General features: G+C 36.0%; 62 protein-coding genes, 1 pseudogene and 1 riboswitch. Of the genes and pseudogenes, 19 read left to right on the top strand and 44 right to left on the bottom strand.

Annotation, left to right across the window (positions count from 1 at the left end):
* Window positions 1-123 (top strand): IS3 family transposase (locus AZF04_RS20535; RefSeq protein ID WP_153017216.1); only part of this gene is annotated, 123 nt, incomplete at its 5' end.
* A 152-nt stretch (window positions 124-275) separates the two neighbouring features.
* On the opposite strand, the gene AZF04_RS05015 is transcribed toward AZF04_RS20535, so the two are convergent.
* Window positions 276-683, bottom strand: coding sequence for a YugN-like family protein (locus tag AZF04_RS05015; protein WP_061947819.1), 408 nt, complete (start codon window positions 681-683; stop codon window positions 276-278).
* A 125-nt stretch (window positions 684-808) separates the two neighbouring features.
* Here AZF04_RS05015 and AZF04_RS05020 point away from each other — a divergent pair, with 125 nt between their 5' ends.
* Entirely contained in the window at window positions 809-1,270 is a 462-nt protein-coding gene (locus tag AZF04_RS05020) for a DinB family protein (protein WP_061947820.1), read from the top strand.
* 92 nt (window positions 1,271-1,362) lie between these two features.
* Here AZF04_RS05020 and AZF04_RS05025 read toward each other — a convergent pair whose 3' ends face one another.
* Window positions 1,363-2,709 (bottom strand): glucose-6-phosphate isomerase, encoded by a 1,347-nt coding sequence (locus AZF04_RS05025; protein WP_061947821.1) that lies wholly within the window; start codon window positions 2,707-2,709, stop codon window positions 1,363-1,365.
* Window positions 2,710-3,151: 442 nt separating this feature from the next.
* Window positions 3,152-4,315: an iron-containing alcohol dehydrogenase gene (locus AZF04_RS05030; protein ID WP_061947822.1), complete on the bottom strand. Its 1,164-nt coding sequence runs from the start codon at window positions 4,313-4,315 to the stop codon at window positions 3,152-3,154.
* A gap of 300 nt (window positions 4,316-4,615) precedes the next feature.
* On the opposite strand from AZF04_RS05030, the gene AZF04_RS05035 reads away from it, so the two are divergent.
* The gene (locus AZF04_RS05035; protein WP_045482768.1) at window positions 4,616-4,840 is read left to right on the top strand and encodes a DUF378 domain-containing protein; all 225 of its coding nucleotides are present in this window, start codon (window positions 4,616-4,618) and stop codon (window positions 4,838-4,840) included.
* A gap of 100 nt (window positions 4,841-4,940) precedes the next feature.
* Here the strand turns inward: AZF04_RS05035 and yugI are convergent, their stop codons facing one another.
* The 5 genes from yugI to AZF04_RS05060 all read right to left on the bottom strand — a co-directional run bounded on the left by yugI (window position 4,941) and on the right by AZF04_RS05060 (window position 10,006).
* Entirely contained in the window at window positions 4,941-5,366 is a 426-nt protein-coding gene (yugI, locus tag AZF04_RS05040; protein ID WP_045482771.1) for a S1 domain-containing post-transcriptional regulator GSP13, read from the bottom strand.
* 183 nt (window positions 5,367-5,549) lie between these two features.
* Entirely contained in the window at window positions 5,550-6,701 is a 1,152-nt protein-coding gene (locus tag AZF04_RS05045; RefSeq protein ID WP_061947823.1) for a DEAD/DEAH box helicase, read from the bottom strand.
* 21 nt (window positions 6,702-6,722) lie between these two features.
* Entirely contained in the window at window positions 6,723-7,508 is a 786-nt protein-coding gene (thiM, locus tag AZF04_RS05050) for a hydroxyethylthiazole kinase (protein ID WP_061947824.1), read from the bottom strand.
* Window positions 7,509-8,333: 825 nt separating this feature from the next.
* The gene (locus AZF04_RS05055; protein ID WP_045482781.1) at window positions 8,334-9,515 is read right to left on the bottom strand and encodes an aminotransferase; all 1,182 of its coding nucleotides are present in this window, start codon (window positions 9,513-9,515) and stop codon (window positions 8,334-8,336) included.
* Entirely contained in the window at window positions 9,512-10,006 is a 495-nt protein-coding gene (locus AZF04_RS05060; protein ID WP_045482784.1) for an Lrp/AsnC family transcriptional regulator, read from the bottom strand. Before AZF04_RS05060 ends, AZF04_RS05055 begins: the two co-directional genes overlap by 4 nt.
* A 115-nt stretch (window positions 10,007-10,121) precedes the next feature.
* Between AZF04_RS05060 and AZF04_RS05065 the strand changes: the two genes are divergently transcribed.
* Window positions 10,122-10,766: a cysteine hydrolase family protein gene (locus AZF04_RS05065; RefSeq protein WP_082795431.1), complete on the top strand. Its 645-nt coding sequence runs from the start codon at window positions 10,122-10,124 to the stop codon at window positions 10,764-10,766.
* Window positions 10,767-10,959: 193 nt separating this feature from the next.
* On the opposite strand, the gene AZF04_RS05070 is transcribed toward AZF04_RS05065, so the two are convergent.
* Window positions 10,960-11,433 (bottom strand): S-ribosylhomocysteine lyase, encoded by a 474-nt coding sequence (locus AZF04_RS05070; RefSeq protein ID WP_045482787.1) that lies wholly within the window; start codon window positions 11,431-11,433, stop codon window positions 10,960-10,962.
* A 77-nt stretch (window positions 11,434-11,510) separates the two neighbouring features.
* A complete protein-coding gene (locus tag AZF04_RS05075; protein ID WP_061947825.1) occupies window positions 11,511-11,927 on the bottom strand; it encodes a hypothetical protein in 417 nt (138 codons plus the stop codon).
* A 120-nt stretch (window positions 11,928-12,047) separates the two neighbouring features.
* Between AZF04_RS05075 and AZF04_RS05080 the strand changes: the two genes are divergently transcribed.
* The 4 genes from AZF04_RS05080 (at window position 12,048) to AZF04_RS05095 (ending at window position 15,196) form a co-directional block, all read left to right on the top strand.
* A complete protein-coding gene (locus AZF04_RS05080; RefSeq protein WP_064504062.1) occupies window positions 12,048-12,896 on the top strand; it encodes a YihY/virulence factor BrkB family protein in 849 nt (282 codons plus the stop codon).
* A gap of 516 nt (window positions 12,897-13,412) precedes the next feature.
* A complete protein-coding gene (locus AZF04_RS05085) occupies window positions 13,413-13,685 on the top strand; it encodes an HU family DNA-binding protein (protein WP_045482793.1) in 273 nt (90 codons plus the stop codon).
* 300 nt (window positions 13,686-13,985) lie between these two features.
* A complete protein-coding gene (locus AZF04_RS05090; RefSeq protein WP_061947826.1) occupies window positions 13,986-14,204 on the top strand; it encodes a hypothetical protein in 219 nt (72 codons plus the stop codon).
* 398 nt (window positions 14,205-14,602) lie between these two features.
* Window positions 14,603-15,196, top strand: a complete 594-nt coding sequence (locus AZF04_RS05095; protein WP_061947827.1) for a biotin transporter BioY — start codon at window positions 14,603-14,605, stop codon at window positions 15,194-15,196.
* Between the two features lie 339 nt (window positions 15,197-15,535).
* Here the strand turns inward: AZF04_RS05095 and AZF04_RS05100 are convergent, their stop codons facing one another.
* From AZF04_RS05100 to AZF04_RS05130, 7 genes are all read right to left on the bottom strand, one after another.
* Window positions 15,536-16,879 (bottom strand): Na+/H+ antiporter family protein, encoded by a 1,344-nt coding sequence (locus AZF04_RS05100; protein ID WP_061947828.1) that lies wholly within the window; start codon window positions 16,877-16,879, stop codon window positions 15,536-15,538.
* A gap of 130 nt (window positions 16,880-17,009) precedes the next feature.
* Window positions 17,010-17,747: a GNAT family N-acetyltransferase gene (locus tag AZF04_RS05105; protein WP_061947829.1), complete on the bottom strand. Its 738-nt coding sequence runs from the start codon at window positions 17,745-17,747 to the stop codon at window positions 17,010-17,012.
* A gap of 471 nt (window positions 17,748-18,218) precedes the next feature.
* Window positions 18,219-19,037, bottom strand: a complete 819-nt coding sequence (gene ehuA / locus AZF04_RS05110) for an ectoine/hydroxyectoine ABC transporter ATP-binding protein EhuA (protein WP_045482805.1) — start codon at window positions 19,035-19,037, stop codon at window positions 18,219-18,221.
* On the bottom strand, window positions 19,034-19,720 hold the full coding sequence (gene ehuD / locus AZF04_RS05115; RefSeq protein WP_045482808.1) for an ectoine/hydroxyectoine ABC transporter permease subunit EhuD: 687 nt from the start codon (window positions 19,718-19,720) through the stop codon (window positions 19,034-19,036). The genes ehuA and ehuD overlap by 4 nt, the downstream gene beginning before the upstream one ends.
* Complete coding sequence (ehuC, locus tag AZF04_RS05120) at window positions 19,717-20,388, bottom strand: ectoine/hydroxyectoine ABC transporter permease subunit EhuC (RefSeq protein WP_061947830.1); 672 nt, start codon at window positions 20,386-20,388, stop codon at window positions 19,717-19,719. The genes ehuD and ehuC overlap by 4 nt, the downstream gene beginning before the upstream one ends.
* 140 nt (window positions 20,389-20,528) lie before the next feature.
* Window positions 20,529-21,374, bottom strand: coding sequence for a transporter substrate-binding domain-containing protein (locus AZF04_RS05125; RefSeq protein WP_061947831.1), 846 nt, complete (start codon window positions 21,372-21,374; stop codon window positions 20,529-20,531).
* Between the two features lie 481 nt (window positions 21,375-21,855).
* On the bottom strand, window positions 21,856-23,346 hold the full coding sequence (locus AZF04_RS05130) for a leucyl aminopeptidase (protein WP_061947832.1): 1,491 nt from the start codon (window positions 23,344-23,346) through the stop codon (window positions 21,856-21,858).
* A gap of 238 nt (window positions 23,347-23,584) precedes the next feature.
* On the opposite strand from AZF04_RS05130, the gene AZF04_RS05135 reads away from it, so the two are divergent.
* Complete coding sequence (locus tag AZF04_RS05135; RefSeq protein WP_045482828.1) at window positions 23,585-24,064, top strand: divergent PAP2 family protein; 480 nt, start codon at window positions 23,585-23,587, stop codon at window positions 24,062-24,064.
* Between the two features lie 228 nt (window positions 24,065-24,292).
* Here AZF04_RS05135 and AZF04_RS05140 read toward each other — a convergent pair whose 3' ends face one another.
* The 3 genes from AZF04_RS05140 to AZF04_RS05150 all read right to left on the bottom strand — a co-directional run bounded on the left by AZF04_RS05140 (window position 24,293) and on the right by AZF04_RS05150 (window position 27,114).
* On the bottom strand, window positions 24,293-24,991 hold the full coding sequence (locus AZF04_RS05140; RefSeq protein ID WP_061947833.1) for a 3D domain-containing protein: 699 nt from the start codon (window positions 24,989-24,991) through the stop codon (window positions 24,293-24,295).
* Window positions 24,992-25,439: 448 nt separating this feature from the next.
* Window positions 25,440-25,760 (bottom strand): YuiB family protein, encoded by a 321-nt coding sequence (locus AZF04_RS05145; protein ID WP_045482834.1) that lies wholly within the window; start codon window positions 25,758-25,760, stop codon window positions 25,440-25,442.
* A gap of 136 nt (window positions 25,761-25,896) precedes the next feature.
* Window positions 25,897-27,114, bottom strand: coding sequence for an NAD(P)/FAD-dependent oxidoreductase (locus AZF04_RS05150; RefSeq protein ID WP_174522667.1), 1,218 nt, complete (start codon window positions 27,112-27,114; stop codon window positions 25,897-25,899).
* 827 nt (window positions 27,115-27,941) lie between these two features.
* On the opposite strand from AZF04_RS05150, the gene AZF04_RS05155 reads away from it, so the two are divergent.
* A complete protein-coding gene (locus AZF04_RS05155; RefSeq protein ID WP_061947834.1) occupies window positions 27,942-28,931 on the top strand; it encodes an NAD(P)/FAD-dependent oxidoreductase in 990 nt (329 codons plus the stop codon).
* A gap of 108 nt (window positions 28,932-29,039) precedes the next feature.
* Here AZF04_RS05155 and AZF04_RS05160 read toward each other — a convergent pair whose 3' ends face one another.
* Both AZF04_RS05160 and AZF04_RS05165 read right to left on the bottom strand, forming a co-directional pair.
* On the bottom strand, window positions 29,040-29,393 hold the full coding sequence (locus tag AZF04_RS05160; protein ID WP_061947835.1) for a HesB/IscA family protein: 354 nt from the start codon (window positions 29,391-29,393) through the stop codon (window positions 29,040-29,042).
* Between the two features lie 89 nt (window positions 29,394-29,482).
* Complete coding sequence (locus tag AZF04_RS05165) at window positions 29,483-29,668, bottom strand: aspartyl-phosphate phosphatase Spo0E family protein (protein WP_045482856.1); 186 nt, start codon at window positions 29,666-29,668, stop codon at window positions 29,483-29,485.
* Window positions 29,669-30,137: 469 nt separating this feature from the next.
* Between AZF04_RS05165 and mqnE (AZF04_RS05170) the strand changes: the two genes are divergently transcribed.
* Both mqnE (AZF04_RS05170) and mqnE (AZF04_RS05175) read left to right on the top strand, forming a co-directional pair.
* Window positions 30,138-31,241, top strand: coding sequence for an aminofutalosine synthase MqnE (gene mqnE, locus AZF04_RS05170; protein WP_061947836.1), 1,104 nt, complete (start codon window positions 30,138-30,140; stop codon window positions 31,239-31,241).
* Between the two features lie 18 nt (window positions 31,242-31,259).
* Window positions 31,260-32,354 carry an aminofutalosine synthase MqnE gene (gene mqnE, locus AZF04_RS05175; RefSeq protein ID WP_061947837.1) on the top strand — a complete coding sequence of 365 codons (1,095 nt, stop codon included), beginning with the start codon at window positions 31,260-31,262 and terminating at the stop codon, window positions 32,352-32,354.
* A gap of 50 nt (window positions 32,355-32,404) precedes the next feature.
* Here the strand turns inward: mqnE (AZF04_RS05175) and dapF are convergent, their stop codons facing one another.
* The 3 genes from dapF to AZF04_RS05190 are packed head-to-tail and all read right to left on the bottom strand — an operon-like array spanning window position 32,405 to window position 33,783.
* Window positions 32,405-33,256 (bottom strand): diaminopimelate epimerase, encoded by an 852-nt coding sequence (gene dapF, locus AZF04_RS05180; RefSeq protein WP_061947838.1) that lies wholly within the window; start codon window positions 33,254-33,256, stop codon window positions 32,405-32,407.
* Window positions 33,257-33,270: 14 nt separating this feature from the next.
* Complete coding sequence (locus AZF04_RS05185) at window positions 33,271-33,510, bottom strand: hypothetical protein (protein ID WP_045482868.1); 240 nt, start codon at window positions 33,508-33,510, stop codon at window positions 33,271-33,273.
* Window positions 33,511-33,546: 36 nt separating this feature from the next.
* Window positions 33,547-33,783, bottom strand: coding sequence for a YuzB family protein (locus AZF04_RS05190; RefSeq protein ID WP_045483023.1), 237 nt, complete (start codon window positions 33,781-33,783; stop codon window positions 33,547-33,549).
* A gap of 220 nt (window positions 33,784-34,003) precedes the next feature.
* Here AZF04_RS05190 and AZF04_RS22010 point away from each other — a divergent pair.
* Together AZF04_RS22010 and AZF04_RS21880 are read left to right on the top strand one after the other, a co-directional pair.
* Window positions 34,004-34,063: pseudogene (locus AZF04_RS22010) on the top strand (TetR family transcriptional regulator); the annotation flags it as partial.
* 459 nt (window positions 34,064-34,522) lie between these two features.
* Entirely contained in the window at window positions 34,523-35,593 is a 1,071-nt protein-coding gene (locus AZF04_RS21880) for an NAD(P)/FAD-dependent oxidoreductase (RefSeq protein ID WP_061947880.1), read from the top strand.
* A gap of 60 nt (window positions 35,594-35,653) precedes the next feature.
* On the opposite strand, the gene AZF04_RS05200 is transcribed toward AZF04_RS21880, so the two are convergent.
* Window positions 35,654-35,965: a YuzD family protein gene (locus tag AZF04_RS05200; RefSeq protein WP_061947839.1), complete on the bottom strand. Its 312-nt coding sequence runs from the start codon at window positions 35,963-35,965 to the stop codon at window positions 35,654-35,656.
* A gap of 303 nt (window positions 35,966-36,268) precedes the next feature.
* Between AZF04_RS05200 and AZF04_RS05205 the strand changes: the two genes are divergently transcribed.
* The gene (locus tag AZF04_RS05205; protein ID WP_045482874.1) at window positions 36,269-36,511 is read left to right on the top strand and encodes a NifU family protein; all 243 of its coding nucleotides are present in this window, start codon (window positions 36,269-36,271) and stop codon (window positions 36,509-36,511) included.
* A gap of 46 nt (window positions 36,512-36,557) precedes the next feature.
* Here the strand turns inward: AZF04_RS05205 and thrB are convergent, their stop codons facing one another.
* From thrB to yutH, 5 genes are all read right to left on the bottom strand, one after another.
* Window positions 36,558-37,481, bottom strand: a complete 924-nt coding sequence (thrB, locus tag AZF04_RS05210) for a homoserine kinase (protein WP_061947840.1) — start codon at window positions 37,479-37,481, stop codon at window positions 36,558-36,560.
* On the bottom strand, window positions 37,478-38,542 hold the full coding sequence (gene thrC / locus AZF04_RS05215) for a threonine synthase (RefSeq protein ID WP_061947841.1): 1,065 nt from the start codon (window positions 38,540-38,542) through the stop codon (window positions 37,478-37,480). Before thrC ends, thrB begins: the two co-directional genes overlap by 4 nt.
* 2 nt (window positions 38,543-38,544) lie before the next feature.
* Window positions 38,545-39,840, bottom strand: a complete 1,296-nt coding sequence (locus tag AZF04_RS05220; protein ID WP_061947842.1) for a homoserine dehydrogenase — start codon at window positions 39,838-39,840, stop codon at window positions 38,545-38,547.
* Window positions 39,841-40,193: 353 nt separating this feature from the next.
* Complete coding sequence (locus tag AZF04_RS20930) at window positions 40,194-40,451, bottom strand: hypothetical protein (protein WP_153017219.1); 258 nt, start codon at window positions 40,449-40,451, stop codon at window positions 40,194-40,196.
* 207 nt (window positions 40,452-40,658) lie between these two features.
* Window positions 40,659-41,687, bottom strand: a complete 1,029-nt coding sequence (gene yutH, locus AZF04_RS05225; RefSeq protein WP_061947843.1) for a spore coat putative kinase YutH — start codon at window positions 41,685-41,687, stop codon at window positions 40,659-40,661.
* Window positions 41,688-41,846: 159 nt separating this feature from the next.
* Between yutH and AZF04_RS05230 the strand changes: the two genes are divergently transcribed.
* Window positions 41,847-42,350, top strand: a complete 504-nt coding sequence (locus tag AZF04_RS05230) for a phosphatidylglycerophosphatase A family protein (RefSeq protein WP_061947844.1) — start codon at window positions 41,847-41,849, stop codon at window positions 42,348-42,350.
* A 284-nt stretch (window positions 42,351-42,634) separates the two neighbouring features.
* Here the strand turns inward: AZF04_RS05230 and AZF04_RS05235 are convergent, their stop codons facing one another.
* The 3 genes from AZF04_RS05235 to AZF04_RS05245 all read right to left on the bottom strand — a co-directional run bounded on the left by AZF04_RS05235 (window position 42,635) and on the right by AZF04_RS05245 (window position 44,697).
* Entirely contained in the window at window positions 42,635-43,399 is a 765-nt protein-coding gene (locus AZF04_RS05235) for a TIGR01457 family HAD-type hydrolase (RefSeq protein WP_061947845.1), read from the bottom strand.
* Window positions 43,400-43,532: 133 nt separating this feature from the next.
* Entirely contained in the window at window positions 43,533-44,174 is a 642-nt protein-coding gene (locus AZF04_RS05240) for a helix-turn-helix transcriptional regulator (RefSeq protein WP_144202975.1), read from the bottom strand.
* 73 nt (window positions 44,175-44,247) lie between these two features.
* Window positions 44,248-44,697, bottom strand: coding sequence for a DUF86 domain-containing protein (locus tag AZF04_RS05245; RefSeq protein ID WP_061947846.1), 450 nt, complete (start codon window positions 44,695-44,697; stop codon window positions 44,248-44,250).
* Window positions 44,698-44,784: 87 nt separating this feature from the next.
* Between AZF04_RS05245 and AZF04_RS05250 the strand changes: the two genes are divergently transcribed.
* A complete protein-coding gene (locus AZF04_RS05250; RefSeq protein WP_045482905.1) occupies window positions 44,785-45,024 on the top strand; it encodes a hypothetical protein in 240 nt (79 codons plus the stop codon).
* A 54-nt stretch (window positions 45,025-45,078) separates the two neighbouring features.
* Here the strand turns inward: AZF04_RS05250 and AZF04_RS05255 are convergent, their stop codons facing one another.
* Window positions 45,079-45,351, bottom strand: coding sequence for a YutD family protein (locus AZF04_RS05255; protein ID WP_045482908.1), 273 nt, complete (start codon window positions 45,349-45,351; stop codon window positions 45,079-45,081).
* 159 nt (window positions 45,352-45,510) lie between these two features.
* On the opposite strand from AZF04_RS05255, the gene AZF04_RS05260 reads away from it, so the two are divergent.
* The gene (locus AZF04_RS05260; protein ID WP_061947847.1) at window positions 45,511-46,113 is read left to right on the top strand and encodes a YhcN/YlaJ family sporulation lipoprotein; all 603 of its coding nucleotides are present in this window, start codon (window positions 45,511-45,513) and stop codon (window positions 46,111-46,113) included.
* Window positions 46,114-46,254: 141 nt separating this feature from the next.
* Here AZF04_RS05260 and lipA read toward each other — a convergent pair whose 3' ends face one another.
* Window positions 46,255-47,181 carry a lipoyl synthase gene (gene lipA / locus AZF04_RS05265; protein ID WP_061947848.1) on the bottom strand — a complete coding sequence of 309 codons (927 nt, stop codon included), beginning with the start codon at window positions 47,179-47,181 and terminating at the stop codon, window positions 46,255-46,257.
* 254 nt (window positions 47,182-47,435) lie between these two features.
* Between lipA and AZF04_RS05270 the strand changes: the two genes are divergently transcribed.
* Window positions 47,436-48,386, top strand: a complete 951-nt coding sequence (locus AZF04_RS05270; RefSeq protein ID WP_082795279.1) for a M23 family metallopeptidase — start codon at window positions 47,436-47,438, stop codon at window positions 48,384-48,386.
* Between the two features lie 348 nt (window positions 48,387-48,734).
* Here AZF04_RS05270 and AZF04_RS20545 read toward each other — a convergent pair whose 3' ends face one another.
* The 8 genes from AZF04_RS20545 to AZF04_RS05310 all read right to left on the bottom strand — a co-directional run bounded on the left by AZF04_RS20545 (window position 48,735) and on the right by AZF04_RS05310 (window position 57,277).
* Complete coding sequence (locus tag AZF04_RS20545; RefSeq protein WP_082795278.1) at window positions 48,735-48,860, bottom strand: methionine/alanine import family NSS transporter small subunit; 126 nt, start codon at window positions 48,858-48,860, stop codon at window positions 48,735-48,737.
* Window positions 48,861-48,862: 2 nt separating this feature from the next.
* Entirely contained in the window at window positions 48,863-50,365 is a 1,503-nt protein-coding gene (locus AZF04_RS05280) for a sodium-dependent transporter (protein ID WP_061947851.1), read from the bottom strand.
* Window positions 50,366-50,678: 313 nt separating this feature from the next.
* On the bottom strand, window positions 50,679-52,217 hold the full coding sequence (locus AZF04_RS05285) for a Na+/H+ antiporter NhaC family protein (protein ID WP_061947852.1): 1,539 nt from the start codon (window positions 52,215-52,217) through the stop codon (window positions 50,679-50,681).
* Window positions 52,218-52,315: 98 nt separating this feature from the next.
* Window positions 52,316-52,493, bottom strand: a riboswitch (Lysine riboswitch).
* A 94-nt stretch (window positions 52,494-52,587) separates the two neighbouring features.
* On the bottom strand, window positions 52,588-53,073 hold the full coding sequence (locus AZF04_RS05290) for a dihydrofolate reductase (protein WP_061947853.1): 486 nt from the start codon (window positions 53,071-53,073) through the stop codon (window positions 52,588-52,590).
* Entirely contained in the window at window positions 53,070-53,864 is a 795-nt protein-coding gene (locus AZF04_RS05295) for a thymidylate synthase (RefSeq protein WP_061947854.1), read from the bottom strand. The genes AZF04_RS05290 and AZF04_RS05295 overlap by 4 nt, the downstream gene beginning before the upstream one ends.
* Before the next feature lie 766 nt (window positions 53,865-54,630).
* Window positions 54,631-54,933 carry a YunC family protein gene (locus AZF04_RS05300; RefSeq protein WP_412459196.1) on the bottom strand — a complete coding sequence of 101 codons (303 nt, stop codon included), beginning with the start codon at window positions 54,931-54,933 and terminating at the stop codon, window positions 54,631-54,633.
* A gap of 87 nt (window positions 54,934-55,020) precedes the next feature.
* Window positions 55,021-56,391, bottom strand: coding sequence for a bifunctional metallophosphatase/5'-nucleotidase (locus tag AZF04_RS05305; RefSeq protein ID WP_061947856.1), 1,371 nt, complete (start codon window positions 56,389-56,391; stop codon window positions 55,021-55,023).
* 40 nt (window positions 56,392-56,431) lie between these two features.
* The gene (locus AZF04_RS05310) at window positions 56,432-57,277 is read right to left on the bottom strand and encodes a DUF72 domain-containing protein (protein ID WP_061947857.1); all 846 of its coding nucleotides are present in this window, start codon (window positions 57,275-57,277) and stop codon (window positions 56,432-56,434) included.
* Window positions 57,278-57,529: the final 252 nt, after the last annotated feature.

The following is a 57,529-nucleotide window of genomic DNA, read 5'->3' on the forward strand; positions in this document are numbered from 1 at the left end:
TGGACTACGACCGCCATCGTAGAACAAACCGTCCACAACTATATTTATGATTATAACAATAATCGTATCCAAACGAAACTAAATAACCAGTCGCCAATAAATTATCGACAACTGATTATTTAAAAAGGTGTTTTACCCTGTCTCAAAAACGGGGGTCACTCCCTAAAGAAGGAGGTTTCATTGTTCATTATTGATGTTTGCATCCATTACACATCATTTCAAGTTTCTCTAAAGTAATAATTTTAAAAAAGGTTTTGTCTCATCCTTGATTTATTTTATAGTAATGTAAGCTCTAATTCTGAAATAAGATTGTGAGCAACTGGCATAAACTTTGCCGGAACTTCACCATCTTTATCTACCGGTGCTGCAAATTGGTTAATGGAGCTCACTAATATTCCACTTCCTGGAGTATCTTCGTTATCAATTCCCCCCTGGTATTCATGCGCTAATAAGAATAGTTGTCCTATTTCTACACTTACACCTTTCTGCTCTAGCTCTCCATCAATAGTTTTAAAAGGTATACGCAAAAAGACATAACCGTCACTCTCATCTATTTTATAATCAAAATAACCATGATCATAATCCCAATTTCCACCTAATACGTACCCTAATGGCTTGATATCTTCTTGAAGTTTTTTTAATTTAAAAGTGGTTCCTTCTATCCTTGAAGGTAGTGCAATCATCCTGTTCTTCCTCCTTTTTAAAGGCTTTAAATTATCTTTCCTCACACTCCAATAATTATGTAAAAAATATGATATAGTTGATTTATTCTTAAGAGGCGTTATTCCTAAAGAAAGTAGATGATTAATTGAAAGAAAAAATATTGAATCATTATATGATGACCATTAACTTTGTTACTTCGTTTCATGATATTAGTAATCAGCAGTGGCGTACACCTATTGAGAAAGACAAATGGACCATTGCTGAAGTTATTTCTCATTTAACACATTGGGATTTATTTATTTTAGAGAAGAGAATTCCTTATTTATGGTCATCTGATCCTTTACCGAAAGCAGGGTCCGTAGAGGATATGAACCATTATGCTGCTAGCCTCGCTCGCCAGCAAAGCAAAGAAACGACTATTTATGAGTATATAAAAACAAGAAATCAATTATATAAGAGTGTTCATGAAATTTCAGCTTCAAATTGGGAGGTCGATTTTCATATTGGTACAACCAAATTGAATGTGTACAAGTATCTTAATGACCTTGCAGAGCATGACTCACATCATTTAGAACAAATAAAGCAGTTTCTCGCTCTCTCTAAGTAACCTTAACTTTTTTGATAGGATAAGAATAGAAAAAAAGCCGATGACTTTTTATAGGAGTCACCGGCTTTTATGATGTTATGCGAGTCTATTTTTTATAAACGTTTTTCTAATTTTTCTTTTTCTTCCTCAAAGCCTGGCTTTCCTAATAGAGCAAACATATTCTTTTTATAAGCTTCAACACCTGGCTGATCAAACGGATTCACGCCTAAGAGGTAACCACTTAATCCTACCGCTTTTTCAAAGAAATAAACTAAATATCCAAAATGATACTCATTTAGTTCAGGGATGTTTACAATAAGGTTTGGTACTTCTCCATCAGTATGAGCTAACATTGTACCTTGAAAAGCCTTTTTGTTAACGAAATCCATGGTTTCGCCCGCTAAATAGTTTAAGCCATCCAAATCATTTTCAGCTTTTTCAATCGTGATTTGCTCATGAACTTCTTCTACATTTAAAACCGTTTCGAAAATATGACGACGTCCTTCTTGGATATATTGCCCCATAGAATGCAAATCCGTTGAAAAATCGACTGAAGCAGGGTATAGACCTTTTTGGTCCTTTCCTTCACTTTCACCGAACAGTTGCTTCCACCATTCTGAAACGAAGTGCAAAGAAGGCTCATAGTTTACCATTAGCTCGATTGCTTTTCCTCTAGAATAAAGGATATTACGAACCGCAGCATATTGATAAGCCTGATTGCTCTCAAGAGAAGGTTGACTAAAGTCTTCTCTTGCTTCTGCCGCTCCCTTCATCATCGCTTCAATATCAAGTCCACTAACAGCAATTGGTAGAAGTCCTACAGCTGTTAAGACAGAGAATCGTCCTCCTACATCATCAGGAATGACAAAAGTTTCGTAGCCTTCTTCATCAGCAACCGTTTTTAAAGCTCCTTTTGCTTTATCAGTGGTCGCAAAAATACGATTACGAGCTTCCTCTTTACCATATTTCTTTTCTAATAAGTCACGGAAAACGCGGAAGGCTATAGCCGGCTCAGTCGTAGTTCCTGATTTGGAAATAACGTTAACCGATACATCCTTTCCTTCAATCGCTTGTAAAAGATGATTTACATATGTAGAGCTTATATTATTTCCGACAAAGAATACTTGTGGAGTTTTACGTTCTTCTTTGTTTAAGATATTATAAAATGAATGCTGTAAAGCTTCTATAGCGGCTCGTGCGCCTAAATATGAACCACCAATTCCGATTACAATTAAGACATCAGAGTTGTTTTTAATTTTTTCAGCTGCTGCCTGAATTCGTGCAAATTCGTCAGTGTCATATTCAACAGGTAAATCAATCCAGCCTAAATAATCACTTCCTGCACCAGTACCATTGTGTAATGCATTATGAGCAGCAGTTACTGCATCTTGTAAATAATCAACTTCGTGTTGACTAAAAAACGAAAGAGCTTTTGAATAATCAAATTGTACTTTCTTCATTAAAACCGACCTCCCAAGTTTGTTTTCAATCTCTCATTCTTACACTTTAACGAAGGAAAGTTGAAGAATCAAGGTTTATTATTAATTTTTCTCTAAACATTCTAAAATCTACTTTGATTTTGTCATAATATTTACAAAATTCCCATGCAATATATAAAAAGTCATCTATTTTGTTAGTTGAACCAATTTCATCATTTATATCCTATAATGAAATCCGAATGAGTAGGTTTTTGATTTCCACTTTAGGTAGATGCTTTCACAGGGCTTGTCTTCAGCTAACTCCGACGACTTAGAGCTTCGTCAGAGTGGATCTTCACACGGCGCTCATCCTTTGGGAGTCACTACCTACCGTTGCAATCATCGAGTAAATCCGCAACCATTTTGTTTCATTCACTTATAGAGCAATGATGAAATTCGCTCAGTTGGTATTAATATTTAGATTTTACAACGCATCTTTTAACAATTCTGTAACGGACGTCTTATTCATTTTTTTAAAGTTACCAAATTCTCCATTTTCACTTGCAATATCGGCCATTCTTTCTATTGAATCATCTTTAATATCATAATCAGCCAATCGGTTTGGTGCTCCTAAGCTTGTCCAAAATTCAGATAAACGTTCAATACCCTCTAAAGCGATTTCCTCTTGTGATTTATCATCAATATTTACATTAAATACTTCTGTTGCCAATTGAACGTGTCTTTCTAGCCTTTCATTCATGCTTTTCTTCAGCCAATGCGGAAAAATGATTGCTAGTCCACCTGCATGAGGGATATCATGTACAGCCGAAATCGCATGCTCGATATTATGTGAACCCCAATCACCTCTTGCCCCCATCTGTGTAATTCCATTAAGAGCCATTGTGCCACAATATAATATCGTCTCTCTAGCCTCGATATCGTGTAAATCATTTATTAGTTTAGGTGCTGTTTCTATCACTGTTTTTAAAATCGATTCACAAATTCGATCCTGTAGGGGAGTGTTTGTTGCATGATGAAAATACGCCTCTAAAACGTGACTCATCATATCGACCATACCATATACGGTCTGGTCCATTGGAACAGATAATGTGTTTTCCGGATCCAAAATAGAGAACGAAGGAAATACATGAGGACTTCCCCATCCAACCTTTTGATTACTTTCCCAATTTGTAATAACTGAACCAGAATTCATTTCTGAGCCTGTTGCCGCAAGGGTTAAAATCGTTCCAAATGGAAGAGCGCTATGAGCTATTTCCTTTTTAGTAATAATATCCCATATATCAACATCTGATGTTGCCCCTGCTGCAATCGCCTTTGTTGCATCTATGACACTACCGCCACCCACAGCTAGAATGAAATCAATGTGCTGCTTTTGGCATATTTCAACCCCTTTTTTTACTGTGGTTAGCCTTGGATTAGGTTCAATACCTGCTAGTTCAAACACTTCTTTATCAGCGCGAGCCAAGCTTTCAATAACATGATTATATAATCCGTTACGTTTAATACTACCGCCACCATAAACAAGTAATACTTTCTTTCCTACGTTATTTAATTGTTCAAGTAATGCTTTATTTTGATCTTTTCCGAAAATTAATTTTGTTGGGTTATGAAACACAAATGGATTCATTATTATTCACCTGCTTCTTATGTATTTCCCTTATTATTCATGATTCAGTAAGAAACGTAAAGATTTTTGCTTATAGCATTGCCTTATATATTCTTCTTGTTATCAATACAAAGGGTTAAGTTATGAAAATTATTATTTCCTGAACGTTCATTTTATATTGGTTAAAAGGAAGGAATAATATGTTAAAAAAATTGTAAAAAAATCTGTATATTATTTCCCCTTCAATCTAATTCTAAACAAGAAGCATACTCTTATTGAAGAGCGCCGCTTCTATTTTATTCATCGTTGGAGGTGATAATCGTGAGTGGTTTACAAAGAACAGCTTTAGCTCTTACTATTATTGGTGCCATTAACTGGGGACTTATTGGATTTTTCCGCTTTGATCTTGTAGCAGCTATATTTAACGGTCAAGCGGCAGCAATCTCACGTGTAATTTATGCGATTGTCGGGTTAGCAGGTTTATACTGTATATCTCTTTTATTGAAGCCTTCAGAAGAGATTGATCATGTCCCAGAAACAGAATAACATGGCTAACAAAAAGGCGTATATGTTACGCCTTTTTGTTTTATTAAATATTAAAAACAAAATCCAGGTCATCAGAGATGACCTGGATTTTTATGCTACATTATTTTTTAGCACGTTTATTTAAATCGGCTTGGATTTCATTAGATTGTTTTAACCACTCTTTTAATTTATCTTCTAGTGTATTAAAACCTTGTGTTTTTTGTTGTTGCTGAGCTTGTGGTTTTCTTGTATTACCAGCACCACCTGTATTATTTGGACGAGGCTTACGTGCTGGACGCTCAGGTGCCTCTTGTGTAGCTCGAATTGATAAAGAAATCTTTCCAGAATTTTCATCAATTGACATTACTTTAACTTTCACTTCATCTCCTACTGTAAGAACATCGTTAATATCTTTAACAAATCCATGTGCTACTTCAGAAATGTGAACCAAGCCTTGTTTTTGATCATCGATTGCAACGAAAGCACCAAAAGGTTTAATTCCCGTTACTTTCCCCTCAATGATACTTCCAACTTCATAATTTGACATCTACATACAACTCCTAAATAATTTTTAACCTTTTAATATTAACATAGGATCCCTGAATAAGCAAAAGGTCGAATGATTTTTACACAGCTTTCTTTTGTAGCTGTATTTATATCAACCGACCTTACTACTATCAAGAAATTCGATTGAAGCTTTATCAACTAAATGCTTTTTACCAAAAAAAAATTATTTAGTAGCTTCCTTGTTTATTTTTAATTGACCTTTTTCTAAAGTGACTAAATTCATTTCTACCTTCAAATCTCTACTGTATTTTTGTAGCTTATATTCATCTTTATCACTAATTAAACTAATTACTTTTCCCGCTTTCCCCATTCTTCCTGTCCGCCCAGCACGATGAAGATAACTATTAGAATGAGAAGCTGCCTCTAATTGGATAATATGAGTGACATCATCTATATCTAACCCTCGTGAAGCCACATCTGTAGCCACTAAAATGTGTACAGTGCCCTCTTTAAATTGTTTAATCGCTTTTTCTCTTTCAATTTTTGACTGCTCGGAGGAAAGAGGTGCTACTTCAATTTTTCGATAGGCTAACTTTTCTACCACTTCGTTCAAACGTTCTATTTGATTAACAAAAACAATACCTTTTTTGATATGTTCTGCATGAATGAGCTTTCTAGTAAGGTCAATTCTTTCTCTTTCAGTCACTTTCAAATAAAGGTGAGAAATTTCTTGTACTAAGAGACCACCTTCTGCTTCTAAAGACACGATAAATGGTGCAAAATCGGCTACCATCTCTTTAAAGTTTGTTGGAATGGTGGCGGAAACAAATAAATATTGAGCTTCTCTGCCAACACGCTGAGCAATTTTGGTAAAATCCTCCCAAGCAGATTGCTCGTCTACCATTCGATCCGCTTCGTCCACTGCTACTATTTCTACTTCATGCACTTTTAGCTTTTTTAATTGAAGCAGCTCTAAAATTCTACCAGGAGTTCCAACAGCAATCTGTGGCTTTTCTTTTTTTAATCGCTCAAGCTGCCTCTTCACATTAGCACCGCCAATTAGAGATGCATGCTTAATTGGGTAATTTTCCGTTAGCTTCTTCAAAACATCCATAATTTGCATTGCTAACTCTTGAGAAGGCGCGATAATGATTGCCTGTAGTCCTTTTTTTTCGGAATTAACCTTCGAAAGAATAGGCAATAAGAAAGCTAGCGTTTTACCTGTTCCCGTTTGTGAGCGTGCAACAATATCTTGTCCAGACATCGCTTCTGGAATCATTTGTTTTTGTATATCTGTAGGTTCTTCAATATCCATTTTCTCTAATTGTGTCCAAATACTTTCTGCTAGAGGCATTTCTTGAAAAAATGTTTTCATTCTTCTCATCCTTTTTTTCACTTACTTTATTATTTGTTTCTTTTTTAGAATTTCATCATCTATTAATTGTAGCTGATTTAAAAACTCGTATTGAAAAGAGCCAATTCCTAAGTCTCGAGTTAATTCGTACGCTCTCTCTCCTGCTATTCCGTAATAAGAAAGAGCTTCACTAATTTTCCCCATATAATCCCTTTTAACAACAGAACCAGAGATACAAGCCGTTATGACAGCTCCTAATAAACACCCTGTACCTACGACCTTTGTTAGCCATAGATGGCCATTCCTAATTTTCAATTGTTCAAAACCGTCGCTAACATAATCAACCGCACCCGTCACGACTACATGACAATCGAAATGCTTTGCAGCTAGTATTGCTAGACGTTCATCTTGACTACGACCAGAACCATCTACACCCTTTACGGAAACATCCCTTCCTATTAATGCAGCGATTTCACCTTGATTTCCTCTGAGTACCGATATGTTCACTTCATGAAGTATTTTTAAACATGAGTTTGTACGAAATGGGGTAGCACCGGCTCCAACTGGATCAAGGACTACAGGAACACCAGCATCATTCGCGGCTTTACCAGCAATAATCATGCTATCCACCTGTTCTTGATTCAACGTTCCAATATTAAGTAAAAGTCCATCAGCTACTTTCGCCATATCCGCTACTTCTTCAGGACTATAGGCCATTACAGGTGATGCACCTAGTGCTAATAAACCATTTGCCGTAAAGTTCGTTACTACTACATTTGTTATACAATGAATTAATGGATTAGATTCCCTTACCTCTTGAAGAAACATAGAATATTAAGCTCCTCCCTATTGATTGCATTAAGAAAATCTTACCTTTTTTTTATTTCTAATACAAATGAATCCATTTCATCATACATATCTTATAATGAAAACCGAACAATTTGGTTTTTGATTTCCACTTTAGGTAGATGCTTTCCCAAGGGCTTGTTTTCAGCTAACTCTGACTAAGCTGAGCTTCGTCAGAGTGGATTTTCAAACAGCGCTGCTCCTTTGGGAGTCACTACCTACCGTTACAATCAACAATTAAATTCACAAACATTCAAGACATTTTTTTAATAAACGTTCGGTTTCATTCACTTAAACCCACTTCATCATTCATAAAAACCGAACATTTTGGTTTTTGATTTTCACTTTAGGTAGATGCTTTCCCAAGGGCTTGTCTTCAGCTAACTCTGACTACGCAGAGCTTCGTCAGAGTGGATCTTCAGACTGGAGTCACTACCTACCGTTACAATCAACAAGTAAATTCAAAAACATTCAAGACATATTTTTTAATAATTTTCGGTTTCATTCACTTATTAATCAATGATGAAATTCACTCAAATATTCATTTCTTCAGAACATTTGATTATACTTTCTAAATATTGGTTAAACTGAGAATATAAGATGGATGGTCTTTAACAAAAGAACCTTTCATTTTTTATTCCCCCCTATTTTAGACAAAAGCAGAAGGTGCTTTTGTCTTTTTTTATTATAACCTTTCTTTCTCTGAATTTAGTGCTAGAAGTAAAAAAACGAGTCTATTGAACAATTCTTGTTCAGGTGACTCGTTTTATAACTCAATCTGCATTCTTTTTTCTATTACATTTGACTCTACTGATACTTCTTTAAAAAGCTTCCCATTCTTGATATAGCTTCTTCTAACTGCTCCATTGAAGTAGCATAAGAACACCTTATATGTCCTTCTCCACCTTCTCCAAATACATCTCCAGGAACAACAGCGACTCTCTCTTCATAGAGAAGCTTTTCTGCAAATTCACTAGAGGTTAATCCTGTAGAAGCGATAGAAGGAAAGGCATAAAAAGCCCCACCTGGAGTATGACAATGAAGACCAATTTCTGCAAAAGATTTTATAAAATAATTCCGACGCTGTTTATAGGATTGTTTCATTCTTTCAATATCATCCATGCCACTCTTCAAAGCCTCCAAAGCTCCATACTGAGCCATTGTTGGTGCACACATCAAGCTATATTGGTGTAGCTTTAGCATAGCATTAAGAATATCAGGGGGAGCTAGAACAAAACCTAAACGCCAGCCAGTCATTGCAAAGGCTTTTGAAAATCCCGAAATGAGAATGGTTCGTTCTTTCATATTTGGTAAAGAAGCAAAGCTCACATGCTTATCATCATAGCTCAGCTCTGCATAAATTTCGTCTGAAAAAACAAGTAAATCATGTTTTTCAACGATTTTGGCTACCTGTTCCAAATCTTTCTTTCCCATTACAGCACCTGTCGGATTATTTGGAAAACTAATGATAATCGCTTTTGTTTTCTCAGTGATTTTAGACTCTATTTGTTTCGCTGAAACTTTAAAATCATCTTCAATTTTAGTACCTACAGATACAGGTACTCCTCCTGCTAAGGAGATCAGCGGAGCATAGGAAACAAAGCTCGGCTCTACTACTATAACTTCATCCCCATCGTCTAAAATAGCACGACAACCAATATCGATTGCCTCACTTGCCCCTACCGTTACTAATATCTCATTCTCTGCATGGTAGGCCACATCAAATCGTTTAAACATATAATTGGCAATTTCTTCTCTTAATTCTAATAACCCAGCATTGGCGGTGTAAGCAGTAAACCCACGCTCCATCGATGAGATACTTGCTTCTCTTACATTCCACGGAGTTACAAAATCCGGCTCTCCGACACCTAATGATATAATATTGTCCATTTTCGAAGCTAAATCAAAGAAACGTCGAATGCCTGATGGCTGAATATTTTCTATTCGTTGAGATAATCTTCTTTTTACATGTGGTCGAGACGTTGTCATGGTGTCACCACAATTCTTCTATCTTCTTCTACTTCTTCAAAAACAACTCCATCATGTTTATATTTTTTTAATTGAAAATGTGTAGTAGTGGATAGTACTGAATCGATTGAAGACAATTTTTCAGATACAAAGTTTGCAATCTGATGCATGGTATTCCCCTCAATAACCACTTGTAAATCGTAGGCTCCCGACATGAGATACAAAGCTTTTACCTCAGGAAATCTATATATTCTTTCGGCTACTTCATCAAATCCAACTCCTCTTTTAGGAGCTACCTTTACATCTATCATCGCTGTAACCTTTTCGTTAATTTCTACTTTGGTCCAATCAATAACCGTTGAATAATTTAAAATGATTTTTTCTTTTTCTAATTCCTTTAATAGAGCATCTACTTCAGAGGTTGTTAAATCAACCATTTTAGATAAGGTATTGATATCTATTCTTGCATTTTCTTCCACTATTTGAAGGATTTCAATTTTTTTAGAGTTCATCTATCATTCCGCTCCCTTTCGTTAGCAATCATTTTTATTTGATTCATTTTAACATAATCCGTTCCTACAAATTCATAAATTTAAAAAGTAACATGATGTTTTAGTTTTTTTATTAATGGCTATAATTTCTATACATGCTAACATTCGTAAAAAATCATCTCATTTTGTTTTAAAGGAGTTGGAAATCATCGTAACAAATTCAGTTCAAGCTCATAAAACAGCCCTTATTATTATAGACATGATTAATGATTTACACTTTGAGCATGGTGAACGTTTACTAAAGCACGCACTTCCCGTAGCGAAAAATATTGCCGATTTAAAAAAAGTCGCTTACAGGAATCATTTACCAGTAATCTATGTAAACGATAATTATGGTAGATGGCAATCTGATTTTCGTCATTTAGTAGAACATTGTTTACACAAAGATGTTTTAGGTAAACCGTTAGCCGAGCTTTTAAAACCAGGAGAACATGATTATTTTGTTTTAAAACCACAATTCTCTGGATTTTTTGGTACACCTCTAAATATTCTATTAGAGCATTTAGGTATCGATACTCTTATCATAACGGGTGTTGCTGGAAATATGTGTGTGCAATTCACAGCAAATGATGCTTATATGAACCATTATCGTATTTTTATTCCTTCAGATTGTGTGGCTTCCAATAGCCAGGAAGAAAATCATGAAGCCCTAAAAACGATGGAAAATGTCATTAAAGCTACTATTACACCATCAACCGATAAAAGCTTCCCTTTTTCATAAATCAAAAGAAGATTATAGACTTATAGAAAAATCCTAGGAGCAGTTAAGTTGCAGCACCACAAGAGAATCCTTCGCTTTTTCAAGGAACTACTTTTGCTTATTTCGTGAAAGTTTCATTTTCTTTAAAACAAATGACGAACATTTCCTGTTTTAGGAGTGTCCGTCATTTAAATCGTTTGATCAACTATTCTACTTATTCAAAAACTTGTTTTAAAAATTCCCGATCATGCTGTAGCCAGTACTTCATTAGTTTTTTTGAACCTTCTAAATCATGAAGCTTTGCTTGGCCACATTGTTTTTCTGTCGCTGCAGGGACTTCTTCAATTTCCAATGAGTATTTCATCGTCTTCTCCAAAATATCAATAATCTCATCTAATGTTGGCTGACCACTCATAATTAAGTAAAAGCCTGTTTGGCAACCCATAGGCGATAAATCAATGACATCAAAGTGACTATATTCTTCAGCGAAATGACGAAGATTAAGTGCAAGCAAATGCTCCATAGTATGGATGACATCTGGCTTCATTGATTGTTTGTTTGGTTGTGAGAAACGAATATCAAATTTATTTACCTGACCATCATTTCCTACTAAATGTGTCCCACAATGTCGAACATATGGGGCTTTTACAATCGTATGATCTAATTCAAAGCTTTCAACTGTTGGCATAACTTCCACTCCATTCTCATCTTTATAAATAAATTACCTATCAGTATACAAAAAAAAAACTAAACTGTCTAAGCTACTTAAGAACGATTTGTACCAACGCTCTCGATTTTAAGTTCATGTAATTGAGCAAACTGACGGATTCTTCCACTGAAATGCTCTGGCTTAAAGCGATGAATCCTAATTTGTCCACCTTGCTTTTTTTTAATAAATATGACATGTCTTGTACCAATATCGACAAATTGAATGCTACCTATTTCATCTACATTCGCCGCTTTTTCAAGCAATTTAAATCGTAAAAATTTGATTTTCACAGAAATTGTCCGTTCTTCTACTACTAAATGATACTCTATCATCATTGCAAATACATAAACAAATAAAAGAACAAAAGCAATATATCTAAAATTAGATTCTGATATATATGCATATGGTAATGTTACAATAAACAGTAGTATCCATAAAAATTTTGGCTCTCTTGTTATATAATGATCTTGCATAGTCCCTCCATAATCCTTTAAATATTATGCTTTAATGGTAACATAATTCTTTATTAAAAGGTTAACGTTCTAAACATTTCGGGAATGCTAAAGTTAGAAATAAGAAGGGAACTAACGATTATGCGATATAAAATAGATAAACATTTCTTTATACACCTCTTTAACCAAATAAAAACGAACCCTATATTAGACTGGTCAGCAACTCTAGCGTACTACTTTATGCTTTCCATTTTTCCTTTACTTATATTTTTAATTGCACTTATACCGTACTTTCAATTGGACATAAGTCAAATAGAAATGTTTATTAATGACTATCTACCACAGGAGTTAGCAGAAATCATTACTACTGTCGTACTAGATACTATTAGCACACAAAGAGGTGGTCTTTTATCTCTAGGAATTATAGCTACACTTTGGTCCGCTTCTAATGGCATAAATGCTTTTATTAGAGCCATCAATCGTTCCTATAATATCGAAGAAACTCGAAATTTCCTTAGACAGCGTTTTTTGTCTATGCTCTTAACGTTTGGAATTTTATTTATGATTATTGTCACCTTACTTTTACCTGTTTTCGGTTCTGCAATTATTCAATTTTTAGATTCCATCCTCTATTTCCCAGAGCAAACCACCGTGCTTCTTAATATGCTTCGTTGGGTTCTAGGAGTCGTATTAATCGCTTTACTTCTTCTTTTCTTTTATTGGATTGCACCCAATATTAAAGTAAAGCTAACAGATGTATTAATAGGAACAACCTTCGCAACGATTTCTTGGCAAATTGTTTCCTACTTATTTTCTTACTATGTTAGTAGCCTTACTGATTTCTCAGCCACTTATGGAAGCTTAGGTGGCGTAATTGTTCTCATGCTTTGGTTTTTTATTACGGGGATTATTTTAGTGATTGGGGGAGAAATTAACGCCTCTATCTATTACCGTCAATATATTATGGAAGAAGAAAAAGACAATAAATGAGTGAATTTCATCATTGCTCTATAAATATGTTTTGGATGTTTGTGAACTCACTCGATGATTGTAACGGTAGGTAGTGACTCCCAAAGGATGAGCGCAGTCTGAAGATCCATTCTGACGAAGCTCTGCGTAGTCAGAGTTAGCTGAAAACAAGCCCTTGGGAAAGCATCTACCTAAAGTGGAAATCAAACACCTAACCGTTTGGTTTTTATTAAAAGATAAATGTTTGTTAATAAACTTGTTGATTGAAACGGTAGGTAGTGACTCCCAAAGGATGAGCGCAGTCTGAAGATCCACTCTGACAAGCCCTGCGTAGTCGGAGTTAGCTGAAGACAAGCCCTTGGGAAAGCATCTACCTAAAGTGTAAATCAAAAACCAAACCGCTAGGGCTTTATTAAAAGATATGAATGATGAAATGGATTTAAATAGAAATAATATTAATTTTATGTATAAACACAATCAAAGTGGTTATGCTGTTTACCATAATGTTTTTGACTACTATTTTGAGGAGATGAAAGTATGAATAAAACGGAATTAATTCAAGCCGTAGCGGAGCGTACACAATTATCAAAAAAGGATGCTAGCTTAGCAGTTAATACAGTTTTTGAATTGATCTCTGAGTCCATGTCAAAAGGAGATTCAGTTCAATTGATTGGATTTGGAAACTTTGAGGTTCGTGAAAGAGCTGCTAGAAAAGGACGCAATCCACAAACAGGTGAAGAAATTGACATCGCTGCAACCAAAACACCTGCATTCAAAGCAGGTAAGCAACTAAAAGAAGCCGTCAAATAAAAAATATTGGTAATGCCTTAATCTATTATGGTTTTGAATATGTATATATTCATCTAACTACTGTTAGGTTGAATCGTTTTACGATTAGCTTAAAATGAACTTGAGCCAAATACAAATCCGAACTATTCATCGAAATTTAGCAATTGATTCGATATAATTCGGATTTTTTTGTTGTATCATCACCTGATTTTTGATGAAAGACGCTTCGATTTTCAGACTTTTCTTTTAGATGATTTCCCTAGCTGTTTGATTTAAAGTGCCAAATAAAGGGAAGAGCTTCATATAAAGGAGAGTGACTATATGCATTACGGTGAATATGCGATACGTACTTATTATCTTGTTCTTTTTGTGTTTAGTGCCTTAGGAGTTTTATTTATTTTACTACCCTTCTTATTTAATGAAATATTACCAAAGGTAAAAATGGTGTTTATTATGGTCGGTATCATCATTCTTTTGCTATCCACCATTTTCCTAATTACTTCAGGTTATTGGGGAATAGAGAAGTTGTTTAGTCTCTAGGATCTAATGAGTAAAACCTACAGTAGCAGGGACAAAAGAGATGAGGAGCCCAGAAAGCTGTAAGAGGGCTCCCACTATTCTCTTCCAAAAGATACTCCTCGTACAGAGGAGCTCCAAAATGAACTTTCTTAAAGTAATGATTTTAGCATGGCGACTTCTTCCCCATTAGGTTAGTATTTCGTAGAGAATCAGGACCTTCCTTTTAATCGTAAGAAGGCAGATTTAGTATTTATCCACCCACCATTACATATTTAACTTATTAAATAATTTAAACTACGTTTTGTCCCGACTTCAATCATTAATCACCCTATCGTTAACCTAAAAAAAATAACAGTTGACATTTAACAAACCTTGTCTTAATCTTATTGTTAACCAAACAAAGAAAAAGGTGAACAATAGTGAAATCAAAACAACCTCTTAAAACATACGACCTAGCTATTATCCCAGTATTTGTAGCCTTACTTGCGATAGGTGCAAATGCGACGGCAATGATTGTAATCGGTGGGGTTCCTATTACCTTTCAAACCTTTATAGCGATTTTAGCTGGTGCGATTTTAGGAAGCAAACGTGGTATTTATGCAATCATCGTTTATATTTTAGTAGGCTTAATTGGATTTCCCGTGTTTTCTCAATTTCATAGTGGGCTTGGAGTTCTTTTTAGACCCACCTTTGGATTTATTCTCTCTTTTATAGGTGTTGTCTATATTACTGCTAAAGTCATTGAGAAAAGTAAACAAAAATCATTACTTACTTTTTTAATCGCCTGTTATCTTGGTCTCATCTTTAATTATCTATTTGGGACTACTTATATGTATTATTCTTATCAATTTTTAGCAGAACTTGATGCTATCACGTATTCAATGGCATGGGGGTGGATGATTGCTCCAGGAATTAAGGATCTTATATTTACCTTTTTTGCTGCGATTATTGCACAACGATTATATTCGATGGTTTATCGTAAGTCCGCAGAACCGATAAAAGAAGTGGCTTAAGCTCAAAAAAGAGTCCGGTACAATATCTCACGAATGAATGAATCCAACATTTTAGGTCCCCGCGTGTTCGCTCCCACAAGGCACTTCGCGCCCGGTGGGGTGGCGCCGAACTAACTTTCTTAAAAGTGGATTTCGGCATGGCCACTTCCTCCCACTGGAGTCTCCGTGCCTTGTGTCCGCTAGCTTACGCCTTCTACCCTTTAAAAAACCCTCCATTTTTATAATAAGGAGGGTTCATAGTTCGTTCTTGATGTTTGTTTGTATCCATTACACATCATTTCCATTTTCGCAATAGGATTTTCTTTAAAAGCAACTTAGTACCAGTCTGTTTTAGATTTGCTAATACATCATGGCTGCTATCCACCCAAAAATGATTAACGGAATATTAAAATGTAAAAAGGTTGGCACACAAGTATCCCAAATATGGTTATGCTGACCATCTGCATTTAATCCAGAAGTTGGACCAAGTGTACTATCTGAAGCAGGAGCACCCGCATCGCCGATGGCACCTGCTGTTCCTATTAAAACAATGATCGCCATCGGACTAAAACCAACCGCAGTACCTAAAGGGACAAATATGGTTGCGATAATAGGCACAGTTGAAAAGGCCGATCCAATTCCCAACGTAATGACTAACCCTATTATGATCATAATAAAAGCTGTAACACCTTTACTATCTCCAACTACTAACAGCATATCATTTACTAGTGCATCAACCTCTCCAGTTTCTCTTATTACAGCTGCAAAACCAGAAGCACTTATCATGACAAAACCTATAAATGACATCATTTTCATACCATTTGTTAAGACTGAATCTGCCTCTTTCCATTTCAAGGTCCCTGATAATAAGAGAGTTATAATTCCTGAAAGACCAGCTATGATCATCGAACTTGTTATCGTTTGAACATATAGAGTGACTATGATAGCGAGCATCGAAAAACATAAGGATAACGTATCTTGCCTAGACTTTGTTGAAGGATTCTTGTTATTCAAAGATTCCTTTGCTTCCAGGAGGTCCTTTTCTACATATTTTTTAGGTTTACGATAAGAAATAAATACAGCAAATAATAGACCTATTAACATTCCGACAACAGGTAATACCATTGCCTCTGGGACTTGCTCTATTGAAACCTCGACTCCATTCTCATTAATATTTTGAACGACAATATCTTGAAATATATACCCGAACCCATAGGGTAATAGCATATAAGGAGCAATTAACCCAAACGTTAAAATGGAAGCGATCGCTCTTCGATCAATTTCTAATTGATTTAAAATTTTTAAAATCGGTGGAATTAATATAGGGATAAATGCAATGTGTATAGGAATTAAATTTTGAGAAAAACAAGCAATCATTAAAATCATTAAAAAAATAAGTGATTTGGAAAGCTTCTTTCGCTTAGAATCACCATTTTTGCCAACGATTCTAATAATAACTTCTACTAGTTTATCAGGTAAACTACCTTGTGAAATGGCTACAGCAAATGCACCTAAAATTGCATAATTCAAGGCAATTGCGGCTCCTCCTGCTAGACCGTCTGAGAAAATTTCAATCGTTTCGCTAAAGCTTAATCCACCAAATACCCCACCAACTATTGACCCAATAACAAGTGCAATCACTACATGTACTCTTAACAAACTCAATATAAGCATTAGCATTACTGCTAATAAAACGGCATTCATACCACAGTTCTCCTTTAACTCACTAATGAACTAAATCAAAATACTATACCACACTAACATTAAGCAGCTTCTACTGTCAAATAATTATTTTCGTTCGATAAAGGATTAATGAGTTAAAGCATCTAAATAATTAGGATTTAATAAAATAATAATATTCAAAGACATTAGAAAAACCAAAATGATTATATAACTTCACTGCTGCTTCATTCTCTTTTAAGACCTGCAAATAGGCATTTTTCGCTCCGTTTTGTTTTCCCCATGTTAATAGCTGTTGAACTAATTGTTTGGCGAAGCCTTCACCACGTCGTTCTTCCTTTGTAATAATATGAAAAAGCCCAACATGCTGATGATCCAATATCGCTGTACCACTAGACAAAAGTTCACCATCCTCCACTAATTGAACAAACACTTGCTTCTTTCGTTGTTTTTCTACCATCATATTCAAATATTTAACATCTTTACTACTAATTGAATGTAGCTTTAATAGTCCCTCTATCCATATATCTTTCGTTACATATTGACCATACTTTTGCTTCTTCAATAGCGGTAACTCGCAAAGATTAGCTTGCTTCACTAACGAAGGAGAATGTTTGGTATAGCCATTTTTCTCTAAAAACTCTGCTAAGTCATGGTAGCTATGATGATCGATCATTTTAAAAATCGTTGGCCGTTCTTTTTTTTGATAAAAATCCTCACAATCTGAAACAAAGCTTTCAACTTTATGTATAGAGTTTGTATACGGAATGACAGAATTGGCTCTCTTTGTATATCCATAAGAATACTGTAGCAATGAGTCATCTATTTCTTTCATCTCTAAAGCAGGCATCGCATTTCTCGAATAAAGCTCTAACTGATTGATTAGTTTCATTGTCTTAGCTCTCCCTCCATCATATATATGCATAAATATACAATTGAATAAATATTAATACAATAATGATTGAGATAAAATTATACTCTAAATTAAAAAAAACTCTTTATAGAGGTGACGAGATTATCCGAGAGCTACTAGGGGAAAGCGACTTCTGAAATGAGTTGACCGAAGTTCATAACAAATAAAAGAATGAAACTTCCTATCATGTACCACTGGGGTCTCCGTGCCTTCTGTTTGCTAACTTATGCCTTCTACCCTTTCAAAAAAACCCTCCTTTTTTCACAGTAAGGAGGGTTCATGGCTCATTCTTATGTCTGCATACATTAAATATCATTTCAATTTTCTCTCGTGTGATGATTTTAAAAAAGGTTTATGTCCCTTCCTCTTCTTCGTTATTCTATGCATCCTTTACACACCATTTCTAGTTTCACAACAAGTGTTCATCATGAAAATCGATCATAAAATGGACTAAGCGTTAAAACGACTTAAAAAGGATTGAAGTCTTTCACTTTCAGGATTTTCTAAAACATCTTCTGGTTTTCCGTATTCCGCGATTTTACCAGCATCTAAGAAGAATACGCGATCTGCCACATCTCTAGCAAAATCAATCTCATGTGTAATAAGAATCATCGTCGTTTCACCATCTGCTGCAATATCTTTGATAACCTCTAACACTTCCCCGACTAATTCAGGATCAAGCGCTGCTGTCACTTCATCAAAAAGCATCACTTTTGGTTGCATAACGAGTGATCGTGCTATTGCCACCCTTTGCTGCTGTCCTCCTGATAGTTGTGAAGGATAGTTCTCCATTTTATCGGCTAATCCTACCTTTTCCAGCATTTCCTTTGCTCGTTCTGTTGCTTCTTCTTTACTAATACCTAAAACATTAATTGGAGCAACTGTACAGTTTTTTAATATAGTCATATGTGGAAAAAGGTTGTATTGTTGAAACACCATTCCAATGTTTCCTCTAACCTTTCGTAGATGCTTTTCATCTGCTGGAACTAGCTGATCTCCATCATATTTATGCCAAAGCATCTCACCATCTACTTCTATCGTTCCCGATGTAGGCTCCTCTAATGTCATTAACATACGAATAATCGTCGTTTTTCCAGATCCAGAAGGACCGATTAAAGCAATTTTTTCTCCTTTAGCTACATCTAAATCTAAGTTTTTTAGTACCGTTGTCTCTCCAAAAGATTTACTTACATTTTTGTAGGAAACAATTGGTTTTAAAATGGCTGTTTCATTTTCATGCTCTAATTTTTTTGCCGCTTGTTCACTCATGCTTTCACTCCCCTTTGTTGAACTGGATCTTTTGAATCAAGTTTGCCGACTCGTTTTTCTAAATACTTAATAAATAGCGCCGATGGATAACTTAAAACTAAGAATAAAAATCCGACAATGGTGATAGGCTCAACATATCGGAATGTCTCACCACCAATGACTTGAGCAACATTAAGCATTTCCACAACAAAAATTGCAGATAGTAATGGTGTTTCTTTAAACAACACGATTAAATAATTTCCTAGCATTGGAATAACAGGCGGTATAGCCTGAGGCAATATGACTTTTTTCCAAGTTTGCACATTTGTAAAATTGAGTGCTTTACTTGCCTCCCACTGACTTTTAGGTACAGATTCAATTCCTGAACGATAAATCTCAGAAATATAGGTACTGTAGTGAATTCCTAATACGAGTGCCCCTGTTTGAAATCCATTTAATCCTGTTGCGTAATAAACAAAGAATAATTGCACTAATGGCGGTGTAGCCCTAATAAATTCGATAATCCCAGCAATGGCTAAAGAGAATATCTTTATTTTAGAACGTCTTAATAGCGTTAAAATTAACCCAACCGTTAATGCTATGATATAGGCAATAAATGTAACACTGATGGTTATTCCAATTGCTTTTACTATTTCAGGGAAAACCCGAAAGGCAAACTCCCAATTCCAAGCATTTGTATTCATGCTGTACTCACCCCTTTAGAAGCCCGTTTTTCTAACCATCTTGCTAAGAAGATTAACGGAAGAGCCAGAAGGAAATATAAAATTAATAAATAAGTGAAAATTTCTACTTGACTCGCTAATGATGTATTACTACTTCTAAGCAAGGAAGCTCTAAAGGTCATGTCTGACAGTGTAATAATCGATACAAGCGATGTGCCCTTTAATAGCTCGATCGCATTATTACCAAACCCTGGAAGCATTAATCGGACCGCTTGAGGAAGTATCACCAATCTCATTCTCTGCCACTTTGACATGTTTAAAGATATGGCTGCTTCTGTTTGACTATGAGCAATCGATTGAATCGCTCCTCTTACCACTTCTGATGCATAGGCACCGTAATTAAGCCCTAGCGCTAGTGCACCTGCAAAAAAAGTTGACATCGCTAAGCCTGGAAAAATTAATGGTAGTGCGTAAACAAAGAAAAACATTTGAACAAGCAAAGAAGTTCCTCTAAATAACTCTACAAACACTGTGGAGATAAATCGAATAATGCCAATTTTAGATGTTCGTCCAATTCCTGCAATAAAAGCGATAAGATAGGCAAAAATAGCACCTAGTATAAATACCTGTACAGTTGTTTCCAAACCTCTTAGAAGCACAGGAATAAACGTCGAAGCATTACTAAACATCTCACCACCCCTTTCTAAATGACTTCCTTAATAAGAAAGTACGTTCCTATTCATTTTTTTAAAGTATTAAAAAAGCATGGGGAAGCCACAAATATGTAACAACACACCATGCTTTCCTTTTAACTTATTACTATAACAAATTAAGCTTCCTCTTGGTTGCAACGGTCTGCAGTTGTCACTTCTCCAGTTGGTACATTATCTTCACCAAATCCAAATTCTGAAATGATTTCTAAAAGCTCTCCAGAATCAATTAGCTCTTGTAAATGTTCATTATATTGATCACGAAGCTCTCTTCCCTCATCACTATCAGCAAATACGGCTGCACCATACGCTACCTGAGGCTCTCCATCAATAACAGGCTGTTCGAAAGGCTCTGCTCTTTCAATAGCATCTAGGTTTGCTGATTCTAAGGCAGCAGTTAGAGTAGCTTCTGTCATAACGGTCGCATCCACGTCGCCTGATTCAAGGGCAGCTATATTATCTGCAATTGAGTCAGCCGTTTGAATTCGACTAGAATCCATTCCTAATTGTTGTAAAATTTCAATTTGATTGGCAGCAGACATAATAGACACCGTCAAGTCTTCATTAGCTACTAAATCTTCATAGCTATAAATGTTATGAGGATTTCCAGCAGCTACGGCCATTCCTTCTCCATAAACTAATTCAACATCAGCAAATTCTGCTTGCTCACAACGCTCAGGTCGAATATCCATTCCTGCTGTTACGACATTGTAGTTACCAGCATTTAAGCCTGGGATTAATGAGTTCCAGTCCGTAACTTCTCCCTCTACATCCTCATATCCCATTTTTTCAAAGACAGCTCTGGCGATTTCTGCATTCGCTCCTGTAACATTATCCGTTTGTAAATCGATATAGCCATAAGGCTCTTCGTTTGCGACACCTACTTTGATGGAATCACTTGAGCCACATGCTGCTAGAAAACAAATAACTCCAAATAAAATAAGTGCTGTTGTAAAACGTTTCATTAAATTGACCCTCCTTAATAGTTTGAAAAAAATATATAAATTATATCCATTAAAGTAAAAATTAGGATATAAATTGTATAACAAATACTAGTGAAACGCTACTTCTACGATTAAAGGTGAAGTTCACTATTTTCCGAGGGTTCTTTGTACATTTTGTTAATTACCACTAAAAAGGCTTTTTGAAACCTAAATAAGTAAAATCCTCTTAATCTTTTTTACAACTTTTCAAATTTTTCTATCCATATAAAATCATAATGTAAAACGATTACTCACTCAAATGTCATTTGCTTGCCTATCTTGCCATGACCTTCGATATTCTAGGATTAGATGCTATTAAACAACTGAGATAACATTATGCTCATAACATCGTCTATATAAATGTAAATGCTTCCTTTTTATTCTTTTTTGTTCTTTATGGTGAAAAAAGGATTGTATCATCATTTTTCATAAAATGTGACACAACCCTTTTTATTCCATTATTTTATTTGGTTTGTTCGGCTAAATAAGCTAAAGTTCTAGCCATAACGCCAGTTCCTCCAGCTCTACCAGTATGAGAAGCTCTACTCGCCCAAGAGGTTCCTGCGATATCTAGATGTACCCATGGAGTCTCTTCTGCAAATTCTCCAATAAATAAACCAGCTGTAATACTTCCTCCTAATCTACCTGGAGCATTATTTAAATCAGCAACATCACTTGATTTTAGTAAATCATGATAAGGTTTGTGAGTTGGAAATGCCCAAACCCACTCGCCAGCTTCCTCACTTGCTTCTTCTACCTTATGGAACCATTCCTTATTGTTCGTAATCGCTCCAGTTGTGCAATCCGCTAAAGCAACTAATACTGCTCCTGTTAAAGTAGCAACATCTACTAATTCACTAGCACCTAGCTGTTTAGCATACGAAACGCCATCCGCTAAAACTAAACGACCTTCTGCATCCGTATTTCTTACTTCGATTGTTTTACCGTTCATCGCACGAATCACATCACCAGGCTTTAATGCTGAGCCACTTGGCATATTTTCTGTAGAAGGAATGACCGCAAGAACATTTCGTTTAGGCTTTGTTTGCCCAATAATATCCATGGCTCCAAGGACAGCAGCTGCGCCTCCCATATCACCCTTCATTTCATGCATTTTTAATCCTGGCTTCAAAGAGATTCCACCTGAATCAAAGGTAATCCCTTTACCCACTAAACCAAGTACGTCTTCCCATTCATCAGTTGCTTGATATTTAAGAACGATCATTTTAGGAGGTTCTACTCCACCAGCAGCCACTGCTAGCAATGCTCCCATTCCAAGCTCTTCCATTTGTTCCTTCTCAAGGATTTCTACCTCAAAACCATGCTTTTGAGCTAATTTCTCAGCTTCTTCAGCCAAATATGTTGGAGTTAATAAGTTACCCGGGATATTAATTAATCTTCTCGATAAATTTGTTCCTTCTGAGAAGACTAATCCTTTTTGGGCATAATCAACCCAATTCTCATTAGCACCTTCATGAATCATTTCAATACTTTCAAAAGAATAGCTTTCGTTATGACTATTCTCCTTATAAGTCTCAACTTTATATAGAGCTAGCCCGATTGACTCCATTATAAGATGAATATTTTTTTCTTGACTTTCATTGTCGACAAAAAAAGATTCTACATCAATGGCCACACTCTTCACTTTTTCCTGAGCCGCTTGACGAGTTACTTTACCTAATGCTTGTTGTAAGTCCGAAGAATTCCATTTCTCTTTTTTTCCTAAACCTACAAGGTAAATGGCTTTTGTTTGCATTTGCCCAAATGTATGAATTTTAGTAATTTCATGAAGCTTTGTATGTATTTGTTTTTCTTGATAAAGTTTTGAAATATTTTCATTAAATGAGGCATCGATGGTTTTTAACCAAGAATTCAATTCTTCCTTCTCATGAATACCTATAAATAGGGCATCATAATGATGATTCTCTTTCCATTCCTTTGTGATTGTAATCAATATAATCACTCCTTTAATAGTAAATTCCTTTATTATTATACAATCTTTCGCATTACGAAAGGAAGTTTTTAAAATAAAAAGTGATTTTATTTTAAAAAAAGGGTAAAGAATTGTTATCTTTATCTTATTGAATTGTATTTGTTTTATCATATTTCATCTAACAAGTTATGATATAATGAACACAACTAATTCAGTAGTAAACTGTTCAGTCACTTGAGAAAGGAAGATTATAGAACGTATGGAAATTTTACATAACTTCCCACTTTGGGCAGCTCTATTTGCGATTTTCTTTGCCCAATTTATCAAAATACCTTTGGCTTATATTCCGACAAGAAAATTTGACTGGACTTTATTTACTAGTACAGGAGGAATGCCTAGTTCCCATTCAGCAGCTGTATCTGCTTTAGCAACAGCGGTTGCATTGGAGCATGGACTGGATTCTACCATTTTTGCCGTCGCCACTATCTTAGGAATAATCGTCATGTTTGATGCAACAGGTGTAAGGCGTCATGCAGGTTACCACGCAACAGTATTAAATCAGCTTGTATCTGATTTTAATAAGCTTGTAGGAGAGGTTCGTAAGTGGCCTAAAAAAGAAGAGATTGAAAAAAGACAGGAGCTCAAAGAGTTATTAGGGCACCAACCCATTGAAGTCTTTTTTGGCGGATTATTAGGTATACTATTGACGTTACTTCTAGACTTTATCTTCATCGGGTAGAAAAGAAAAAAGAGGTTGTCCATATGGGAGCAGCCTCTTTTTATTGCTCTAAAACCTAAGTACCCTGTAGAAAGGCAAAGCTTTTTTTAATTTTGATTGATGAAAGCTCTCAGATTTAATTCTTCAATAGGAAGCTTCTCTTTATTATAGTCACTACAAAAAAAGGATAAAGAATTTTTTGTTTCTCCATCCTCTTTTGATTTTAAGTTATCCTCATATATAGGATGATTAGCGGTCAATTTGCTCTCTAAAAACTTGGACAGCCTCATCTTCATTTAATACGTTTAATTCTTCTTCTGTTAATTTTCCATTCCCAACTTCAATGACATAAACATCAATTTCCCTTTTACCCCATTTGGAATATACATCCTGTACCGTTTCATAATAAAGGTCGATTTTATTTCCTTTGATAGCAGATCCTGTATCGGCTACAACTCCATATCCATATTCTGGGATAAACAGAATCGTACCAATAGGATAAATAGATGTATCAGCGGCTATTGTCGAATATAAATCTCGTTTTACTTCTACCCCTGAAAAGGTAATACCATACCCAGGGTGCCCAGGTGATTTTCCTGTTGATTCAACCCCGGCTGTATAACCTGTGGCAATTACACGATTACTAGGATACTGAGTCCAATCTAACTCCTCTAACGATACTGGCTTTGATTCAATCGTTTCTAACGATTTTGATAATTCATTTCTTGATTGAAAAGGTAATGTTTTTTCAGTCATTTGACTTTGTTTGAACTGAGAATAACTAGCCATATATGGGTCATCGGTTTGAATAGCTAAAATTTGCTCTTTCATCCATCCCTCGACTTCTGCAGCACTTACTCCTGAAAATGTGTAGAAAGTTGAAAGAACAGCGATGATTAATAGTATACTCATACCTATACGTCGACCAGCCGTTTGTACTCTTTCCATTTTCTCTCACTCCTCTCATTTTGTAAGCATCTCCAAAATGATTCAAAGTTATTCAAAACGGAAAAATATTTTTTAATTATTCAATTAATTTAGTCTATTCCTTTATTTTTAAATCGGATATAAAAATAGAAGACTGTCATAGCTAAATTTGAAATGTATGCAATGACTGCTTAACAAACAACGAACAGGCCCTTCCTTTTTAATAAGAAGGGGCCTGTTGAATTGGAATAACCTTTATGAAATGACGTCAATTCCACACAAAAGTCACGGAGAATCTAGTGGAACGATGTAGTCAAGGTCGAAATCACTGCTAAAAAAAGTTAGTTTGACAGCACCTTCCCGAACTAAGAGTGCCTTGGAAGAGCGAACATCCAGTCAACTAACATAAGTGCAGTTCTTCATTCATACGCAATGTACCAGAAGCACACCTTTTCGTCAAAGAGTTCATTTAAAACATTTGGTAGCCTCTAACTCTTAACATCTTAATAACGATACCAGATAATATAGCTCCTAAAAATCCAAAGGAGAGGATTAAAATATCTACAAACATTAATGACATCAAATTATTCCATAATGCCGGAAAAGCCATACCGGGCGATGTTATGTAATCGAAAATAGAAACATCATGTACAATTAATATGACAACTATTGGGTAAATAACTGCCATAACCCAAGTCGATCTCAACACCATATTTAATAAAAAGCCGATACCGAAAAATAAAACTAAAAATAGAATCATCGATATGACTAGTTGGGGAATATTCACCATTAACACCTCCACATCATAGTTAGTTTACTTAATGAGATCACTTATCGTCAAATTTATATCGCTTTCTCTATGGTTTTTTATATCGCATAAAAAAACGACAGAGGTAAAGCCCCCCGTCGTTTTCGCTCCGTCTATTTTATAGTGGGCTTTTACCACGCTTCAAAGTAAGTCCCGGTCCACCTAGTAAAAATAGATAACGGTTATCTATCATTTTTTTCATGAAGCTTGCTGGTGCACCATAAAGTTTTCTTGAACCTACTACACCAATCGCTTCTTTTCCACCTAATGATGCAACTGTTCCTTTAAGAGCTGGCTTAAATGTTTTTAATGAGCCTTGTCCAGTGACCAAAGACTTAAGGTTGTCTGCACAGACATCAGCCATTTGCATAGCAATTTGAGCAGTTGGAGGATATGGACGATTAATGTCTTCATTAATAATCAGAGCACAGTCTCCAATAACAAAGATATCATCATGTCCTGGGGCTCTTAGGTTTGGCTCAACCTTAATTCGACCACGCATTGCATCAAATCCAGATTTCTCGATGATTGAGCTTCCACGAACTCCTGTAGCCCAAACAATAGTTGCTGCCTTAATCTCATCTCCACTTGCAAGAATAACACCATCAGCTGTTACTTCTTTAATTGGACAGTTTATTTTAAACTCAACACCGCGATTTTCTAATAAATTCATTGCATATTCAACTAATTCAGGATCAAATCCTGGTAGAGCTGATGGCGCTGCTTCGATTACGTACATTTTTACTTTATCACGAGGAATATCATAATAGCTGCATAGCTCAGGCATACGCTCTGAAAGCTCTCCAATAAATTCGATTCCTGTAAAACCAGCACCTGCAACGATGAATGTTAACATATCATCGGTTTTTTCTTCGACATTATTGTATTTAGCGAAAACATACTCAATATGCTCTTTTACTTCTCTAGCACCATTAACGGTCCATTTGCTAAATGCATGTTCAAAAACACCCGGAACACCAAATGTCTCTGCTTCTGAACCTAACCCAATCACTAAATAATCATATTCTACTTCGCCATTTTTTAAGATGACTTTTTTATCATCTTTTTTTATTTCTACAACTTCATCTTGTAAAAAGTTGATGCGGTTCATATTTAACACACTTTTAATAGGCATTCTAGTGCGCTCAGCTGATAATGTTCCTGCTGCTGGTTCATGTAACCACGTAGTTTGGTAGTGGTAATCATGCTTGTTAACTAGAGTGATACTAGCCTCATTTGCAGTTAATTGCTTCGTTAATCTCGTAGCCGTAATCATCCCACCGTAACCTGCACCTAAAATAACGATACTTGGCTTCTTCAAAATCATCACATCCATTTTCTTAGTATATAAAATGATAACAATGCCTTCATTTGTGATCTATTTCACGAACTTAGACAAAAAGACAGAAGTCAGAAAATCTGACAAAATAAGTTCCTTATAACTAACAAAACACACTATTAATAATATGGCTTTTTTGTCTTTTTTTCAACAATTTTTTTCGTTTTTCCCAAAAACTTATATCCAGTAATCCATCTATTACTTTTATTGTTAATTCGCACCATATTTTATTCCATATTATGAACATTATTCTAATATTAAGGACTAAAGTAGATAGTTTTCAAATTTTCCCCTTTAATATATGAAGAATGTGTTTCCTCTATACTTAAATCCATTTCATCATTCATATCTTATAATGATAACCGAGCGATTTAGTTTTTGATTTTCACTTTAGGTAGATGCTTTCCCAAGGGCTTGTTTTCAGCTAACTCTGACTGCGCAGAGCTTCGTCAGAGTGGATCTTCAAACGGCGCTCATCCTTTGGGAGTCACTACCTACCGTTACAATCAACGAGTAAATTCGCAAACATTCAAGAAATTTTTTATATTGAATGTTTGGTTTTATTCACTTATAGAGCAATGATGAGATTCACTCACTTACAAATTATATAGCTCATTTCAAAAACGATACATCTACCATTTTTTTGTATGTATCGAAATACTCCTTCCGCTTAATTATAGAGCGTATAGTTTAATAAGGATAAAAATTTCCTACTTTATAAAATCTGACATAGGAAAAAGGTGCATAATCTTTTCTTTTGCCTTTCTCTATGCGTATAATAGAGGTTGTGTGGAAAATGTACCAATATAGATAGGGGTGGAAATATGGATAAAGATAATTTATATGATATTACCATTATTGGTGGTGGACCAACGGGATTGTTTGCTGCTTTTTATGCTGGAATGAGACAAGCTAAAGTTAAAATTATTGAAAGCATGCCTCAACTTGGCGGACAATTAAGTGCACTCTACCCAGAAAAATATATTTACGATGTTGCCGGCTTTCCTAAAGTTAAGGCACAGGATCTTGTTGATAGCTTAACAAAACAAGCTCAACAATTTAATCCAACCGTATCACTTGAGCAAACCGTTAGAACGCTTGAAAAACAAGAGGATGATACTTATATCATTACAACGGATAAAGAAGCTCACTATACGAAAGCAGTTATTATTACAGCAGGGGCGGGAGCTTTCCAACCTCGTCGACTAGAAGTAGACGGAGCTGCTCAATATGAGGGCAAAAACCTCCACTACTTTATACAAGATTTAAGTCAATTTACCGGTAAACGTGTCGTTGTTTGTGGTGGAGGAGATTCAGCATTAGATTGGTCATTAATGCTTGAACCTTTAGCTAAGGAAGTGACACTTATTCACCGTCGTGATAAATTTAGAGCACACGAACACAGTGTAGAACTACTTCATCAATCTAAAGTGAACGTTATGACTCCTTTTGAAATTTCAACGATTGAAGGAGATGGAGAAGCTATTCAATCCATTACACTTCAAGAAATCAAAGGTGAGCAAACCCACAAACTAGATATTGATGCACTCATTGTCAATTTCGGTTTTGTTTCATCACTTGGTCCTATTAAAGAATGGGGCTTGGAAATCGTTAAAAACTCCATTGTCGTGAATACTAAAATGGAAACAAACCTTCCTGGCGTTTATGCTGCAGGCGATGTTGCCACATACGAAGGAAAAGTAAAACTAATTGCGACTGGATTTGGCGAAGCACCTACCGCTGTTAATAATGCAAAAGCAGCCATCGATCCAAAAGCAAGATTATTCCCAGGTCATAGTACTAGTCTTTTTTAAAAAGGAGCTGCTCTAGCATATAGAGCAGCTTTTTATATAAAAAAACTCCTTAAGAATTTTCCTCAAGGAGTTTAATATAGAAAAGAGCTTTTACTTTGCCCTTTTAGTCTAACAATTTTCAGGTGTACCTGCATTTTTAGCGGTTCTAAAAGAAGAGCCACAGCCACAGTTTGCAATAGCATTCGGATTGTCGATTGTAAATCCGCCACCCATCATATTTTGTTTGTAATCAATTTTTAACCCGTTGATAATAGGTGCACTTTCTTCATCTACTAATACATGTAGTCCATCTATTTCAAACAAGCTATCTTCAGACGTTTTTTGAGTATCAAACCCCATACCATAGGATAAACCGCTACAGCCACCGCCTTTTACTCCAACTCGTAAAAAGAGATTCTCTTCTCCCTCAGAAGCCATCATTTCTTTTACTTGGCTTACTGCAGATTCTGTTATTGTTATCATGTTCATTCCCTCCTTACTTATCTAATATAAGTATATAACGACAAGACCATACATACAAGATTAGTGTATTCATCTAAAATTCAATTGGTTTATGTGAGCTTTTCTAAATTTAGAGAATCTAAAAAAAGAATGTAATTATGAGCTTGGTCAAGTTCTTGACTATATTTTAGAACGAGAGGATCCTGCATCCCTTTTTGAGCGGCTGTAATAATCATTTTTTCACGTAGCTTTTCTATCCGTTCAACACATGCATCATACGTTAAAGTACTACCCATATTTACCCTCCCCTTCTAAAAGTAAATCAATTGATAATCTCTTTTTCTATTACACTCAATCTTCCAACATACAAAAATGTATTTTAATTACATTTTAATCAATTATTAAAAAAATAACAACTAGATTATCTTCAATTCAGTATAATGACCTATATAATTATAGAAAATCCCTTATTTTGTCATTATCTCCGACACTCTTTCTTTTATTCCCTGACCATTAATAGTATAATAGATTTTAAATAGTTCTTTTTTTATGAACTATTTTTATAGAGGTTTGCTTGAAATTAACTGGAAATAACTTTATACCGATATATCTAAGTCATATTGCTTACATATCGGATAAAAGGTTGCTATTAAGAATCTTCGTTGCTACTTGTTCATCGTTTAACAAGTCATTGCCAGATTAACCTAGATTTCTTCATACAGCGCACTGACTCCTTAAATACATTAAAAAGGAGACCTTTTATTTATGAACCTTTCCGTATCAACCAAGCTTTCTAGTATTCAAGAAAAAGTTGAGCAAGGTATTCGATTAAATTTTGATGATGGGCTGTATTTACTTCAGTCTAGTGATTTAATCTCGTTAGGAAAAATGGCTGATTTTGTACGCAAGCAAAAAAATGGAGAACATGTTTATTTTATTCAAAATACTCACCTGAACTATACGAATGTCTGTTTTTTAAGCTGCAAACTTTGTGCCTTTGGTTTAAATGAAAGAAATCCAAGAGCCTATTCCCTTTCCTTAAAAGAGCTGGAAGAAAAATTTATAAGCATGCAAGGGAAAGGATATAGTGAGCTTCATATTGTTGGTGGAGTTAATCCTAGGTTGCCTTTTAGCTATTATGAAGAAATGTTAAAGTTATCCAAAAAGCATAACCCTACTATTCATATTCAAGCTTTTACCGCTGTAGAAATTGACTATATTTCTCGCTGTGCTAAGATATCAGTGAAAGAAGCTTTAATAAGACTTCAAGATGCTGGTCTTGGCTCGATCTTAGGCGGTGGAGCTGAGATTTTTAACGATGATGTACGAAAACTCATTTCGGGACATAAAACAAATTCAAAAAGATGGCTTGATATACACCGTATGTCTCATGAAATAGGAATTCGTTCTAACGCTTCTATTCTCTATGGACATATTGAAAAACCTGAACATATTATTGATCATTTTATTCAATTAAGAGAATTACAAGATGAAACAAACGGATTTCAGGCTTTTTTTGCTTTTGCTTTTCATCCTGACCATACTCGCCTTGCAAAAGAATTTGAAATCCATTCAGAAACAACAGGGATTTTAGACTTAAAAATCCTAGCTGTTGCACGGTTAATGCTTGATAATTTTCAACATATCCGTGCGTTTTGGATGATGATTGGTCAAAAGCTTGCACAAGTATCTTTACAATTTGGTGTAAATGATTTAGATGGTACAGTGATGGAAGAACAAATTGTTCATGCTGCTGGAAATGATTCGGTACAAATGATTCCTAAACAATCTTTTATCAACATGATTAAGGAGACAGATAGAATTCCCGTTGAACGTGATACTCTTTATCAAACGCTTCGGGTCTACTAAAAAAGCGGAGGAGATAAAATGGGAGTAATCTTATCAGATAATAATCTACAAAATATTGCCGAAAAAGTGAGCAATAATGAACGACTTACGATTGAAGATGGTTTGTATTTATACGAAACACCAGATTTACTCGGAGTTGCACAGCTAGCTAATCAAGTAAATCTTAAAAAGAATGGTAATCATGTTTATTTCATCGAAAATATGTATATAAATCCAACAAATGTTTGCGAAGCAAACTGCAGCTTTTGTGGCTTTAAACGTAAAGCAGGACAAGATGGTGCATACACGATGCATGAAGAAGAGCTATTAGAATACGTTTCAAAGCGCTGGAGCGATGGTATCCGCGAATTCCATATTGTCGGTGGACATAATACCGATGTACCTTTTGATTATTATTTAAATACCATTCGTACATTAAAAAAGCATTACCCAAATGTAACAGTAAAAGCCTATACGGGAGCAGAAATTGAGTTTTTCTCTCGTATTTCAGGATTATCTATGAAGGAAGTTTTACAAGAATTAATGAAAGCCGGTCTAGATACTCTTCCTGGTGGTGGAGCAGAAATTCTGACCGAACGATACCGTGAAAAAATGAGTCCTGATAAAGCATCTACCGATCAATGGCTAGAAGCTCATGAAATTGCTCACAATCTCGGCTTAAAAACTCATGCAACGATGCTATATGGTTCAATAGAGAGTACAGAGGAACGATTAATTCATATGGATCGTGTCCGCCAGTTGCAGGATCGTACAAATGGGTATATGGTTTTTATTCCATTAGCTATGCAGCCTAGAAGTGTAAAAGCAAGCATTAAACGAAGAACATCTGCCTATGATGATATGAGAACCATTGCCATTAGTCGTTTAATGCTCGATAACTTTGCTCATATAAAAGCTTATTGGATTAATATCGGTGTTCAACTTACCCAAATGGCTCTTTCTTTCGGGTCAAGTGATATACACGGTACATTAATTGAAGAGCGCATCTCTCACTCTGTTGGTGCACTTACCTCTTCAGGAATTACTCGTGATGAGCTTATTCATCTTATTAAGAGTGCGAATAAAATACCTGTTGAAAGAGATACATTCTATAATGTGATTAAAACATACTAAAAAAATCAGGGGTTGAATCCCCTGATTTTTTTATATGAAAAGTAATTTTACTATAGCTTTACGATATAATCGCCTGTACAAATCGTTTCTGCAGCCCCTGTCATCCAAACGTGACCATCATCCTTCCAAACAATGGTCAAATCCCCACCTAATAAATGAACAACAATTTCTTTATTTTTTTCTAAATATCCATTTAATATACTAGCAACCACAGCAGCACAGGCGCCTGTTCCACATGCCTGAGTAATACCCGAGCCTCTTTCCCAAACTCTAAAATTCAGCTCTTCGTTATTGACTACTTCTACAAATTCTACATTTACCCATTCCGGAAAACGAACATCCTTTTCTATCATTGGTCCTAATGAAGAGACTGGCGCATTCACAATATCATCAACAAACATAATAGCATGAGGATTTCCCATAGAAACGGCTGTAAGTTGATATTTTTCGTTATTCATTTCAAACAACTCGTTTATAACCTGTTCACCCGGATTGCCAAGCATCGGAATTTGCTCCCGTTCTAGTACGGGCAGGCCCATATCGACCGTAACACTTACCACCTGCTCTTCTTTTAAGTGAACAGTTGCTTCCACCAAACCTCCCAAGGTTTCAATCATAAAGGTTGTGTCCTCTACGTAACCTTTTTCATAAGAAAATTTAGCAACGCATCTCAATCCATTTCCACAATTTTTAGCCTCTGAGCCATCATTGTTAAACACTCTCATTTTAACAGGAGCTACTTCAGAAGGGCAAACCAATATAAGTCCATCTGAACCAATTCCTGTATAAGGATTCGCCACTTCTTGAGCAAGCGATGGTAGCTGTTCTTCTTGTAATGATTCTTTGAACATATCCACATATATATAACTGTTGCCTAAACCATGCATTTTAGTAAATTTCATCGCTGTTTCGCTCCTTATTTTCTTAAAGGCTGATCGGTCCAAAAATAATCGTCATCCGCTTCGAGTATCGTCATTTTCTCATTGCAGCAAGGCATAATAAGAATCACTTTAAAACCTTCTTTTGCACGAGCTAAATCTCTCGTTTTCATATGAGTTAATACTTGCTCCTCATCACAATAAGGGCAAGTATGAATATAAATGTCATTGATTTGTTTTTCATAAGGCCACGTATTTATAAAAGGTATAACATCCATTGCTTTCCTCCTTAAAACGAGGGTATTTTTATCGTATTAAAACATCGGATTTTCCTCTAAATATTGATATATATTATCAACCAATTCCTCAGTTGTTTCCCCAGAAACATATTCACCATTCACTAAGGCAAAAAAATCATAGGCACAGCTACCACAATGAGAGAGACATCCATATTCAATGATATCTAAATTTGGATCTTTCTCTAAAATTTCCATTGCTTTTTGCGAACCACTTGCAAGATTACTTAAACAAAATTCAATAATTGGTCTCATGTTCATCACCTCTACTCCTACATCGTCTATGCTACTCTGCTGCAGGAATAAAGTCAATTCCCACAAATTTTAATCAATTTCCAATATAATTGTTGAGAATTTGTCACATAATCGTTATAATCAACACTGACCACGGTCATTTTTATAAAGGAGACTCGTAATGAACCTAAAAATGACTAAAAAAGCTTCATCTACTAAACATAAAATTGAAACCGTAGCCATGGAACTCTTTAGAGAGCAAGGTTTTCATGCTACAACCGTCCAAGAAATAACCAAACATGCAAAAGTAGCAAAAGGAACCTTCTTCAACTATTTTCCGACAAAGGACTCCATTATGAAATCCTTTGCTCATAAAAGACTTGATCAAGTAATGGCAAACTTAGAGCAAATGTCTCTTAAGAAACAGCCATTCGTATCAAGAATTCGTTCTTACTTATATTTTATATTAGAGGATTATGATTCACATCCAAACCTTACCATACAAATTTTGACGTATGTTATTGAGGAAGAAGATATTTTAAGAACTCATATGAATCAACTTTTAAAACATGCTATAAAAAGAAACGAATTAGAAAGTAGCCTTTCTCTAGACACTTGGAGTCACCTATTAGTAGCGATTATTTCATACGGGTTAAAAACGTATCAGTATGAACCAACCAAAAATGCATTATTACATCATGTGATGAAATTGGTTGAAACTAGCACTATTACGATCACAGAAAAAAGGAGAAATTTCGGAATGAAAAAACTGCTTCTACTAGGAGGAGGCTATGGTTCAATGAGAATCTTACAGCGTCTCCTCCCTAACGATTTACCGAACGATACAGAGATTATTTTAGTTGACCGCTTGCCTTATCATTGTTTGAAAACGGAATATTATGCACTAGCTGCTGGAACAGCATCTGATCAGCATCTTCGCGTTTCTTTTCCAGATGATCCTAGATTGAAAATTAAATACGCAACGGTTACTGAAATCCAAATAGATGAGAAGCGAGTTTTATTAGATGATGGGGAATCTATTGACTATGACAAATTGGTTATTGGACTCGGCTGTGAAGATAAATATCACAATGTTCCTGGTGCCCAAGAAAATACCTATAGTATTCAAACCATGCCGAAGACAAGAAGAACTTATGAAGCACTTAATAATGTTCGCCCGCAAGGAGTAGTATCTATTGTCGGCGCTGGTTTAAGTGGTGTTGAATTAGCTAGCGAGCTAAGGGAAAGCCGTCCTGATGTAACAGTGAAGCTCTTTGACAGAGGCGATATTATTCTTTCAATGTTTCCTCGCAAGTTAAGTGAATATGTTCAAAACTGGTTTTTAGAGCACGGTGTAGAAGTGATTAATCAATCCAATATTACTCAAGTAACCAAAAACGGGCTTTATAACCATGATGAATTTATAGAAAGTGACGTTGTCATTTGGACCGCAGGAGTTCAACCCGTAGAGGTAGTCCGTAATCTTGAAGTAGAAAAAGGTCAATCTGGAAGAGTAAAATTAACTCCACAGCACTTTTTACCAACTGATCCCGATGTTTTCGTTGTCGGGGATTGTGCTGAATTACCTCACGCTCCGAGTGCACAACTAGCGGAAGGCCAAGCAGAACAAATTGTTACCATTTTAAAAAAGCAATGGAATCATGAGCCCCTGCCAGAAGAATTGCCTAAAATTAAACTAAAAGGCGTACTTGGATCTTTAGGGAAAAAGCATGGCTTTGGACTAATGGGGGAGCGAACATTGTTAGGAAGAGTTCCTCGTGTTTTAAAAAGTGGCGTACTTTGGATGTATAAATATCACTCAGGTTCATAGAATTCAAAAACCCTCAAAACATCTTAGGGATGATCCCTTAGTTGATGAGGGTTTTTTGTGTTACAAATGGTCTTCTATTCTTTTTGAAATAACCTTTAGATTAGGATTCCCTTCTCCTACTACTTCCCCGTTTAGAACGACTAACGGATAAAAGTATTCTTCTTCCTTTATGGCCTGAGAATATTTTTGATCCTCTTCCTCATTCAAATCATCATCAATATTTAAATAAAAAAATTGAATCGACTGTTCTGGAAATTTACGGGTGATAGCCGCTTCTAGCCACTCACTCGTTTCTTTTGCACTTGGTAAATGGATGCAGCTAGCGCATTTTTCATCTGCTCCATAAACTTTAAACGTAAAGGATTGCTTCATAACGATCTCGCCCCTTTTTAACATGAATAATGAACTATCCTATTTATTTTATAGTTTTTAGAACGATTATGAAAGGAAATAAATCATGTAACTTTATATTCTCACTGTATTTAGGCGATTTTCAATAAGATTTTAATATTGCAACCGAAACAGCCCTTTTTATCAAGCTTAATCACTATTTACTTTACTTTCTTTATTGTTTATATTATATTCGTTCTAAATAAGATTTAAAAATTGGTAGCTAGATCATGGATTTTTTTTGATATCCCTAGTATAATATAAAGTAGAAAGGAGTTGTTAAATATGGCAATTACGACTGAAACATTTGAACAGGTAAAAGAAGTATTGGATAAGCTTCGTCCTTTCTTGCTTCGTGATGGTGGGGATGTTGAACTTGTAGATGTAGATGATGAAGGAGTTGTTCATGTTCGCCTACTAGGTGCATGTGGCTCTTGCCCAAGCTCAACAATTACGTTAAAAGCAGGGATTGAGCGTGCTCTTCTTGAAGAAGTACCAGGAATTACAGAAATCGAACAAGTATTTTAATCAAATATGTAAGCACCTAGTATATACTAGGTGCTTTTTTTCCATATTATTTAGCTATCGGTTTAAGGGGTAATGATACCACCTTAATTCCTTCCTTAGCTGGATATAATACATCAATTTCAAAGTTTGTAAATTGTTCCTCTAATAACTCTTTCACCTGATTCCCTTGGTTAACCGGGGCTAGAATAAGCATTGTTGGACCAGCACCACTTAAAGCCGCTCCATATGCGGGAGTTTCCTGATTTACAAAACTCATCACATCATGTAGATGAGGAATTAATTTACCTCTAAATGGCTGGTGAAACTCATCTCTAAACATCATCCGACCAACCATTGGCCAATTTCTTTGCAAAATGGCTGCCACCAAGACGTTTGAGACGCTACTTCCTCTAATGGCACTTTTGAAGTCTAAGCTATCTGGTAATACACTACGTGCCAGCTTTGTTTTTAATTCCTCAGGTGGAATAAGTAAAATTAAATCTACCTCTGGAATACCTCCATAAAGAACATCCGTTTCCTCTTCAGTATGAGTTCCTATTGTGAGTCCACCATAGACAGATGGCGATACATTATCAGGATGTCCTTCCCAAAGTGAAGCGAAGCGAATCTTTTCTTTTTCATCCATTTTTACGGAAGAAAACTGATTGGCCAATTCTACACCAGCTACTATAGCTGCTGCACTACTTCCTAAGCCCCTCGCTAACGGAATGTTGCTAGTCATCGAAATGTTACAAGCAGGTAAATGAATGTTTTTTTTGTCTGCCACATGTCTGGCAACTTGACAAATTAAATTATCTTCCCCTTGAGGAATTCCTTCTAAATTAGAGGAGTCCGAGGTAAAGGACCATTTCTCTGCTACTTCAACGATTAACGTTAAATACCGATTAACAGCGAGACCAATCGAGTCAAAACCTGGTCCTAAATTAGCTGTACTAGCTGGGACCGTTATTTCAAAGCGGGAATCACTCATTGAGTGACACCGCCCTTAATATGTGCTAAAAATGCTTCTTCATCATTTGGTAATACAGTCGGTTTAACTGTTACTGTATCCATGGCAGTACTTGGGTCCTTTAAGCCATTTCCTGTTAAAACACAAACAACTTTTGACCCTTTTTTAATTTCACCAGACTCTATTTGTTTTTTCAAACCAGCAATGGAAGCACACGAAGCAGGTTCAGCAAATATACCTTCCTTCTTTGCAAGAAGCTGATAGGCTTCTAAAATATCATCATCTGTTACATAGTCGATTTTTCCATTTGACTCTTGGGCTGCATCAACTGCATAGCTCCAACTCGCTGGATTTCCAATTCGAATAGCAGTAGCAATCGTTTCAGGCTCTTTAATGACTTGATTTTGAACGATGGCCGCAGCTCCTTCTGCTTCAAAGCCTCTCATCTCAGGTAACCCAGTACCTTTACTTTCATGATACTCTTTAAAGCCTTTCCAGTAGGCCGTAATATTTCCAGCATTCCCGACAGGAATACAAAGAACATCAGGTGCTTGGCCAAGCGCATCGCATACCTCAAAAGCAGCTGTTTTTTGACCTTCGATACGATAAGGGTTCACTGAATTAACAAGTGTTACAGCTTCTTTCTCACTAATACTTCGAACAATATCTAAAGCATTGTCAAAATTCCCTTTTATTTCGAGGACCTCAGCTCCATACATCACTGCTTGGGCTAGCTTCCCTAAAGCGATTTTTCCTTCGGGGATAACAACTATACAACGTAAACCTGCTCTTGCCCCATATGCTGCTGCAGCTGCTGATGTATTACCTGTAGAAGCACAAATAATCGTTTTACTTCCTTCTTCTTTAGCTTTCGCTACTGCCATAACCATTCCTCGGTCTTTAAACGAACCTGTTGGATTGGCTCCTTCATATTTAACGTACGCTTCTACTCCCCATTCTTTTGACAATGCTTCTAATGGTACTAGCGGAGTATTTCCCTCACTCAATGTTAATAGTGGCGTATTTTCATTAACTGGTAAATACTCTTTATATTCTGTAATTAATCCTCTCCAACTACTCATCTCTATTGTCCTCCCTCGACACGATAACTGCTTTCAACTGAATGTACAACAGCTAGCTCTTCTAATGTGTTCATCAATAATTGGTAATTCGCCTTGTTCGTTTTATGTGTAATAATAATGACTTCTGCTGCTGCTTCACCATCTACCGGAAGCTGTAATAACTTTTCAAAGCTTACTTCATATTCAGCAAATAATGAAGTGATAGTAGAGAACGTTCCTGCTCGGTCTACTACTTTTAAGCGAATAAAATATTGTGATTCAATTTCTTGATCATCTTTTAATACACTTTTTGTTAAAGGACCTTGTACGCTCTTCCCATTTACGCCAAGTCTCATATTTCGAATAACCTGAACTAAATCAGACATCGCTGCCGTAGCAGTTGGTAAAGCTCCAGCACCCGGGCCATAAAACATCGTTTCGCCTACTGCTTCACCATATACATAAACAGCATTATACTCATTATGAACGGAAGATAAAGGATGCTGATGAGGTAATAAGGTCGGTTGAACACTAATCTCAATTCTTCCTTCATCACGTTTTGCGAGCCCGATTAACTTCATCGTATATCCTAACTGATGACTATAATACAAATCAGCATCTGATACGTTAGAAATACCTTTTACACTAACATCATCAAGCTCTACTTTTGAAGAGAAACCTAAGGTTGCCAAAATCGCCATTTTCCTAGCAGCATCTAAGCCTTCAACATCAGCTGTCGGGTCACTCTCAGCAAAACCAAGCTCCTGTGCCTGCTGTAAAACTTCATCATACGAACGTCCTTCATGACTCATTTTCGTTAATATATAGTTCGTCGTTCCATTAACAATCCCCATCATTTTAGTAATTCGATCAGCTGATAAGCCATCAGACAAACCTTTTAAAATCGGAATTCCTCCGGCAACACTAGCTTCATAAAATAAATCACAGCCCTTATCAGAAGCGAGTTGAAGTAATTCTGCTCCATGCAATGCCATTAAATCTTTGTTAGCTGTGACAATATGCTTTTTATTATTTAATGCCTTTATTAACAGTTTTTTAGTCTCTTCAATTCCACCCATTACTTCCATCACAATATCTACATCAGGGCTTGATATGACCTCATCTGCTTGTTCTGTTAATAAATGCTCGTCAATTACAATTGATCGATCTTTCTTTTTATCTCGAACGAGGACTTTCTTCACTTCAACCGGACAGCCAACCTTATGCTGAAGCTCTTGCTGGTGACGTTCTATAATCTCTACAACACCGCCTCCAACGGTTCCAAAGCCTAGTAAACCTACTCCGACTGCTCGATCCATACTCTCCACTCCTATCCAAACAAAAATGTTCCCTCAAAAAGTACATATGTTTATCTATAAAGGACATTATAATCCTCTTTCACTCATAAAACAAGAGGAATTCAACTAATTTTCAAAATATTTATAGAAGTCCATTATGATTTATACGAGCCCCAAAATAACCAGCTTAATTAATATGTAAAAGGGAAAATAGCTCCTATAATCTAGTTTAAAAGTATCAATAACATCTCAGAAAAGTTTAAAGATCAAAAAGCTAGGATTTTAAAAAGAATCTTCTATAATGGACAGAAAAAGCTGAAATAAATGAGCAAAGAGACGTATTCGGCCTCCTATTCAACCGAATATAGTCAGAATCAGCGATCCAATAGGAAGATAACAGCTTCTAAAGCTGATATAAGGGCGTAAAGAAACATTCTATTGGACGGTAAAATAGGCAACATCATAAATAAGGTCAAATAAGAAATTCCTATTTGACCGTAAAAAGCGTAATGATACGAAATTGGGCAAATGGAGCGATCCAATAGGAAGATAACAGCTTCTAAAGCTGATATAAGGGCGTAAAGAAGCATTCTATTGGACGGTAAAATAGGCAACATCATAAATAAGGTCAAATAAGAAACTCCTATTTGACCGTAAAAAGCATATGATACGCAATTGGGCAAAAGGAGCGTTTACAAATGCCATGAACTTTACATCTCCTATTAAAAAATACCCTTCCTCTAGGAACAAATAGACGAACTTATGAAAAAAAGCCTTTGAGAATTGGTATTTCTCAAAGGCTTTTTTTACAAGATTTAAAACTAGCTACATTTGGTTCACTAAACCCAATCAACTCGTGGAGTTCGATTAGCTGTTTGAGGGACTTTAATGGTTTCCTGAAAAAGCTGTAGAAAGTGTTCATTTTTATTCTCATCATTAAGCATTCCGGTAAACACTTGACCATGCGTGTGCTTATCCTCATTCAATTGACTTCTATAATAATTTTCAATCGCTTCATAATAATGAACAGGAAATAATAAACGAGAATACATAAGTCTCCATGAGAAGGTTGTTAGTGCTTCATATTGATTATAACCATCTAAAAATGATTCAAAAGTATTTTGTCTGTTATCAAGTAACTGAAATCTTTTTGAACGAATCCACTCAGCTATATCTCGACATGGGTGATCAAAAAGAAACTCTGTCGGTGATTTGACAATTCCTCCTCTCTCAGATTGCGAAAGCCATGTTTCATCGGTAAATCTTCGATGAGTAATCGTCCCTTGTTCTACTTCTATACTTCGATCATCTAAGCCTGCATCAACCGCATATTGGATAGCATTTTCACTGAGACCCATATAATAAGGATACGTATACAAAAAAGCCTCATCGACCATGGTTTGTGGCCCTTCATAAAGCACCTGAAAATACCATTCCTCTAGCTGCTCTAATCTTTTCTGCCAAAGCATCGGCCATTGTCCAAAATATTCGAATTTCTTTTGATTCTGTCCGGCTTTTTTTCCATGATAGTGAACAATGGCTAAATGCTCGCCTCTTTCATATTCATTCGTAATTTCAAGCCCTACCCTTTCTTCTTGGTTAGGTAATTTAAACAAATACACATCCTGCCCATCAATAAATCCGTGATTCTTTTTGTTTTTCGTTGGAATAAGCTGCAATACAGTCGCATCCCCAATAGACCTTAAATATTCACTATAATAGATCATTTCTTCTTCCGTAGATGCGAGCTTATTTTTAGGTAATAAAAGATACTGCTCGCTTTCTGTTTCAAATCCTTCATATTGTGAATATTGCTTTCTTGATCCACAGTACAATCCATAATAATCATAAATATTTCTTTCGAACATTTGAACACCACCTCGTTTGTGCCCATTATTTTATAGTCTATGACCCAAAAGCATAAAATGTGTACCAAAACCGTAGACTATGAATAGAGGGAAAAAATTTTTGAATGGATGATAAGCCGATATGGTTATTTTTAGACTCCATTTAAGGGGGTTATCTATTTGAGTTCGAAGGAAAAAAATTATGATGTTGTAGAAAAAGAAGCAAGAAATTGGCTAGTTAAACGAGGTGTCGATTTAGAGGATATCGCTGATTTAGTATACTTTTTACAGGTCAAGTATCATCCAGACTTAACTTTGGAGCAGTGCTTAGAAAATGTAGATCGCGTCATTGGAAAGAGAGAGGTACAAAACGCTATTTTAACAGGAATACAACTTGATCTTTTAGCAGAAGAGAAAAAATTATTTCCTCCGCTACAAGGAATTATTGAAAGAGATGAGAGTCTCTACGGTGTAGATGAGATCATTGCTTTATCGATTGTTAATGTTTATGGTTCAATTGGATTTACTAACTACGGTTATATTGATAAACAAAAGCCAGGAATACTAGAAAGATTAAACGACAAATCCTTAAAGGAATGTCATACGTTTTTAGATGATATTGTAGGAGCCATTGCTGCGGCTGCATCGAGCAGATTGGCTCATCGTGCTGCAAATGTGGAATAATTCTAATTCAAATTTTAATAGAAATCTACCTGAATAAAGAGCTCCAAGCACAGTAGGTGCTCGGCCGTTGGCTCCCCCAAGAAAGACCGGTCCAGTGGCAAGTGGATTTCCGCATGGACACTTCATTAACCGCTAACTTACGTATTTCATAGAAAGCCTACACATATAACAGAACCCTCCTTTTTTTCACTTTCACAAGAAGGAGGGTTCTATCGTTATTTATGTATGCATCCATTACACACCATTTCAAATTTCGCTACATGAGCTCATTTACGTATTTTTTATTAGAATTTCCATTCGGATAGAGAATTCAACGAAAACGTCGGTTGGATTTCCTTTTTCTTTAAATCCTCTCGACTCGTTACACCAGTATGAACAATTAATGAATCGATCCCTGCCTGAATACCGGCTAATATATCCGTTTCATAATTATCGCCAACCATGAGTGCTTCTTCCTTTTTAATGCCTAAAACGTCTAGTGCTTGTTCAACAATGATATCTTCAGGTTTTCCAATAAAAATCGGAGTTACTCCTGTAGAGACAGAAACAACAGACACAATCGAACCACATCCAGGTAGCAAGCCTCTTTCTGTCGGCAGAGCAACATCACCATTTGTAGCGATGAATTTTGCTCCATTTCGAATGTTTATAGTCGCTAGAGCAAGCTTTTCATATGTAATGTCTCTATCAAGACCCATAACGACAAAGTCAGCATCCTTTTCTACAATCGTATGACCTGCTTCTAATAGAGCCTCTTTTAACCCAACTTCTCCAATCATATACACTTTAGCACTTTCTTTTAAATCAGAGACATATTTTGCCGTTGCCATACTCGTTGTAAATACGTGCTCCGTCGTTGCTGGAATATCCATTCCACGTAAAATTTCAGCTACCTTGCTAGGATGCTTAGTTGAATTATTCGTCACAAACAAATAATCTAAATTTCTTCTTTCTAATTCTTTAATAAATTGAACAGCTTCATCAATCTTTTCTGGACCACGGTACACTGTACCATCCAAATCGATTAAATATCCTTTATAGCTTTTCATACTCTCTCCACCCTTCTATCATTTTTATTATACTGGAGATTAATCATACTGAATACTATTGAGCACTAGTGAGATTTGAACAAAAAACCACATTTGAAGAAAGAAAATACTTCCTCGAATGCGGCTTTATTTATTATTTCACTAATTTTTTTGGTTTCTTTATCGTATATTGACACGCCGTTGCATTTTCCTTAGCTGCACAAGTATCACGAACAATATCTTCTGTTCCTAGCAAGGTTTGAAATAGCTTTTTCTCACAAGAGCAAGCTACATGATAATCTTTTGCAACCTTTGCAATCGGACAATTATATTCGATAAAAGTAAAGGTATCCGTGTCTTTTTGACCCCATTCCACCATATATCCATTATCATCCTGAATTTTGGCTAGCGCCTCAATTCTTTCTTCAAAAGAACCTGTAACGAGCTGATTATATTTAGCCTCTAAGCGTTCGCGCCTCTTTTCAAAAAGCTCCTCGACCATTTCATTTCCATTGATTGCCTCAATGTCTTTTAGAAATTCAACCGAAAGTCCGCCGTAGTTTCTTGGGAAGCTTTCTTCTCCTTCATCCGTTAAGAAAAATTTATAGCTAGGTCTCCCCATAGAACGCTTTTCTATTCGAGCTTCAATCAATCGATCTTGCTCTAGACTTTGCAAATGTCGCCTAACAGCCATTTCGGTAATGTTTAATTCCTTGGCCAACTCCGAAACCGTTCGCTCTCGATGTCTTTTTATAAGCGACAAAATCATGGAACGTGTCGAGTTTTCTTTTTTCATGGCCATCACCACCTTATATTCATATTGTAAGCGATGTGGTTAGAAATGCAAAGAATTTGCTCACATCCTTTTTTTACCTTTTAGGCAAAAAGGCGGACACGGGTCCTAATTCTTGCTCTAAATAAGTCCTTATAAAGAGAACAAATTGAGAAAGTGCATGTTGAGCTTCTTTTAGGTCCTTTAACATATTAGCATGGTCAATATTATCATACTCTTGTACAAGTTTTTTTCTTAGCTGAATAAGCTTTTTTAATTGTTGCGCGTATACCGAGTCAATGACCTTCTCGTCCTCTAAAATATCGATAATATCCTCATAGCTTCCAGGATCGCGCATAATAAACCCATCAATCATACTATTGCCTACATCGATTACACATTCTATATAAAGAGAAACCGTGCGTTCAAGTGCTAATAAATCTGTTCGTTTAGCATCATCATTTACCTCTAATTGTGGAATAACTGTATGCAATGTCTCCATGAAACGAAGCTTTTTTTCTATTTGCTCTCGATCAACAAAATACATATTTTTCACCTTCTACATTTATTACCTTACATTTTAATTGATAAAAATAGCTTTCCTAGACACCCTACTTATAAGGAGGTGTACTTCTTGAAAGAAGAAAGTAAATATCAAGACTTTTCAAATGTAGAAGCTCAAAGAGAAAAGATTATTCCTGAAGATTTACCTGAAGGACCTTATGGCTCTCCTTTTCATGCTAAAAGTCCCGTTCAAAACAAAAGTACTCCTTGGGAAGAAGGGCAACATTCCATTAGCGCTTCTTCTTATGAAAATAAAAGCCTACACAAAGGACAGCAACGAAAAGATCCAGGTAGCCATCCTCCTAAATAAGCTTTCTTATCATGATTCGGGGAGATTTTTGGACTCCCCTCTTCATTTTTAAAATTAATCGACTCGCTTCAGGACAAAATAGGCACAACCAAAATTACAATACTCATATAAATAATCATCTAATGTACTGATTTTCGTATCAAAAGTTGATTTCTTATGCTTATCATGAAAAAAGCCACGTAATCGTAATTGATTATAGCCCCAATCTCCAACTATATAATCGTATTTATTTAAAACTTCACTATATCGCTCTTTAAAAGCTTCTTCATTCCAACCATCTCTTATATCTTCTATCACTTCAAATTGCATGGACTGTACACGGACCATAATCACTTCACCCCACTTTTCTATTCAATATTGTACCATATTGAAATTGATTTCACATTATTGCTTTTACCACTGATTAACATTCATGAAATCCTCATATCAACAAAAGCTACCATTATCAATATGATTTAAATGTTACAAACATTAGGAGGGAAAAAAATGATCAAGAAAGTATGTATAGGTTTGACTATTCTTCTTTTATTAAATGCTTGTCAAGCTCCTGATTCTATGTCCTTACAATCAAACGACCACTCTCAAAACATGGGAGATTGGTTCTCTGATTCTAATTCAGATTCTTCACAGTATGGGTATAGTCGTCTCCAAAGAGAACAGGTTCATACATTTAATGGACAAAAAGCCATTGCACCTATAGATCGTGATGAAATTTCAACTAAAATCACTCAGCTCGTTTTATCTGATCCACATATCGAAGAGGCTGCCACTCTTATTACGGACCAATATGCACTTGTCGTTTACGTTAGTCAAAAGAAGGAATCTAATTCAGATGAACAAATAGCTGATACAGTTAGAAGAACAGCTGAATCGGTCATCCCAAGATATTATGAGGTTTTTGTTGCAGATGATCATGGAATGTTTGAGAATATTGAACGCTTCCAAAACCTTTCTTCTAAAAATTCAGATGCATTGGGTACGTTAAAGGATACGATTGAAAAAATGCAAAAGTATCCTCAAGGAATGGAATCTTCATCTACAAAAAGCATGAATAAAGACGAAGAGAAAATGAGAGAAATTCATTCTTAAAAATATCATTAGCTTTCACATCGTAATCGCTGTATGATGATAAATCGTTTGTACGCTTCAATAAATAGACAAAGCCACTGATTTCAATATAGAAATCAGTGGCTCTTTCTAACTAAACATAACACGCTCTTTAAGCAAGAATTAGCTAGTAGGTACAGTATTTTTATCTTGTGCTTTTCTAGCTTCTGAACGAACTTGTGCTTCGTTTACTTGTTCATCTGCATGATAGGACGAACGAACAAGCGGGCCTGCCTCACAATGACTAAAGCCTTTATTCAAAGCAATTTCACGAAGCTCGGCAAATTCATCAGGATGATAATATTTTACAACCTTTAAATGCTTTTTCGTTGGTTGAAGATATTGACCTATTGTCATAATATCTACATTGTTCGCTCGTAAATCATCCATTGTCTCCAAGATTTCTTCCTTCGTCTCCCCTAAGCCAACCATTAAACTTGATTTAGTAGGAATATCATCATGCATGTCCTTTGCTCTTCGCAAGAATTCGAGCGTTCTTTCATAGGTCGCTCTTGCACGAACCCGAGGAGTTAACCTACGAACGGTTTCAATATTGTGATTCATAATATTAGGCCTAGCATCCATTAGAATTTTTAAGCTCTCTTCGTTACCTAGCATATCTGAAGGCAAAACCTCTATCGTACAAAAAGGATTTCTTTTTCGAACAGCTCGTACCGTTTCAGCAAATACAGCTGCTCCACCGTCCTTTAAGTCGTCTCTTGCAACAGCTGTAATCACGACGTGCTTTAAACCCATTTGTTCAACAGATTCCGCAACTCTTTCTGGCTCTTGAAGGTCTAGTTCATTCGGTAATCCGGTTTTTACCGCACAAAAACGACAGGCTCTCGTACATGTATCACCTAAAATCATAAAAGTAGCTGTTTTTCGAACTGCCCAGCATTCATGGATATTTGGACATCTTGCTTCTTCACAAACTGTATGTAATTTTTTCTCTCTCATCATTTTCTTTAAACCAGTATAGGATTCATTCGTATTTAATTTAATTTTTAACCATTCTGGTTTACGAATATGCTCGTCTTTTTTTGCCAATGTAACTCACCATCCAATTTTAGCTGAATTATTTCTTTAAATTTTCCATTACCTTCTACTTTATCACGAATTAAAGAAAACAACCAACAGTTCTGAAAACATTTCCAATACTTCACTGCCATTTTTTTACGTAATTAAAACCATACTAATGAATGAACAAATTGAGGAGAAAAATTGTCTGAAAGGAGTTATGTAAATTGAACAAGATTATAGCACCTATCACCTTTCTTCTACTCCTAATCACGCTAGTACCGATGGAGACTTTGGCTGCTGAAGAAGAGTTAACCATCGAACAAAAAGATGAACAGCGATTAATTCTTTATAAAAGAGCTGAAGCTTTAACAAACATTCCTTGGTACTACTTAGCAGCCGTTGATACATATGAACGGGGTCTAAGAAGAGTAGTAAAGGATCGACCGAGAGAAGAGGGCCTCATATCTATCTTCTTCACACCTTCACAATGGGCGGGCCCTTTGAATCCTGATTTAGAGGATGTTGACCCATTATCCATTAGTTTATTTGGCGGACTCGGTCTTGATGGAAATGGAGATAATGAAGCCGATCGAAATCAAGATGAAGATGTGTTATTTACTTTTGCTCGTTATTTAGAAAAGTATGGTTTTAATGATGAAGACTTTAAAATTGCTCTTTGGGATTATTATCAAAGAGAGCAAACCGTATCTATCATAAATGGACATGCTAACCTTTACAAAAATTATAAGCACCTTGCCCTCCATGAGCATGCATTTCCTTTACCATTAAGAGCTAACTATAGTTATCGAAATACATGGGGGGATAGGCGAGGCTGGGGAGGTAGAAGAATTCATGAAGGGACGGATATCTTTGCTGGTTATAATGTACCGGTTCGCGCCACCTCCTATGGAGTGATAGAAATAAAGGGTTGGAATATTTACGGTGGCTGGAGAATTGGCATCCGTGACCTTGATAATATTTACCACTATTACGCTCATTTAAGCGGCTTTGAAAAAGGGATAGAAGAAGGAGAGATTGTTGAGCCAGGACAAGTGATTGGTTATGTAGGAAGCTCCGGCTATGGAAAACCTGGAACCCAAGGTAAATTCCCTCCCCATCTTCATTATGGTATGTATCGGGATAATGGATATACCGAATGGTCTTTCGATCCATTTCCTTCTTTAAAATCTTGGGAAAGAAAAGGATTTCAGCAATTAAAGAAGCAATCATAAATCCGAAAAGGTCATCAGCAGTTTTTTAACAAAAAATAAGAGAGTGGGAAAAAAAGAGATTTTTAAATAGCTCATGAAGCGGACTTGAGAATAATCTGTAATAGGATACAAACTGAAATAACGATTAAAGAAGCCTCCTTCTTGGTAAAAGAAGGAGGCTTCTTCACTTAAGCTAACGGACACAAAGCAGCACACCACCGGACTTAGGGGAGTGAACAGCCGGGTACCTAAACATGTGTGGAATTCTTCACCCATGCACATTGTACTAGCCTCTTTTATAATTCATTGAACATCCACAACCACATGCGCGAGTCGATTTTATCTTTCAATCCATTTAGTTTCAATTCCTTACATTTGTGATTCTGTTTTTTTCTTTTTTTTGCTTACACGCACTGCATTTAAGATGCTTAATAGCATTCCTCCCCAGAGAATAACCATTCCTAACACCATAATAACAATTGCACTTGTACTCATTTTTAGTTACCCCCTTCATCTAAAGATTTTTGCGGGTCTTTTTTCCATTTTTTCAATGAGAAGAGAATACCAACTACTAATACACCTAATGCAACTGCCCAACCAGCACTTAATAGAAAAGAAAGTGGATACTCTGCGTAATTGTTTCGGAAATTCAATATGAAGTTTTGGATCATCATATATCCTAAAATGACAGGCGTAACGACTCCCAAACAAATTCTCCACCAAATACCAATTTTAAAATCCGACATTGAATTCGTATGTTTCTGTAAATCAGGTAACTTCTTCAAGAACCAAGCTACAACGATAACCGATACAAGACCAGCCACCGCTATCCCAAATTGATTAACAAAATAATCAACCGTGTCTAATAAGAATAGCCCACCTTGTGTTGCATATAACAAGGACACTAGTGCTGATAATCCCCCTCCAAAAATAACCGCTTTCGTACGGCTTACTTTAAATTTATCTTGAATACCAGCAATATAGGTTTCAATAATGGATATGAGTGATGTGATACCTGCCATCACTAATGATCCAAAGAAGAGAACTCCAAAGAATCCGTTAAATCCCGGAAAGCTATTGATAATTTCAGGGAACACGACGAAAGCTAAAGTAATTCCGGCATTGGCTACTTCATCGACACTCACACCTGCCTGAGTAGCCATAAAGCCTAGAGCTGCAAATACGCCAATACCTGCCAACAGCTCAAAGCTAGAGTTGGAAAAACCGGTAATAAACGCATTATTGTTAATATCCGATTTCTTCGGTAAATAGCTCGAATACGTAATCATAATCGCAAAGCCTACCGATAAACTGAAGAAGATATGACCATAGGCGGCGATCCAAACACTAGGGTCCTTCATTTTCTCCCAATCTGGATTGAAAAAGCTTTCTAATCCAAGTGCTGCTCCTTCTAATGTTAAGGCTCTAATCACCAATGTTAAAAACATAATAAGTAATATCGGTAAACAAATTCGATTGGCTAATTCTATTCCTCTTTTAATTCCTTTAAACATAATAAGTAAAGTAACGACCCAAATAATCACCAGTGGTATTAACACATTAGGTACTAAGCTACCAAACTCACCGGGATTGCTTATTTGTAAATAACTTTCCTGCAAAAATTGCTCTGGATTATTTCCCCAAGAAAGTCTGATTGAGAAAAAGGTATAAGCAATTGCCCATGCGATGATGACCGCATAAAATGTTGATATAACAAACGAAATGGCAACCTGCCACCAACCGATCCATTCTGCTTTTTTATTTAACCGTGCATATGTTAAGGGTGCTGAACCTCGGTATTTTTGTCCAAGAGTAAACTCCATTATGAGTAACGGAATCCCCGCTGTTAATAGGGCAAATAAATAAGGTAAAAAGAAGGCACCTCCACCATTTTCATAAGCAACATAAGGGAACCTCCAAATATTACCTAGCCCAACTGCTGAACCGATGGCTGCTAATATAAACCCCGCTCTTGTCCCCCATTGTTCTCTTTCAGTCATTCTATTTCTCCTCTCCACTTCCAACAAATGTTATTGCTAAAAACTAAAAATTTTATTTCTAAATAATCAGAAAATAAAAAACCCTAGTAATAGTATCTCTTTATTTCAGAGTTTTAATAAATTTGTTCGATTATTCAATATTTGATTATAATAATAAACTCTTTGTCATTTGTCAAAATGAAGGATTTACCAGCTACTAAATGAGATAAATGTCCTACTTTAATCCAAAAACAAAAAGGCCTGTCATAAAGCCTCATTAAGAGGTTTTGACAAGCCCTTCCAGGAGTTTTTTACTACCTTTCAAATTATATGGCTATTCCACAATTTGAACGATTTTTTTTATCACAAAAAAAGTAATTAGGAAAATAACAAAGACTGCTAATAAAGATATCCATATCTCTTTCGTTATCCCTAAAATGATAAAGCCTACTAATGATATGACTGCCGTGACTATTGCATATGGCATCTGTGTAATAACATGATCAATATGATGACTTCCAGCTCCAGCAGCTGAAAGAATCGTAGTATCAGATATCGGAGATACGTGGTCTCCAAAAATGGCTCCTGCTAAAACGGCAGCAAGCATTGGAAGCATTAAAGTCACATCAATCGTTGCTGCCATTTCACCCGCAATTGGGAGCAATAAACCAAATGTTCCCCAAGAAGTACCCGTTGATAAGGCCGTGAAACAGGCAATCGCAAAGATAATCGCCGGTAATAGCATTGGAGGAACTGTTCCATCAACAAGAGAGGCTAAAAATTGCCCTGTACCTATATCTGATATAATTTCGATGATAATCCAAGCCAAAATTAATATATAGATTGCAGGAAGCATTGATTTAATTCCTGCCCAAATCGCAAAAAACTTCTGAGGATTATTTGGTTTAATTACATTTAAAATCAAAGCCATTCCAACCCCTAATAGGCCACCAATTACTAATGAACCAGCTATATCTGCCTCACCAAAAATGTCTATTAAAGAGCTGCTTTGGGCTACACTTAATCCTGTCACAACCATTGCCACAATCGTTCCAACAACTAACGCTAGTATAGGAAGAACTAAATCGTATACTCTTCCTTCACTATGACTTTTCACTTGTTCATCTACTCCAGGAACTTCGCCCGATTTAGGGTCCGTTAATACACCTTTTTCGATCGCTAGCTTTTCATGTCTCTTCATTGGTCCAAAATCAACCTTAAATAAAGCAACAGCAATCATAAAACAAATCGCTATAAGAGCATAATAATTCATAGGAATTATGAGTAAAAATGCCTCTAATGGTTGATATTGCATAACACCATGTGTAACTAAGATTCCACCAATAATCGAAATGATATAAGCTCCCCAACTTGAAATAGGAGCAATTACACACATAGGAGCAGCAGTCGTATCTACAAGATAAGCTAGCTTTGCTCGAGATACACGGTGCTTATCTGAAATCGGTCTACTTATATTCCCAACCGTTAAACTGTTGAAATAGTCATCGATAAAAATGATAAAGCCTAGGAAAATAGTAAACATTTGTGCGCCTATGCGCGTTTTAATCCGCTTCATTGCCCATTCAGCAAAAGCAAGACTCCCACCAGATTTCGTAATTAACGAAGCCATTATACCAAGTAATACTAGAAAAATAAGAATATAAAATTCCCAATCATTAATGCCTTCCTCGCTATAAAACAAGCCAGTAAAAATACCTAAAATCTGCATAAAGCTATCGATAGGATTAAAGCCATTTAGCATTAAAGCACCAATGAGGATACTTATACCTAAAGATAGTAATACCTTTCTTGTTAAAAGCACTAACAATAATGCTAACAATGGTGGTATTAGTGAATACATTGTACCTTCCAAATTAAATTCCTCCCCCTCTTTTGTCTGAAGAAGATCAACCAAGAAAAAAAAACAATAATGGTAACCATTATTGTTTTATATCAAAGGTTATCCCCATCTTCAGTAGTAGTTCTCCACGATGACTTGCATCGTGACAGTTCAACATTTATTCAATGCTGTCCCAGCAAAAGCGAATGTGACAATTCTCTTTCACTTCGGCGGATTTACCTTTTAGCTTCGATCATCGATGTCATTCTCCCAAAGCCTACTCATTGCCTCCGCGCCTCTACCTCACCTATTTGATGAGGCATTACTATTCATTTGTCAAAATCTATACTAAAATAGTATATCAAAAGGATGAGCTCACATCAACTGCTATTCCTTACCATCTTTACATTCTTTCATATACTAAAAACTCATGGTGATAATGGTTTTTTTCATCCACTATACCTTCCGTTTTCTCAACAAGCTTCCACTCTTCCCAAGGCCAATTATCCGGAAAATAAGTATCTCCATTAAAGGTCTCTTTAATTTTTGTTATATACATTTTTTCAACTACCTCGTGAAAGAGCTGAAAAACGTTGGCTCCACCTATTACAAAGGTTTCTTGTTCATCTGCTGTTGCTCTCAATACATCCTCGATTGAATGAAAAACCTCACAGCCTTCAGCTTTATAGGAGGAATCTCTCGTTAAAATGATATTTCTTCTTTTCGGCAATGGTCTTCCTAATGACTCAAATGTCTTTCTACCCATTACAACCGTTGAACCCGAAGTGACTTTCTTAAAATATTGTAAATCATTAGGTAGATACCAAGGCATATCATTATCTTTACCTAGTAATAAATTTTCATCGGCAGCAAATATATAGGAAATCATACTGAAACCTCTCCTTTTATATGAGGATCAGGATTATAATCAACTAATTCAAAATCATCAATAGTAAAATCAAAAATAGATTCAACATCACGGTTGATTTTCATTTCAGGCAAACTTTTCGGTTCTCTTGTTAGTTGAAGCTGAACCTGCTCGTAATGATTCGAATAAATATGAGCATCTCCGAATGTATGCACAAATTCACCTGGCTCTAAATCCGTTACTTGAGCAATCATCATAGTTAAAAGAGCGTATGAGGCAATATTAAAAGGCACTCCTAAAAAGATGTCCGCACTTCTTTGATAAAGCTGGCATGATAGCTTTCCTTCACTGACGTAAAATTGAAAGAGACAATGACAAGGAGCAAGAGCCATTTCATCAATTTCTGCTACATTCCAAGCATTAACGATTAATCTTCTTGAATTGGGGTTCTGTTTAATTTGCTCAATCACATCACTTATCTGGTCTATCGTTTTACCATTTGCTCCTTCCCATGAGCGCCATTGTTTCCCATACACAGGACCTAGCTCTCCATTTTCATCCGCCCACTCATTCCAAATTCTCACATTATGATTTTTTAAGTACTCAATATTGGTTTCTCCCTTTAGAAACCATAATAATTCGTGAATAATAGATCGTAAATGTAGTTTTTTGGTCGTTAGCACAGGAAATCCATCGGCTAAATTAAAGCGCATCTGATAACCAAATACACTCTTCGTTCCGGTGCCTGTTCGATCACCTTTCTCCATACCAGTTGACATCACATGCTTACAAAGCTCTAAATATTGCTTCAATTTCAACACTCCTTTATATTTCCTAAAAAACTAGATTATATTTTAGTTTTATCCTGTTGCGTTAAGTAATATCTCCTGCATTTTAGGCCTCAACAATAAATCCTTGATGAGATTAAACCAACCCCTAATAAAAAGCTGAGAGATAGTAAAATAGATTCTTAAACATTATTAAAAAACTCATCTTCTATGTCATTATAAAGATACAAGCTATTAAAAGCTATTATCTATTTTGACATAAAAAAAGAATACTAGGAAGATCTCTAGAATTGGTATTTTTTGAAAGAATTCCACTGAGTGAAGGCTCCATTCCTTTAAATATATGAACATATTGCTTTAAAGTAAACTATTGTATAATTTGTTAATTCGATTACTTTCTTTTGAACGTTTCAGTGCTGTGGCTGTCATTTTGGGCTAAATGACAGCTTCCTTCCGACTGCTATTTGTCGAATTTTCTTTAGACGGGTGAATAGGATGCTTACCTGTTAAACCTAGTGCTTTTACTCCTACTGCAGTTGGAACAGTTCTACCTCATTCGACCGCTTTCCTGGTTCCGGCGCTTTTTCGGGTGAATAGACTGCTTTCTTTCGACCAACTAATCCAGCAACTTTTCCGGTGAATAGAACCTCCCCTTTTGACCTTCTTCACTAATTCTGCAGCTATTTCTTCTAATTGAGCTTTCTTTACAAAACGACTGTTTATACAAAAAAACCATTGTGAGAATTAGACTACATAGAAAAAGTCTACTCACAATGGATAATTTTTTTATTTAAGTAGTATACTTCATTTTTAAAAGGGCGTCTTTTCCCTTCATGCCCACTTTTATTCCGAGGCTTTCGGCTTCTAATGTAACGGATTCTAGCGGGGCTTCTAATAGCTGCTCAATCGTTCGAACACCTACAGCTCTAGCCGCAACGATTTTCCGTTCTTTTAATTTTTCGTTTAAAAGCGCAACATCTAGTGCTCCACACATAATATAGCCTGTTTCATTCGTTACAGCCATAAAATTAGTCTTAGGTAGCTTTAATGTAATGGCTAAGAATGTCTCTCCCTCAATGGTAATTGGATTCATCTCTAACAAAATAATCCCTCCTGTCCCGTTAGCAAGTCAACTATTCCTTACTAAGTTATGAGAGGACTAGGAAGGTCGTGAATAGATTTATGCCCATTCTTGCCCAAGCTTCCAAGCTAATATATCACGTAAAAATTCTGGCATAAAATACTTTTTATTTGGCGCTTCATAAATACTTGGATACAAATGGCCAAACGTATACATATCTAAGGTTGCGACACGATACATTTTTGTTTCTTGAAGCGGCTCATTTAAAATTTTTATTGATAGTACGTTTTCTTCGTTTGCGTCTAGTGAAACCTCTATTCCGGTAAAAATCATTCTGCCAATTAATTTACCTCTAAACCCAAACCCTTTTAATTGTAAAAATCGAATTTCCTTTGTAAAAGATCTTTCAATCGCTTGTCTCAATTGCTTCCCTGTCATTTCGACCACACAAGGGTTAATCGGGTGAGGACAAATTCGATGGATATCTCCTTTTGTTACTTTACCGGCTGGTAGAGATTCTAATAAAATTCCGGCATTTAGCATGGCTATATCTTCGTTACACCACTGAGCAAGCGCATCGCAAAGCATTTGGACCATTTCTGTGTTTTCCTGCCAAGAAACAGGAAAGTCAGTAGGCAGTGTAGCAACCGTCTCATCTAATGTGTGAAAAGATTGTTTATTTAATCGCTCTATTAACGCAGATGTTTGTTTGGAAGCTATCGTACTGCTTGCTTCTATTAATTCTGAAACAGAGGAAACGACTTGCTTTTTTTTCGTATCATACTCAATTAGTACTTTTCCAAAATAATGACCATGCTTACCAGATTGGGTAATTAAAGTCCCATACATTCTTTTTCCTTGCTTTAATAAATCATGAGTGTGGGAGCCTAGAATCACATCAATTCCTTCCACATTCTCAGCAATTTCTTCATCACGAAACAATCCAAGATGAGACATTAAAACCAAAATATCTACCTTTTCCCTCACAAGCTTTATTAATTCATATAATGGCTCTAAATCTGACTCACTTCGCCATCCTAATTGTGAATATAATCGACTAAAAGGAGCCGTCCAGCCAATTAAGCCAACCTTTAAACCATTTTCCATCGTATGAATGACATAAGGCTTTGCCCATGTTGGAGTGCTACCATCCTGTTCAAATAAATTACCAACCAATACTTGAAACGTAGCATCATCATATAAATGCTCTAGCTGCTTTTTGGAGAAGGTTACACCCTCATTGTTTCCGATTGTAGCGTAGTCAACTTTGGCTTCATTTAATAATTCAATATTTCCTTTTCCTTCTGTTGCTTCCGTTATTAGATGACTTCGGTCGGCATGATCGCCTAAATCGATAAACAATGTATTTTGGTCACGATTTTGATTAACATGTCCTACAATATGTGGCCAATTGTCAAAATAACTATGTAAATCATTAACATGAAACAGAGTTAATGTCTTAGTTGTCAAAACTTCCTCCCCCTCTCACAACCAAACACCTTCCGCAAACCTAAAACAAATCCAACTGTCTTGGAGCCAGGCCATGATAGGTTATTTGTAGCTTATTAATTAAATGAAGTGCATTGTCTGCTGCATCTCCACCTGAATTATTATTAAAAATCACATAAATATCTTCGCTCATTTCTTGAAAGCCTTGGAGCATCTCTGCAAACTCTGTTATTTCACTATCATTATATCGATATAAATAACGAACTTCTCTCCATCTTCCGTTTCCTGGATCGTTCCAGCCATGAACATTACGGCCATGAAAGCGGAATAATGTTTTATTAGAATCCGTGCTCTCAAGCACTAAAGGTATCGATGATTGCCCCGCTTGAGGCTCATCACATATACTATGTATCCAACCTTCCTGCTTCATAAAATGAAGGGTACTCTCACGATATTTAGCATCAAACCAAGATTGATTTCGAAATTCTAAAGCAACAGGTAGATCTTTTAATTGCTCTCTTACATATCTGACCCATTGTACATGTTCTTTTTTACAATCAAACCAAGGAGGAAACTGACAAAGCACCATTGCGAGCTTTTTATGTTCAATCATAGGTGTCAATGACTCACGGAAAGCTTGGAACATCTCTTCCTTCGTTTCAAAAGGGGCTGTTCCCTTCTGATGTCCAGTCATTCCTTGAAAAGCTTTAACAACAAATTTGAAATGAGTAGGCGTTTCCCTCACCCATTTTTCCATATTTCTAATAGGCTGCACGGCATAAAAAGAAGCATCTAGCTCAACAGTTGGAAAAAAACCAGTGTATGTCTCTAATTTTGCAGACATATTACTTAGACCAACATATAAGCGGTCGTGATCTCCCCACCCAGCCAAACCAATATAAATCAAATGATCATCACCTCAACGACAGGTCATTGTTGTTTTTGTATATTTGAAAAAAACTTCATATTATAAACAACCGTTACTATACAATATACCAAAATTCATGGAAATAACCTACAAAAGAATACGGGTAAATAGAGGAAAGAAATAACAAATGTATTCTGAAATGAACTAATTTCATCAACCTTATCTTTTAATGAAAACCGAACGATTAGGTTTTTGCTTTCCACTTTAGTAGATGCTTTCCCAAGGGCTTGT

Source organism: Alkalihalobacillus trypoxylicola (assembly GCF_001590785.1).
Taxonomy (GTDB): Bacteria; Bacillota; Bacilli; order Bacillales; family Bacillaceae_D; genus Alkalihalobacillus; species Alkalihalobacillus trypoxylicola.

Bases quoted from the DNA above. Each gene is read 5' to 3' on its own strand.
- thrB (WP_061947840.1), bottom strand. From the start codon at position 37,481: ATGAGTGATTCCCGCTTTGAAATAACGGTCCCAGCTAGTACAGCTAAT.
- AZF04_RS05185 (WP_045482868.1), bottom strand. From the start codon at position 33,510: ATGGATGTTATACCTTTTATAAATACGTGGCCTTATGAAAAACAAATC.
- AZF04_RS05105 (WP_061947829.1), bottom strand. From the start codon at position 17,747: ATGAAACTAATCAATCAGTTAGAGCTTTATTCGAGAAATGCGATGCCT.
- AZF04_RS05300 (WP_412459196.1), bottom strand. From the start codon at position 54,933: ATGAATCCAATTACCATTGAGGGAGAGACATTCTTAGCCATTACATTA.
- yugI (WP_045482771.1), bottom strand. From the start codon at position 5,366: ATGTCAAATTATGAAGTTGGAAGTATCATTGAGGGGAAAGTAACGGGA.
- AZF04_RS05190 (WP_045483023.1), bottom strand. From the start codon at position 33,783: ATGAGACCAATTATTGAATTTTGTTTAAGTAATCTTGCAAGTGGTTCG.
- AZF04_RS05075 (WP_061947825.1), bottom strand. From the start codon at position 11,927: ATGCAAGATCATTATATAACAAGAGAGCCAAAATTTTTATGGATACTA.
- AZF04_RS05125 (WP_061947831.1), bottom strand. From the start codon at position 21,374: ATGAAACGTTTTACAACAGCACTTATTTTATTTGGAGTTATTTGTTTT.
- AZF04_RS05220 (WP_061947842.1), bottom strand. From the start codon at position 39,840: ATGGATCGAGCAGTCGGAGTAGGTTTACTAGGCTTTGGAACCGTTGGA.
- AZF04_RS05240 (WP_144202975.1), bottom strand. From the start codon at position 44,174: ATGAAAAAAGAAAACTCGACACGTTCCATGATTTTGTCGCTTATAAAA.
- AZF04_RS05260 (WP_061947847.1), top strand. From the start codon at position 45,511: ATGATCAAGAAAGTATGTATAGGTTTGACTATTCTTCTTTTATTAAAT.
- AZF04_RS05100 (WP_061947828.1), bottom strand. From the start codon at position 16,879: ATGAATGCCGTTTTATTAGCAGTAATGCTAATGCTTATATTGAGTTTG.
- dapF (WP_061947838.1), bottom strand. From the start codon at position 33,256: ATGAAATTTACTAAAATGCATGGTTTAGGCAACAGTTATATATATGTG.
- thrC (WP_061947841.1), bottom strand. From the start codon at position 38,542: ATGAGTAGTTGGAGAGGATTAATTACAGAATATAAAGAGTATTTACCA.
- AZF04_RS05055 (WP_045482781.1), bottom strand. From the start codon at position 9,515: ATGACAACGTCTCGACCACATGTAAAAAGAAGATTATCTCAACGAATA.
- AZF04_RS05150 (WP_174522667.1), bottom strand. From the start codon at position 27,114: ATGGATGTGATGATTTTGAAGAAGCCAAGTATCGTTATTTTAGGTGCA.
- ehuA (WP_045482805.1), bottom strand. From the start codon at position 19,037: ATGAGTGAACAAGCGGCAAAAAAATTAGAGCATGAAAATGAAACAGCC.
- AZF04_RS05270 (WP_082795279.1), top strand. From the start codon at position 47,436: ATGGAGACTTTGGCTGCTGAAGAAGAGTTAACCATCGAACAAAAAGAT.
- AZF04_RS05255 (WP_045482908.1), bottom strand. From the start codon at position 45,351: ATGGTCCGTGTACAGTCCATGCAATTTGAAGTGATAGAAGATATAAGA.
- AZF04_RS05290 (WP_061947853.1), bottom strand. From the start codon at position 53,073: ATGATTTCCTATATATTTGCTGCCGATGAAAATTTATTACTAGGTAAA.
- thiM (WP_061947824.1), bottom strand. From the start codon at position 7,508: ATGTTTCTTCAAGAGGTAAGGGAATCTAATCCATTAATTCATTGTATA.
- AZF04_RS05235 (WP_061947845.1), bottom strand. From the start codon at position 43,399: ATGAAAAGCTATAAAGGATATTTAATCGATTTGGATGGTACAGTGTAC.
- AZF04_RS05070 (WP_045482787.1), bottom strand. From the start codon at position 11,433: ATGCCAACAGTTGAAAGCTTTGAATTAGATCATACGATTGTAAAAGCC.
- AZF04_RS05205 (WP_045482874.1), top strand. From the start codon at position 36,269: ATGGCAATTACGACTGAAACATTTGAACAGGTAAAAGAAGTATTGGAT.
- AZF04_RS05080 (WP_064504062.1), top strand. From the start codon at position 12,048: ATGCGATATAAAATAGATAAACATTTCTTTATACACCTCTTTAACCAA.
- AZF04_RS21880 (WP_061947880.1), top strand. From the start codon at position 34,523: ATGAAAAAACTGCTTCTACTAGGAGGAGGCTATGGTTCAATGAGAATC.
- AZF04_RS05200 (WP_061947839.1), bottom strand. From the start codon at position 35,965: ATGAAGCAATCCTTTACGTTTAAAGTTTATGGAGCAGATGAAAAATGC.
- mqnE (WP_061947837.1), top strand. From the start codon at position 31,260: ATGGGAGTAATCTTATCAGATAATAATCTACAAAATATTGCCGAAAAA.
- AZF04_RS05065 (WP_082795431.1), top strand. From the start codon at position 10,122: ATGGCTATAATTTCTATACATGCTAACATTCGTAAAAAATCATCTCAT.
- yutH (WP_061947843.1), bottom strand. From the start codon at position 41,687: ATGTTCGAAAGAAATATTTATGATTATTATGGATTGTACTGTGGATCA.
- AZF04_RS05165 (WP_045482856.1), bottom strand. From the start codon at position 29,668: ATGGGTAGTACTTTAACGTATGATGCATGTGTTGAACGGATAGAAAAG.
- AZF04_RS05060 (WP_045482784.1), bottom strand. From the start codon at position 10,006: ATGAACTCTAAAAAAATTGAAATCCTTCAAATAGTGGAAGAAAATGCA.
- AZF04_RS05090 (WP_061947826.1), top strand. From the start codon at position 13,986: ATGCATTACGGTGAATATGCGATACGTACTTATTATCTTGTTCTTTTT.
- ehuD (WP_045482808.1), bottom strand. From the start codon at position 19,720: ATGAATACAAATGCTTGGAATTGGGAGTTTGCCTTTCGGGTTTTCCCT.
- ehuC (WP_061947830.1), bottom strand. From the start codon at position 20,388: ATGTTTAGTAATGCTTCGACGTTTATTCCTGTGCTTCTAAGAGGTTTG.
- mqnE (WP_061947836.1), top strand. From the start codon at position 30,138: ATGAACCTTTCCGTATCAACCAAGCTTTCTAGTATTCAAGAAAAAGTT.
- AZF04_RS05140 (WP_061947833.1), bottom strand. From the start codon at position 24,991: ATGGAAAGAGTACAAACGGCTGGTCGACGTATAGGTATGAGTATACTA.
- AZF04_RS05030 (WP_061947822.1), bottom strand. From the start codon at position 4,315: ATGAATCCATTTGTGTTTCATAACCCAACAAAATTAATTTTCGGAAAA.
- AZF04_RS05015 (WP_061947819.1), bottom strand. From the start codon at position 683: ATGATTGCACTACCTTCAAGGATAGAAGGAACCACTTTTAAATTAAAA.
- AZF04_RS05045 (WP_061947823.1), bottom strand. From the start codon at position 6,701: ATGAAAACATTTTTTCAAGAAATGCCTCTAGCAGAAAGTATTTGGACA.
- AZF04_RS05145 (WP_045482834.1), bottom strand. From the start codon at position 25,760: ATGGTGAATATTCCCCAACTAGTCATATCGATGATTCTATTTTTAGTT.
- AZF04_RS05245 (WP_061947846.1), bottom strand. From the start codon at position 44,697: ATGTATTTTGTTGATCGAGAGCAAATAGAAAAAAAGCTTCGTTTCATG.
- AZF04_RS20545 (WP_082795278.1), bottom strand. From the start codon at position 48,860: ATGAGTACAAGTGCAATTGTTATTATGGTGTTAGGAATGGTTATTCTC.
- AZF04_RS05280 (WP_061947851.1), bottom strand. From the start codon at position 50,365: ATGACTGAAAGAGAACAATGGGGGACAAGAGCGGGGTTTATATTAGCA.
- AZF04_RS05155 (WP_061947834.1), top strand. From the start codon at position 27,942: ATGGATAAAGATAATTTATATGATATTACCATTATTGGTGGTGGACCA.
- AZF04_RS05135 (WP_045482828.1), top strand. From the start codon at position 23,585: ATGGAAATTTTACATAACTTCCCACTTTGGGCAGCTCTATTTGCGATT.
- AZF04_RS05025 (WP_061947821.1), bottom strand. From the start codon at position 2,709: ATGAAGAAAGTACAATTTGATTATTCAAAAGCTCTTTCGTTTTTTAGT.
- AZF04_RS05085 (WP_045482793.1), top strand. From the start codon at position 13,413: ATGAATAAAACGGAATTAATTCAAGCCGTAGCGGAGCGTACACAATTA.
- AZF04_RS05160 (WP_061947835.1), bottom strand. From the start codon at position 29,393: ATGATAACAATAACAGAATCTGCAGTAAGCCAAGTAAAAGAAATGATG.